Source organism: Streptomyces sp. NPDC048434, assembly GCF_043200375.1.
Classification (GTDB): Bacteria; Actinomycetota; Actinomycetes; order Streptomycetales; family Streptomycetaceae; genus Streptomyces.
Genome location: NZ_JBICXQ010000040.1, coordinates 1 through 56145, shown reverse-complemented (window position 1 = coordinate 56145; position 56145 = coordinate 1). Strand labels below are relative to the sequence as shown.

The following is a 56145-nucleotide window of genomic DNA, read 5'->3' as shown; positions in this document are numbered from 1 at the left end:
CTCGACCTGCTCGGCGGCGGACCTCACGGGGCAGCCAGGCTCGCCGACCTGGAGCAGCGGATCGCCGCGCACCTCGGCTTCGGCCAGGCCTTCACCTCCGTCGGCCAGGTCTACCCGCGCTCGCTCGACTACGACGTGGTGACCTCGCTGGTGCAGCTGGCCGCCGCCCCCTCGTCGCTGGCCAAGACCATCCGTCTGATGGCCGGGCACGAGCTGGTCACCGAGGGCTTCAAGCCCGGCCAGGTCGGCTCCTCGGCGATGCCGCACAAGATGAACACCCGCTCCTGCGAGCGGGTCAACGGCCTGATGGTGATCCTGCGCGGCTATGCCTCGATGGCCGGTGAGCTCTCCGGCGACCAGTGGAACGAGGGCGATGTGTCCTGCTCCGTGGTGCGCCGGGTCGCGCTGCCGGACTCGTTCTTCGCGCTCGACGGCCTGCTGGAGACCTTCCTGACCGTGCTCGACGAGTTCGGCGCCTTCCCCGCCGTCATCGCCCGTGAGCTGGACCGCTATCTGCCCTTCCTCGCCACGACGAAGGTGCTGATGGCGTCCGTGCGGGCCGGCGTGGGCCGCGAGGAGGCGCACGAGGCGATCAAGGAGAACGCGGTCGCCTCGGCGCTGGCCATGCGCGAGCAGGGCGCGGAGCGCAACGAGCTGCTCGACAAGCTGGCCGCGGATGCGCGGATCCCGCTGGACAAAGCGCAGTTGGACGCCCTGATGGCGGACAAGCTCTCCTTCACCGGCGCGGCGGCCGGCCAGGTGGCGTCCGTCGTCGCCCGGATCGAGGAGATCGCCAAGCAGCACCCGGAGGCCGCGGCGTACACCCCCGGCTCGATCCTCTGACGCGAGGGCCCGTGCGCTTCACCCCCGAAGAGCTGGAAGCCGCTCGCGACCGCCTCGTCCCGGACGTGGCCGCGAGCGGCCTTCGCGTGCTCTTCTGCGGTATCAATCCCGGGCTGATGACGGCGGCCACCGGCCACCACTTCGCCCGTCCTGGCAACCGCTTCTGGCCGGTCCTGCACGCCGCCGGGTTCACCCCGCGCCGGTTCCGGCCCGCCGAGCAGGAGGAGTTGCTCGCCCACGGCCTCGGCATCACCAACGTCGTGGCCCGGGCGACCGCCAAGGCCGACGAGCTGACCGCCCAGGAGTACCGCGAGGGCGGCCGGCTGCTGGCCGAGAAGGTGGCCCGGCTGCGCCCGCGCTGGCTCGCCGTCGCCGGTGTCACGGCCTATCGCGTCGCCTTCGACGACAAGCACGCCGCGATCGGCCCGCAGGGGCGCACCCTGGGCGGCACCCGTATCTGGGCGCTGCCCAACCCGAGCGGGCTGAACGCCCATTGGACGCCGGCGACCCTGGCGGAGGAGTACGGACGGCTGCGCGCGGCGGCGTTCGCGGCCGACGACGACGCGTGAGACGCTGACGGCAGGTGCCCGGCGCGGGTGAGGGACCGCGCGCCGCGCCCGTGGGCGGCCCCGGTCGCTCGGCCACCGTTCGGCTGCGCGTCATCTACTAGCCGTGTACATGCCAGCGTGGCGGTTCTACGCTATCGCCGCCCGCGCACCCCCCTCTCCCGTACGGAGGCCCCCGTGCCTGCTCCGTCGTCCCCGCCTTCCGCCTCCTCCTCCCACCGCATCCGCCGCTCGCGCCGTCGCAGGGCCGGCGCGCTCGCCGGGGCGTTCGCCCTCGCCACCACCGGACTCGGCCTCTGGGCGGGCACCGGCTTCGGCGCCGAGCCGGCCGCAGCAGCCGTGCCCACCCCCGACCATGTGGTCGTGGTCGTTTTCGAGAACCACGCCTACAGCCAGGTGATCGGCAGCTCCGGCGCCCCGTACATCAACTCCCTGGCCTCCGGGGGCGCCAGCCTGACCGCGTCCTATGCCGAGACCCACCCCAGCCAGCCCAACTACTACGCCCTCTTCTCCGGCGACACCCAGGGCGTCACCGACGACAGCTGCGTCGATCCGGGGTTCAGCAAGGCCCCCAACCTCGCCTCCGAGGTGACGTCGGCCGGCAAGTCCTGGGCGAGCTACAACGAGTCGCTGCCGTCCGAGGGCTCCACCACCTGCAAGAGCGGCAAGTACGCGCAGAAGCACAACCCGTGGTTCGGCTTCAGCAATGTCTCCACCGGCTCGGCGCACACCTTCGACGCCTTCCCCACCGACTTCTCGAAGCTGCCCACCGTCTCCTTCGTCGTCCCGAACCTGTGCAGCGATATGCACGACTGCTCGGTGTCCACCGGTGACACCTGGCTGAAGGACCATCTGAAGGCCTACGCCGACTGGGCCAAGACCCACAACAGCCTGCTGCTGCTCACCTTCGACGAGGACAACCGGCTCAGCGGCAACCGCATCCCCACCGTGCTCTACGGCCAGCCGGTCACGGCCGGCGCCACCTCCGCCACCACCTACAACCACTACGACGTACTGCGCACCCTTGAGGACATGTACGGCACCTCGCATGCGGGGAACGCCGCCGACGCCAAGGACATCAGCGGCATCTGGGCCGGCTGAGGTGTATCTCGCGGACCGCCGCTCCGCCCCCTCGGCCGCTGCACCGCCGGGTGAACGGCGCGCCGGAACGGACCGCCGTCCGGGCCGGCGCGCCGCGTCCGCCCTCCCCTCGACGGTGCTCGTCCTGGGCACCGTCAGCCTCATCACCGACATCTCCTCGGAGATGGTCACCGCCGTGCTCCCGCTGTACCTCGTCACCGAACTCGGCCTGTCCCCTTGGGGGTTCGGTGTGCTGGACGGGGTCTACAACGGGGTGAGTGCGCTGGTCCGGCTGATGGGTGGCCGGCTGTCGGACCGGGGCGGGGGCGGCGGTCACAAGGCGGTGGCCGCGGTGGGATACGGACTCTCCGCCCTCTGCAAGCCGTTGCTGCTGGTGGTGCACTCGCTGCCGTTGATCGGGGCGGTGCTGGCGGTGGACCGTACGGGCAAGGGCCTGCGGACCGCGCCACGGGACGCGATGATCTCCCTCGCCGCCGAACCGGGCGCCCGTGGACGGGCGTTCGGGGTGCACCGGGCCATGGACACGGCGGGCGCACTGTGCGGGCCGCTGGTGGCGTTCGTGCTGCTGCGGGCGGCGGCGGAAGGCTATGACGCGGTCTTCACGGTCAGCTTCTGTGTGGCCGTACTGGGCGTGGTCGTCCTGCTGCTGTTCGTCCCGCGCCGCGCAGCGGCCGCCACGAAGGATGCTGCCGAGCGGGCTCCGGCCGGTCCCCGGACGCCGGTGCGCGCCCTGCTGGGGCGGCCGGAGGTACGCCGGCTGACGGGGTGTGCGGTGTTGCTGGGGCTGACCACCGTCAGCGACTCCTTCCTCTATCTGACGCTGCAGCGGCGGCTGGATCTGCCGACGGCGTGGTTCCCGCTGTTTCCGCTGGGCACGGCCGCGGCGTTTCTGCTGCTGGCGGTGCCGTTGGGGGCCGTCGCCGACCGGATCGGCCGCAGGCGGCTGTTCCTGGCCGGCCATCTGGCGCTGCTGTGTGCCTATGGGCTGCTGCTGGCACCGCCGGTCGGCGGTGCGGCACTCGTCTGTGCCGTGCTGGTGCTGCACGGCACGTTCTATGCGGCGACCGACGGAGTGCTGGCGGCGGCGACCGCCGATGCGGTGCCCGAGGATGCCCGCGGCAGCGGGCTGGCCGTGGTGCAGACCGGCCAGACCGCCGCTCGCTTCGTCTGTTCCCTCGCCTTCGGCGCCGCCTGGACCGCCTGGGGTGACCACACCGCCGTCCTGTCCGCCGCCGTCGGCCTGGCGCTCGCCGCGGCCCTCAGCGCATCCCTTCTGCGCCGTGCGGTGCCCGCGCCGGCCCCGAACTCCCCCTCGGAGCAAGCACGGTGAACCACACCCCCTTGAGCCGCCGCGCGCGCCTGTACCTCCTGCTCGCCACCGTCCTCGTGCTCGGCGGCGTCGCTGTCGGCGCGACCCTGCACGCCGCAGGGCGCGCTGCCCGCAAGGACCACACACGGGCGGGCGGGCCCGCGGTGGCCTCCGGAGCCGTACGCCTGGACGACCCGCACCGCAGCCTGTTCCGCACCATGGCCTGGGGCCCGCACCGCGACGAGATCACCGCCGTCCCGGCCGGTCGCCTATCCGGCCCGCGCACCGCATCCGGCATCCGCTGCCTGCGCTTCCACGCGGCCGCCGGCACCGGCCTCTGTCTCCAGGCCGTCCACGGCACGCTCCGCGACACCTACCGGGCCGTGGTCCTCGACAACCATCTGCACCCGCTGCGCCACTACGACCTGGCCGGCACCCCCACCCGCGCCCGGGTCTCCCCCAGCGGCCGTACCGTCGCCTGGACCGTCTTCGTCAGCGGTGACTCCTACGCGGGATCCGCCTTCTCCACCCGCACCTCCGTCGTCGATACCCGCGGCCGGCATCCGGACCTCAACCTGGAGACCTATGCACTGACCGTGGACGGTCATCCGGTGCACGCGGCCGACATCAATATCTGGGGCGTCACCTTCGCCGACGACACCCACTTCTACGCCACCGCCGCCACGGCCGGAAAGACCTACCTCGTCCGCGGCGACCGCACCACCCGCACCCTCCGGGCGCTGCACCCGAACGTCGAATGCCCGTCACTGTCCCCCGACGGGAGCCGCCTGGCGTACAAGAAACGCGTCAAGGGCGCCGATCCGGACGCCCCATGGCGTTTGTACATGCTCGATCTGCGCACCTTGCACGAGACCGCGACCGGCGAACACCGCAACGTCGACGACCAGGCCGTCTGGCGCGACGACCACACCCTGGTCTACTCCCTGCCGGGCGACTTCGGCTCGGACCTGTGGACCGTCCCCGCCGACGGCACCGGCACCCCGCACCGGCTCGTCACCGCTGCGCTCGCTCCCGTCTTCCCCCACTGACACCGCATCCGCCTCATCTCCCCTCCCCCACCGCCACCAGCAGTTGGAAAGGCAGCTCACGGTCGCCCTGTCCCACGCCCACCCCGATCCATCGGCCCTGCACCCGCCAGCCGTGCATCCGCGGGACGTATCCGCACAGCGCGTCCAGCGGCGGCCGGACGGGTATCCCCCTCGCCGTCCGTTCCAAGTGGTCGGCGAGATCGATGGTTTCGGGCTCGCCCCACCGTAAGGACAGCGCCTGCACCAGCGCCGTCAGCTCGTCCTCGAACTCCTCCGCGGCCTCGGCCACCTCGGCGAGGTCCGCGTCCCAGAAATCCTGACTGACCCGCAGGCCGGCTATGTGGAACCCGGGCCCGCTCTCGACCATGGCGGACCGGCCCGGAACGGCGGGGAACTCCCGGATCCGCAACCGGTCTATGGCGGCCAGATATGCGTCAATGGTCATGCCGTCAGTAAACCGCCCGGGTCTGACAATTGGCCTTCCCGGACCGTGCGGACGCACCTCGGCGCGCTGCCGGGAACGCCGGCGCCGGGGTCAAGTCGCTGCCGTGAGGCCGTTGATCATGCGGTCGAGAAGTCGGTCGAAAACGGCTTGCGGGGCCGGGTCGCTGCTCGTCGCCTCCAGGGCTTGCGCAAGATGAGGAAAACCGCCTCCGGCGGCGACGGACCGGAGGTGGCGCGCCTGCTTGTCCAGGAGTTCGCCAGAGGTGCGGCCGGCGGCCTCGACCGTCCGCTCCTGGGCGAGTTCGTACAGAACGTGGCTGGCCACGAAGCCGGTGAGCACGCTGAAGGTCTCCAGCATCGCCCGGGCATCCAGGCCGACGGGGGCGAGCACGGCGAGGGTGTACTCCCAGACGGCGAGGGTGTTCGGGCCGAGCGTCTGCTGTGCGGGCAGCGCGCCGGGCAGCCAGGGGTGACGGTGCATGATCGCGCGCTGCTCGTGGGCGATCTCCCGGAGGTCGGCGCGCCAGTTGCCGGAGGGCCCGGGCGGCAGCCGGTGGTCGCCGCTCACGTGGTCGATCATGAGCTCCAGCAGCGTCTCCTTGTTGGGGACATAGCTGTAGAGGGACATCGTGCCCGCTCCGATCCGGGACGCGACCGCGCGCATCGTGACGGCGGCGAGTCCTTCGGCGTCGGCAAGGGCAACGGCCTCGGCAATGATCGCGGCGCGGTTGTGTGCCGGCGGCCTGCCCCGTCGCGGGCGTTCGGCCTGCGACCAGAGCAGCTCGGGATCCACACCGGCAGGACGGCCGGATGAGCCTGTACGGGGCACGGCAACCTCTCCTCATTCCTTGCGGCCATCCCACCACACGCTATTCTCGTACAACGTACTGGAAATATGCCGCCCAGGAATCGAGGCCCCATGACGACGGCGACACACCACGCGTCCGCGAAGAAGCCGCCCCTGCACGCCCGGATCATGCGGCGCTCCTTCCGGGGCCTGCCTCCCAAGCTCCACGACATCGCCTACGAGCCCGACCTCGTGGTGCCGGCCGCCGACGGCAGCGCACTGCTGACCGACCACTACTTCCCCCTGGCCGACGGCGACTTCCCCACGCTCCTGGTCCGCTCGCCGTACGGCCGGCACTTCCCCTGGGCGCCGATCTACGGCGTGCTCTTCGCCGAACAGGGCTTCCATGTCGTCCTGCAGAGCTGCCGCGGCACCGGGGGATCCGGCGGTGAGTCCGCGCTGTGGGACCACGAGGCCGCCGACGGGCAGGCCACCGTCGCCTGGCTGCGCGAGCAGCCCTGGTTCTCCGGCGCGCTGGGCACGATCGGCGCCAGCTACCTCGGCTACGCGCAGTGGGCGCTCGCCGCGGACCCGCCGCCGGAACTGCGCGCGATGGTGATCCAGGTCGGCCTGCACAACCTGCACGGCTACTTCTACCCAGGAGGCGCCTTCGCCCTGGAGGGCGCCCTTGCCACCTCCATGGGCCGGGTGTATCAGCACCGCGGCACAGCGAGGTTTCTGTGGGCCGCGCTGCGGCTGCAACGCCACGCCCGCACGATCGCGCGCGCCCTTCCCCTCGGCGAGACGTATGCGCCCGGTCTGGGCGGACGGGTGCCGTTCCTGGAGGAGGCGATGGCCCACCCCGACCCGGAGGACGCGCACTGGCAAGGAGCGGACTTGGGGGCCGTGGCCGCACGCATGCAGGTACCGACCTGCCTGATCACCGGCTGGCACGATGTGCTCCTCGACCAGACCCTGCAGCAGTACGGCAGACTACGGCGCGCCGGCTGCGACACCGCCCTGCTCGTCGGCCCCTGGACGCACCACTCCGCACTGCAGCAGGGCTGGCCCGAGGTGTTCGCGGAAAGCCTCGCCTGGCTGCGGGCCCACCTGTGCGCCGACCCGTCAGGCCTGCGGAAGACGAGGGCGCGCGTCCATGTGGGCGGCCGGCAGGCATGGCAGGACCTTCCCGACTGGCCCCCCGCGACGCCGGGCCACCGCTGGTACCTCGACGGCGACGGCACACTGCGCACCCGGATGCCCGAGAACGCGTCGGCGCCGCTGTCCTTCCGCTACGACCCGGCCGACCCGACCCCCTCGGTCGGCGGCCCCCTGCTGTCCCCCAAGGCCGGGCATCAGGACAACACCGCTCTGGAAGCCAGGGACGACGTGCTGACCTTCACCACCGCACCGCTGACCGAGCCGGTCCACCTCTTCGGCCCGGTCGGCGTGGAACTACGGGTCAGCACGGACACCGGGCACGCCGACATCTTCGCCCGGCTCTGCGACGTCGACGGCCGGGACCGCTCCGCCAACGTCTGCGACGGTCTGCGACGACTGCAGCCCGCAGACACCACGGAACCCACCGGAACCGCACCGGCCGCCGTCACGGTGGCGATGAGTTCCACGGCCTACTGCTTCCCCGCCGGACACCGGATCCGCCTGCAGGTCAGCGGCGGCGCCCACCCACGCTTCGCCCGCAACACCGGCACCGGCGAACCTCCGGCGACGGCCACCCGGCTCATACCGGCCGACGTCTCGCTCCACCACCCGTCCGCACTCGTTCTCCCCGTCGCGGACGGGGAGTTCGCCGGCCCGGCCTCTGACAGCTGACGGGAGCACCGGCGCCTTCGCCGTCATGGGCGGCGAAGGCGCCGTCCGCGCCGGTGGACGACACGGAGCGAGACGGTCGTTCGACGACGAGTTCACTGCGGTGCCACCTTCCGGACGGAGCATGGTCACGTACGGCCGCGGCCCGTACGGAACGCGCTGTCGCGCAGCGGCGTCCGTCGTGGGCGGGTGCGGGTGCGGGTGCGGTGGGGCAGGACCAGGCGTCGGCCCGCGTGGGTGCTGAGGACGCACACCGGGAGCCATACCCAGGACGGCGTCCGTGTGGTTCGGCGAGGCGGCCTCGGGCCATGGTGCGGCGAGCCACTGGTGCGCCGCCCGGCCGGCCGCTCCGGGGCTCGCCGCCCATCCGGTGACCGGCTACGATCCGCCACACACGCAAAGTGAGGGAGACGGACGTTGGGGCGGCTCACCGGCGGGGACCCCTCCCTGCTGCGACGGATCAACTCCGCTGTGGTGCTGCACGCGCTGCGCGCCGCGGACTCCCCCACGCTCACCCATCTCGTCCAGGTGACGGGCCTGTCCCGGCCGACGGTCGAGGGCGTGGTCGAGGGGCTCATCGAGACCGGCCTGGTGGTCGAGGCGGCCGCCGAGGAGGGCGAGACGCGCCGCCAGGGACGGCCGGCCCGCCGGTTCCGGTTCCGTACGGAGGCCGGTCATCTGCTGGGCATCGAGATCGGGCCGCACCGCATCGCGGCCCTGCTGTCCGATCTGAGCGGCCGGGTGCTGGACACCGCGCAGCGCCCCGTGGCGGAGACCGCACCGGCCGATGAGCGGCTGGAGCGGGTCCGGGCCGTGGTGGCCGATCTGCTGCGCCGCACGGACGTGCCCCGCAGTTCGCTGCGGGCCGTCGGTGTGGCCGGCCCCGGCATCGTGGAGGCGGACGGGACCGTACGGCTGAGCACGGCGCTGCCGGGCTGGACCGGACTGCCGCTGGGTGAGCGGCTGCGGCGGTCGTTCCGCTGCCCGGTGCTGGTCGAGAACGACGCGAATGCCGCCGCGGTGGCCGAACACTGGCTGGGGGCGGCCACCGGCTCCGATGACATCGTTTTCGTGCTGGCGGGGCTCAGCCCGGGAGCCGGCTCGCTGATCGGCGGACGCCTGCACCGCGGATTCGGCGGGGCCGCCGGGGAGATCGGCGCCCTGCATCTGCTCGGCCGCGAGGCGACCCCGGAAAAGCTGCTGTCGACGACCGGCGAGCCGCTGCACCCGCTGGACGAGGCGCAGGTCGCGGCGGTCTTCACGGCGGCGCGGAGGGGCGACGCACAGGCCCGGGAGGCGGTCGACCGCTTCCTCCGCCGGCTGGTGCACGATGTCGCGGCCCTGGTGCTGGCCCTCGACCCGGAGCTGGTGGTGATCGGCGGCTGGGCGGCGGGGCTGGACGGCGTACTGGAGCCGCTGCGCGGGGAGTTGGCGCGCTACTGTCTGCGCCCGCCGCAGGTCGCCCTGTCACAGCTGGGCGAGGCGGCGGTCGCCACCGGGGCGCTGCGGCTCGCGCTCGATCATGTGGAGGGCGAACTCTTCGCGGTGGAGGGGACGGTGACAGGCCGTCATCCGCGCCGCGACGCGGTGACGGGCCGCCGCTGACCCGAAGGGCCGTACGGGATGCCGCTGCCCCGCGGCGCATGACGGGCCGCCGCCCGGCTGCGGCCGCACGCGAACGGGCCCACCCCGGAGCGCTGTCCGGAGTGGGCCCGTACCTCGGCCCCGGGCGGCTCAGCCCGCGAGCAGGGCGACCGCGTCGCTCTCGCCGAAGGTCAGACGGCAGGTGTCCGCGCGGTAGGTGGAGACCGCAACGGCGGTCGTGCGGCCCCCGGAGACATAGCGGGTGGTGACCACCAGGACGGGCGCGCCGGGCAGCCGGTCCAGCTGCTTGGCGTCCTCCGCACGGGCCGAGCCGAGTTCGACGGTACGGTCCTGGCCGTCCAGCTCCAGCCTCTGCAGCTCATGCAGCACCGCGCGGGCCCGGGCCGGGGCGCCGAGCGAGGCCGCCCGCACACAGTCCGGGACCGCGGCCGCCAGGACGTACAGCAACTCGGCGGCGACTGGCTGACCGTGGGTGACCCGGCTGCGGCGGACGATGTGCACCGGCTCGCCGGGGGCCGTCGCCAGCAGGTCGGCCACCGCGGCGGGCACCGTTTCGCTCTCTACGGCGTCGACCGGCTGCCAGTCGTCGCCCGCGGCGCCCGGCCAGGTGTGGCGGACGGGGTCGACGGCCACGCCGACCCGCGGCGGTGCGACCGTGGTGCCCACACCGCGGCGGCGCTGGAGTCTGCCTTCCAGCTCCAGCTGTTCGAGCGCCTGCCGCAGCGTGGCCCGGGCGACGCCGAACCGCGCTGCCAGATCACGCTCGTTGGGCAGAATCTCGCCGACCGCGAACTCCGAGTCCAGCGCCTCGCTGAGCACGGTCTTGAGGTGCCAGTACTTCGGCTCCGGCACCGTTTCGAGCTGCGTGGTCCCCACCCTGTCCTCCGCACTGGCCGTTACCGGGGCTGCCCCCATGGGGCTCGGGCCCACACACAAGGCGCTGCCTTCGCGGCCCGCCTGCGCACCCGATCTTCGCGGGCCCGCACCGTCGCGTGCCCGCCTGCGCGTCCGCACCTCGCGGGCCCGCCTGCGCGCCCGATTATGAGCGCTTCTTTATTAAAGGTTGTTGCAGTATCCCGACGATATGGCCGCCTCCACCCTTGGTCAAGACCAATCCGGCATCCGTTTCGGCTCTCGGCGACCGCCCGCACCGGCCGCCCCGCCCAGGCGCTCCGCACCACGGTTCGCTACCGTCACCAGCATGCTCGCCCTGCTGCACACCTCGCCCGTTCACGTCCCGGTCTTCGACGCCCTGCGCGACGAGGAGGCCCCCGGCCTGGCGATGCATCACCTCGTACGCCCCGAACTCCTGGACCGGGCAAGGGCGCAGGGGCCCGACGCCGTGGTGGACGACCTGTCCGCCGAGCTGGCGGCGGCGGCCCGCCACGGTGCGCGGGCAGCGCTGTGCACATGCTCGACGATCGGTTCGGTCGCCGAGACTGCCGGTGCGGCGCTGGGCCTCCCCGTCCTCCGGGTGGACCGGCCGATGGCCGCGGCCGCCGTCGCCACCGGCCCGCGTATCGCCGTACTCGCCGCCCTGGAAAGCACCCTCGTCCCCACGAAGGCCTTGATCACACAGGAGGCCGGCCGGGCCGGCCGCGGGATCACCGTGCGTACCGTGCTGGTGCCGGGCGCCTGGGAGCGCTTCGAGGCGGGCGACAGCGACGGCTATCTGGCGGCGGTCGCCTCCGCCGCCCAGGAGATCCGGGACGCCAACGTGATCGTCCTGGCGCAGGCCTCCATGGCACCGGCGGCCGAGGGGCTCGATGTCGGTGTGCCGGTGCTGGCCGGCCCGCGGACCGGTCTGCGGGCCGCCGCTCAGCTGGTCGCGAGGGACGCCAGCTTCTCCGGGTTGCGGACGACATAGACCGTCTGGATCTTGTCGTCCTGGACACCGAGCTGGATGACGGAGTCCGGCACACCGCCGAGGTGCGCCAACAGCGCGATCCCGCCGTTGAGTTCGAGGAGGGTGAACTCCATGCCGGGCGGCACGGACCTGGCGACGCCGAAGAGGAAGCGTGCGACCTTGTCCGCGGACTCGATGATCCGCAGCGGGGCCTTGGCCTTCCCTCCGCTGTCCCCGACCAGCCGCGCGTCCGCCGCCAGCAGGTTCAGCAGCCCCGCCAGATCGTCGCCGGCCGCCGCGGCCAGAAACCGCTCGGTCAGCTCGCGCTGCCGGTCCTGATCGACCTCGAAGCGGGGTCTGCCCTCCTCGACATGCCGCCGGGCGCGGCCCGCCAGTTGGCGTACCGCGGCCTCACTGCGGTCGAGGGCGGTGGCGATCTCCGCGTACGGATAGCCGAAGGCCTCGCGCAGCACGAACACGGCGCGCTCCAGAGGGGAGAGCGACTCCAGGACGACGAGCACCGCGAGGGTGACGGACTCGTGGAACACCGCGCGGTCCGCGGTGCCCGGGGCGGTGCCGCCGAGGTCGGTCACCAGCGGCTCCGGAAGCCAGGGGCCCACATAGGACTCCCGCCGCGACTGGACCTGGCGCAGCCGGTCGATGGCCAGCCGGGTGGTGATCCGTACGAGGAAGGCGCGCGGCTCGCGCACCTCCGCCCGGTCCGCTCCCGACCAGCGCAGCCATGCGTCCTGCACCACGTCCTCGGCATCGGCCACCCGGCCGAGCATCCGGTAGGCCACCCCGAACAGCACGGGGCGGTGCTCCTCGAAGACATCGGTGAGATCGGTCGTGGAATCGCTCAGCACCCCTCCATCCCACCGGCCCGCCTCCGCCATGTCCAGCGGAAACCGCACTGTGCGGCGGAGCGGGAGCGTGGTGTGCCGCACATCCCGTACACGCCCCGGCTGCCCGATACCGCTCAGTAGCCTCAGCTGGCATCGTGTCAGCGCATGCCAGGCACCACCGCACCCCTCAAGGAGTTCTGATGGCCACCCCGGTCTCCTTCGCCCGTGTCACCCCCGCGGACCGGCCACCGTTCACGGTCGCGTACGAGCGCAAGGGCGCGGGCGACCCCGTCGTCCTGCTGCACGGCATAGGCCACCATCTCCAGGCCTGGCGTCCGGTCTGCGACATCCTGGCCGCCTCCCATGAGGTCATCGCCCTCGATCTGCCGGGCTTCGGCGCCTCCCCCGCGCTGCCCGGCGGTTCCTCCTACCAGCTGTCGTCGGTCGTCCCGCTGCTCATCGCGGCGTTCGAGGAGCTCGGGGTCGACCGTCCGCATGTGGTGGGGAACTCGCTGGGCGGGCTGCTCGCCCTGGAGCTGGGCCGCGAGCGGGCCGTCCGGTCGGTCACCGCGCTCTCGCCCGCGGGCTTTTGGACCCCGGCCGAGCGGCGGTACGCCTTCGGCGTGCTGCGCGGCATGTACGCCGGGGCGCAGGCGCTGCCCCAGCCGGTGGTGGAGACCCTGGCCCGCACCGCGCTCGGCCGCGCCTCGCTGACCGGCACCATCTACGCCCACCCCGGCCGTCGTTCGGCCGCGGCCGTCGTGGCGGAGACCCGGGCGCTGCGCGAGGGACCCGGTTTCATGCCGACGCTGGCGGCCGGCCGGGAGGTGCGGTTCACCGCCGATGTGCCGGACCTCCCGGTGACGATCGGCTGGGGCAGCCGGGACCGCCTGCTGCTCCGCCGCCAGGGCGTGCGCGCCAAGCACACGATTCCGGGCGCGCGGCTGGTACGGCTGCCGGGCTGCGGGCATGTGCCGATGCACGACGATCCGGCGCTGGTGGCGCGGGTCATCCTCGACACCGTGACCCAGGAGGCGGCCTGAACAGTTCAACCAGGCCCAGGCCCTGCTTCCGGAAACGTTCGGCCGCGGCCGGATCACGGGCCGGCGATACGGAGCGCGGCGTCAGCGTTGGACGGCTCGCGGTGTCACCTTCCCCGGAGCCTCCGCTGCGGCGGCGCGAACCGGACCGTAAACGTCCCGGCAACGTCCTGGCGATCGGCCCGTGGTCTTGCGACCATGGCCCGGGTCCGGTGGGTCGCAGGGCCCCGACCCGCCCGGCCGAAGGGCGCACCGCGGACCGCGAACGGGCCGCTGTTCACCGTCCGTTCGACTGCGGGGCACCGGACAGCGATACGAACGGGGCGGCAGTGAAGTCGGTCGAGGCATGGAGGTTGGACATGGCGCAGGGATCCGGCGGCGGCTTCGGACGGCGGTCGCTGCTGCAGGGCGCGGCGGCCGGCTCGGCGGTGCTGGCACTGCCCGCAATCTCCTGTGCCGCGCCGGCGCAGGCCCGCAGCGGGCGGCCGAGCGCCGACTGGGGCGCGCAGGTCGGGGATGTGACCACGTCCTCGGGTCTGGTGTGGGTGCGGTCCGACCGGCCGGCCCGGATGGTGGTGCAGACCGCGGCGACGGAGTCGTTCCGTAACGCCAGGTCCTGGCACGGCCCGGTGATCGGGGCGGGGACGGACTTCACCGGCGTGACCTCGCTGCACGGCCTGCCCTCCGGTGAGCAGATCCACTACCGGGTGCTGCTCGCGGACCCGGATGACCCCCGGCGCACCGGCGAGCCGGTCACCGGCACCTTCCGCACGGCGCCCACGGGCCGCAATCCCACCGGTACACCGCGGTCGGGGTCCCCCCGGACGGAGTCCCGGGGGGATTCCGCCCGGGACGGCGGCGGGCGACGGGAGGGCGTCCGCTTCCACTGGTCGGGCGATCTGGCCGGGCAGGGCTGGGGCATCAACCCGGACCGGGGCGGCTACCGCATCTACGAGGACATGCGGCGCCGGAACCCGGACTTCTTCCTGTGCAGCGGCGACAACATCTACGCCGACAGCCCGATCCCCGAGCGGGTGACGCTGCCGGACGGCCGGATCTGGCGCAATGTGACGACCGAGGAGAAGGCGAAGGTCGCCGAGACGCTCGCGGAGTTCCGTGGCGCGTTCCGCTACAACCTACTCGACGACAATCTGCGCCGCTTCAATGCGCAGGTGCCGACGATCACCCAGTGGGACGACCACGAGGTGCACAACAACTGGTACCCGGGCCAGCTGCTCGACGACGACCGGTACACGGTGAAGGAGACGGATGTGCTGTCCGCGCGGTCGCTGCGCGCGTTCAGCGAGTACTTCCCGATCCGTACGCTGCGGCCCGACCGGGGCGGCCGGGTCTATCGCGTGGTGCACCACGGCCCGCTGCTCGATGTGTTCGTGCTGGACATGCGCCGCTACCGCAATGCCAATTCGCCGGGCCGGCAGACCGACGATCCGCAGGGCATTCTCGGGGCGGAGCAGCTGCGTTGGCTCAAGCGAGAGCTTTCCCGCTCACCTGCGGTGTGGAAGGTGATCGCCTCCGACATGCCGCTGGGGCTGGTCGTCCCGGACGGCAAGACCAACTTCGAGGCGGTGGCCCAGGGCGACCCTGGCGCGCCCCTGGGGCGCGAGCTGCAGCTGGCGGAGCTGCTGCGGCACATCAAGCACGACCGGGTGACCGGCACGGTATGGCTGACGACGGACGTCCACTACACGGCGGCGCAGCACTACGCGCCGGAGCGGGCCGCGTTCAAGGACTTCGAGCCGTTCTGGGAGTTCGTGTCGGGCCCGCTCAACGCGGGCGGATTCCAGGCGTTGAAACTGGATGGAACATTCGGGCCCGAGCAGCCGTTCATCAAGGCACCGGACCGTGCCAACACCTCTCCCGCGGAGAGCCCGCAGTACTTCGGCGAGATCGACATCGACGGGGGAAGCGGGGAGATGACGGTGCGGCTGCGTCAGGAGGGCGGCGACGTTTTGTTCAGCAAGGTGCTGCAACCGGGACAGGTAGGACAGTAGAGGCCAATGCGTCGATTGCGTCTTTTACCCGTCGGACACAATGTGTTGGCGATCAGGCAACACCTGTGCGCCAGGCTTGTGTGCATGACTGATGCATCCTCTGCCAATTCCGTCCGCCGCCATCACTGGCGGCGGGACGTCGTCGAGCTGGCCGCCCTGTTCACCGCCGTGGCGGTGGCCGACGCCCTCGCCAACACCGTCGCGCACGGCCCGTCGGGCCCGGTGATGCTGTGCTCCGCCGCGGTCGCCCTGCTGGCCACGACCGGCTTCCACATTTGGTGGTCACGACGCCACGAAAACGCACCGCCGCCGACCGATATCGGCGCCACGGCGGCGCCCCCGACCGGGCAGGCCCCTGGGGCCGACGGCGAGGAGACGGTGCTGTGGCGGATGCGGACCACGGTCCGGGACGAGCCGGGCAGCCTGGCCGTGCTGTGCACGGCGCTGGGCGCGCGGCGGGTGGACATCCTCAGCCTGCAGACCCACCCGCTGTCCGAGGGCACGGTCGACGAGTTCCTGCTGCGCGCGCCCGATGCGCTGACGGCCGGAGAGCTGTCCCGTACGGTGGCCGGCGCCGGCGGCGCGCACAGCTGGCTGGAGCGGGCCGATGCGCACGATCTCGTCGATGCGCCGACCCGGATGCTGAGCCTGGCGACCCGTACGGCGCTGGACTCCTCCGAACTCCCCCTGGCACTGCGGCAGTTGCTGGGGCGCTGCACGATCCATTCGGTGCCCGCGCGCTCGCTGCACGGCCGGCCGCTCGCGGAGCAGGTCCCCACGGAGGGCGTACTGGAGGAGCACCTCATGAAGTTCCGCGACCCCTCCGGGGGCTCGCTCACCATCGAAAGGCCGCAATTGCCGTTCACCCCGACCGAGTTCGCCCGGGTACGCGCGCTGGTCGACCTGGACGCCAGACTCGGCCAGCGGGTGCCACCGCGGCGTGATGTGCTGACGCTGCCCGAGGGCAACGAGATCACCGTCCGCCGCGCCGACACCTCCGATCTGGCCGCGGCCCGCGAGATGCACGACCGCTGCTCCTCGAAGACCCTGGGGCTGCGCTACCACGGCCCGATCGGTGACGCGGACCGCTATCTCGGCCATCTGCTCAGCCCGCGGTTCGGCCGCACCCTCGCGGTGGAGACCGCCTCCGGCCGGCTGGTGGCGCTCGGCCATCTGCTGTGGGACGGCGACGAGACCGAGGTCGCGCTGCTGGTCGAGGACGCCTGGCAGCAGCGCGGCATCGGCGCCGAGCTGCTGCGCCGGCTGGTGACGATGGCGGCGGAGACCGGCTGCGAGAGTGTCTATGCGATCACCCAGGCCTCGAACACCGGCATGGTGACGGCGATGCGCGGCCTCGGGCTGCCGCTCGACTACCAGATCGAGGAAGGCACGCTGGTGATCACCGCACGCCCGTCGGGGATGCCCGCGCGACGGGAGACCCGGGAGAGCGTACGGATCCAGGACGGCACGGGGCGCCGCTGAGCATCACCCCACGGCTCCCCGCCGAGCACCGACACCGCCGGCCGGGCGTATCGACGCCCGGCCGGCGCCGTCGCGCACAGGCCATGGCGCCGCAAAGCGACAGCAACGTACGCGCTCATGACGGTGACGCGGCGGGGCCATCCGTACGAGGATGGACGCATGTCCAACACCACTACTTCCGGGGGCGGTCCGCTGCCCCGCCAGGTCGCCGATGCCTATGTCGACGCCCTCATCGACCTGGACCCGATCACCGGAACCTTCCTCGGCATCGCCGAGAGCTCCGGAAAGCTCCCCGACTTCTCACCGACGGGCCAGGAAGCGGTGGCCCAGCTCGCCCGTACGACGCTGGAGAAGCTCACCGAGGCGGAGTCCCGGCCGGGCGCGGACGCTGCCGCCGAGCAGATCTGCGCGCGGCTGCTGCGCGAGCGGCTGACCGCCGAGCTGGCGGTCCACGAGGCGGGCGAGGGCCTGCGCACGGTCAGCAACCTCAGCTCGCCGCTGCACCACCTCCGTGAGGTCTTCACGGTCACCCCGGCCGAGACCGACGAGGACTGGGCGGCGATCGCCCAGCGGCTGCGGGCCGTACCTGCCGCACTGGAGGGCTACCGCGCCGCGCTCGACGCCGGCCTGAAGCGGGACCTGCCCGCCGGACCGACCCAAGTCCGTACCGTCATCGGCCAGTTGGACGAGTGGATCGGCACGGACCGCAGCTGGTTCGCCGAGTTCACCGACCCGGGCCCGGACAGCCTGCGCGCCGAGCTGACCGAGGCCGCCGAGCTGGCGGCCGGCGCCCTGGTGGAGCTGCGCGACTGGTTCCGGGACAGCTACGCCCCGGCCATCGAGGGCGCGCCGGACGTGGTGGGCCGGGAGCGCTACGCCCGGCTCGCCCGCTACTTCAACGGCGCCGACCTCGACCCGGACGAGGCGTATGCGTACGGCTGGTCCGAGTTCCACCGGCTGCTGGCCGAGATGGAGACCGAGGCCGAGAAGGTCCTGCCCGGCGCGAAGACACCGTGGGAGGCGCTGGCCTGGTGCGATGAGCACGGCGAGGCGGTCGAGGGCGTCGAGGAGACGCGGCAGTGGCTCCAGTCGCTCATGGACGAGGCCATCGAGGGACTCGACGGCACCCACTTCGAGCTGGCGGAGCGGGTGCGGCAGGTCGAGTCGCGGATCGCGCCGCCCGGTGGCGCCGCCGCCCCGTACTACACCCAGCCGTCGCTGGACTTCTCCCGTCCCGGCCGTACCTGGCTGCCGACGATGGGTCAGACCCGCTTCCCGGCGTACGACCTGGTCTCCACCTGGTACCACGAGGGGGTGCCCGGTCATCACCTCCAGCTGGCGCAGTGGGCGCATGTCGCCGACACGCTCTCGCGCTACCAGACGACGGTGGGCATCGTCAGCGCGAACGCCGAGGGCTGGGCGCTGTACGCCGAACGGCTCATGGACGAGCTGGGCTTTCTGACCAACGCCGAACGTCGCCTGGGGTATCTGGACGCGCAGATGATGCGGGCGGTCCGGGTCATCATCGACATCGGGATGCATCTGGAGCTGGAGATTCCGGCGGACTCCCCCTTCCATCCGGGCGAGCGCTGGACGCCGCAGCTGGCACACGAGTTCTTCGCGGGGCACAGCAGCCGCCCCGCCGACTTCGTCGAGAGCGAGATCATCCGCTACCAGGGCATGGCCGGGCAGGCCATCGGCTACAAGCTCGGCGAGCGGGTGTGGCTGCAGGGCCGGGAGGCGGCCCGCGCCCGGCACGGCGCGGACTTCGATCTCAAGGCCTGGCACATGGCGGCGCTGTCGCAGGGCTCGCTGGGCCTGGACGATCTGCTCAGCGAGCTGTCGGCGCTCTGACCTCGGCTCGGGTGTACGGCGGCCGGCCACTTCGCACGGTGTTGTGGCCGGCCGCCGCCGTCCGTAGGGTCCGCTGACATGACAGTGGATCTCGCGGCGGACCGGCCGCTCCTTCTGCTCCCCGGCGACCCGCTGCGTCCCCGGCGCACCGATCCGCACTTCGCGGCCGAGGCCACCGCGGCGCAGTCGGCCGGCGCGGCGACCGCGGTGCTCGACCACGAGGCACTGACCGCCGGGGACGCCGAAGCCGCGGTGGCACGGGTGCCGCGCGATGCCGGACCGGTCTGGTACCGCGGCTGGATGCTGCCGGCCGGCCGCTATGCCGAGCTGTCCGCTGCGCTCACCACCCGCGGCTGCCGTCTGCTGACCTCCCCCGCCGCATACCGCTCCGCCCATGAGCTCCCGGGCTGGTACGACACCTTCCGCGCGCTCACCCCGCACAGCGTCTGGCTGCCCTGCGCACCCGGCCGGGCCCCGGAACGGGCGGCGCTGGCGGCGCTTGCCGAAGCGTTCGGCGCGCCGGACCGGCCCCGTCCGCTCGTCGTCAAGGACTGGGTCAAGTCCCGTAAGCACGAATGGGACGAAGCAGCCCATGTCCCGGACGCGCACGACACCGAGCGGCTGACCGCGGTCGTCGGCCGCTTCGTCGCCCTGCAGGAGGAGTTCTTGACCGGGGGCGTGGTGCTGCGCGCCTTCGAGTCCTTCGATGCGGTGGGTGAGGCGCGGGTGTGGTGGGTCGACGGCGAGCCGGTGCTGACCGGCCCGCACCCCGACACCCCGGAGCTGCGCCCCGTCCCCGACCTCACCCAGGTGGCGCCCGCGGTACGGGAGTTGGGCCTGCGCTTCGTCACCACGGATCTGGCGCTGCGCACCGACGGCGTCTGGCGGGTGGTGGAGGTCGGCGACGGCCAGGTCAGCGGTCTGCCCGCGGGTGTGGACCACCGGCCGCTGTTCGAGGCGCTGGTCACCTCGGGCGCCGGCTACCCGCTGGCGCTCACGTCCGGCCGGGTGGCGCTGCGCGCGCTGCTGCCGGCCACCGCCGCGCGGGTCGCGGACGGCGAGTCCGCGGGGTTCGACTGGATCGACGGCACACCGCCCGAGACCACCTCGGGCGGCGCCGGTATCGCCGTACGCGCCGCCGCGGCCGGCAACTACCGGCCCGGCTGGGGCGTCTTCGTCCTGACCGACGCGGCCACCGGGTCGGCGCTCGGCAGCATCGGCTTTCACGGCCCGCCGGATTCCGACGGCTTTGTGGAGCTCGGCTACGACCTCTCCCCGTCCGCCCGCGGCGCCGGATGGGCGACCGACGCGACGCGGCTGCTGGCCGGCTGGGCGGCCGCCCGCCCCGACGTACGGACGGTGTGCGCCCTGACGGAGCCGGAGAACGTGTCGTCCCAGCGTGTGCTGGAACGGTCGGGCTTCCGGTTCGTCGGGGAGCGCGAGGGGCTACGGGCCTACGAGATCGACGGGGCCGCGGCCCCGGTCGGGGTCAGCGCCGGAAGCCGCCCTCGGAGTTGATGACCTCGCCGGTGATCCAGCCCGCCTCGTCGGTCGCGAGCCAGGCGATCAGCCGGGCCGGGTCGTCGGGCGTGCCCCACTGCCCGCCGGGGAAGCGCCCGGCGACCTGTTCGCGCAGCGCACCGACCGCGTAACCGGTGTCCACCGGGCCCGGGTTGACGGTGTTCACGGTCACCCCGAGGTCGGCGAAGGTGGTGGCGAGGCTGCGGGTCGCCGAGGCCAGCGCCCCCTTGGCCAGGCCGTAGGCGATCTCGTCCGGCATGCCGTCGCCCAGGTCCTGTCCGGAGGTCATCAGCACGATCCGGCCGCCCGGCAGCCCTTGTGGGCGCCGGCGCGCATAGGCCTGTGCGAGGAGGATCGCCGAGCGGGTATTGACCGCCCAATGCGCGTCGAGCATCGCCGCGTCGAGGGCGTCCAGGGGGCCGTCGCTGCCGCTGAGGGCGTGGTTGGCGACGAGGATGTCCAGCCTGCCGCCGAGCGCCTCGGCCGCGGTGTCGAGGAGCCGGGCGGGGGCGTCCGGTTGGGCCAGATCCGCGGGGCCCTGGGCCACCACCGCTCCCGGGACGGCGAGTTCACGTACCCCGGCGGCGACCGCGTCCGGGCCGCCCGGGTCCGCTCCCCAGGGCTGCCGGGCGTCGTGCGGGACATGGTGGTGCAGATAGACGCCGGCGCCGTATGCGGCCAGCCGCCGGGCGACGGCGTAGCCGATACCGCGGCGTCGGCTCGCCCCGGTGACCAGGGCGGTACGGCCGAGGAGCGGCAGCGGGTCGCGGCGCGGACCATCGGCGTCCGTGGCGCGGCGGGAGCCTTCGGCGGGACGGTTGTCGTCGTAGGTCATGACACAGCAGGGTCATGGGCTCCCGGTAGCGGTGTCATCCGGTTTTCCGGGCGGCGCGCTTCCGCGGGCAGCGGCGGGGGTCGGAGGAGGCTCAGCAGCCGCAGTGCCCCGCCCCGGCGGGAGCCGTCAGCGGGTCGGCCGGGCGCCGCTCCCTGCCCTGCCGGGTCTCGGTCCCGTAGCCTTCCCGGATGCCGGGCCCCCAGCAGTACACGACGACCGGGACCGCCGGATCGAGCAGCTCCCCCGCCTGCTGCGGGGTACGGGCGGTCGGCAGGTGGACGGCGCCCGGGACATGGCCCTGGTCGCCAATCTACGGTCCGCTCCCCGGCCCGAGAAGTGATGATCACCGGCGTAACCCTTGATCTGCCGGTGATTCCACTGCTAGACAGCGCGGATGACCGGCTATTCCCCCGACGCCACCGACTGGCGCATCCTCGATGTCCTGCAGCACAACGGCCGCGCGGGCTACGCCGAGCTGGCCCGCGCCGTGAACATGTCCGCCAGCGCGGTCACCGAACGGGTCCGCCGGCTGGAAGAAGCCGGGGTGATCTCGGGCTACGCGGCGGTGATCGACCCGGAGCGCATCGGGCTGCCGGTGCTGGCCTTCGTTCGGCTGCGGTACCCGAACGGCAACTACAAGCCGTTCCACGAGCTGCTGGAGACGACGCCGGAGATCCTGGAGGCGCACCACGTCACGGGCGACGACTGCTTCGTCATCAAGGTCGCCGCCGGGTCGATGAAGCATCTGGAGGAGGTGTCCGGCCGGATCGGCGCACTGGGCGCGGTGACCACCAGCGTCGTCTACTCCTCGCCGCTGGCCCGCCGTCCCGTCAGCCGGTGACCGGCGGCCCGTGACGCCCCCGCGCGGCGGACTCAGCCCCGTACGCGGTGCCGGACCGTGGAGCCCGAACGGTCCTTGACGACCTCCAGCTGGGCGGGAATCCGTGCCTTGAGATCGGCGACATGGCTGACGATGCCTACGCTGCGGTCGCGTTCGCGCAGTGAGTCCAGGACGTCCAGCACCTCGTCCAGGGTCTGTTCGTCCAGGCTGCCGAACCCCTCGTCGATGAAGAGGGTGTCCAGCCGGGTGCCACCCGCCTCGTCGGTGACGACGTCGGCGAGGCCGAGCGCCAGCGCGAGCGAGGCGAAGAAGGTCTCGCCGCCGGACAGGCTGGAGGTGTCCCGTTCGCGCCCGGTCCAGGCATCGATGACATGCAGGCCGAGGCCGGAGCGCCGGGCACCGCCGGCCCGTTCGTCGGAGTGGACGAGGGTGTAGCGGCCGGCGGACATCCGGTGCAGCCGGGCCGTGGCGGCGGCCGCGACCTGTTCGAGCCGGGCGGCGAGCACATACGACTCCAGGCGCATCCGCCGCTCGTTCTCCGTGGACGTACCGGAGGCGAGTGCGGCGAGGCGGGCGACGCGGTCGTGGGCGGCGCGCAGCGGGGCCAGCGCGCGGGCGTCGGCGTCGGCGTCGGCGGAGAGCCGGTCGAGCTCGGCGCAGCGGTCCCGGGCCGCGGCGTGGGTGGCCGAGGCGGTACGCAGCCGCGCTGCCGCGGCCTGGTGCGCGGTCTGTGCGGCGGCCGGGTCCGCGGGCGGCAGCGCCGCCGCGGCGGCGGTCTCGGGATCGGCCAACTCCGCCTCCACAGCGGCGGATTCGGCCTGCCATTCGTCGAGCCGCTGCTGCAGCACCCGCCATTCGTCGTCCCGCAGCAGGGCCTCCGCCGCGGCCTGCGGGGTGTCGAATCCGGCACGGTAGGCGGCGTCGGACAGCCCGGCGTCGGCGTCCTTGAGCCGCTGGGCGCAGGCGACGGCCGTACGGGCCGCCTCCGCCGCCGCGCAGAGCAGGGCGACCTGCCGCTCCAGCCGCGCGGCCCGGTCGGCCACGCTCGGGCAGTCGCCCCGCGCCCGGGTCAGCTCCTCTTCCAGGGCGGCCCGTTCGCGGTCCAGCGCCTCACGGTGGGAGGTACGGGCAGCGGCCCGGCGCTCGGCCTGCTGTTGCTCGACGCGGCGCCGTTCGTACTCCCGCTCGGCGCGTCCGAGCGCCTCACGGGCGGCATGGAGGTCGGCGCCGAGCGCATGGGCGCGGGCGAAGTCGGCGCGCAACTCCTCGACCTGGGCGGCGAGTTCACCGGCCGGGGTGTCCCCCGCCTTGGCGGCCGCGGCGGCCAGCGCCTCCTTGACCGACTGACAGTGGGCCTCTGCCTGCTGCCGTGACTCCTCGGCCCGGCGGTGAGCCTCCAGTGCGGCCTCTTCGGCCGTCCGGTCGACATGTCCCGCTCCGGGCCTGGCCGGTTCGGGGTGCTCGGTCGCACCGCACACCGCGCACGCCTGACCGTCGCGCAGTCCGTCCGCGAGCTCGGCGGCGATCCCGCGCAGCCTGCGGTCCTTGAGGTCGAGCCAGTGCTCGCGGGCCGCCGCGGACCGCTCCCTGGCGGCGAGCAGCTCCCCTTGCGCGGACCGCACGTCGGCATCGAGCCGGTCACGGCGACGGGCCGCCTCCCACCGTTCGGCGGCCGGTTCGATCCGGGCGCCGAGCTGTTCGGCCCGGGTGGCGGCCTCCTGCGCCGTTTCTATGCGCTGCTGGTGGGCGTGCTGGGCCTCGCCCCATCCGGCGAGCCACTCGGCGGCGTCCAGCAGCGTCTGCTCGTCGGCGCGCGCCTCACGGTCGAGGCCGGACCGCTCCCGGCCGATGTCAGCGGCGCGCCGCTCGGCCCGCCGGGCCACCCCGAGGGAGCCCAGGTCCTCCCTCACCTGCCGTTCCACCGAGGTGAGTTGATCACCCTCGGCATCGGCGAGAGCGGACGGCAGCGGGCTTCTGGCCTGCCGCTCGGCACGCTGTGCGGCGTCCAGTTCATGCCAGGCGGCATCGCGCAGGGCGAGCGCGGGCGCGACCTCCGCGGCCGCACGGGCCCGCTCCAGCCTGGTACGGGTGCGTTCCCGCTCCTCGGCACGGGCATCGAGCCGGGCGGCCCGTCGCCGGGCGTCCGCGTACCGCTGCTGGAGCCGGTCGCGCTCACGGGCCTCTTCCCACCGCCGGGCCGCCTGGTGCTCCGCGGCCTCGGCGGCGTGCACCGCACCACATGCGACCGCCAGCCGCTCCCGTGCGCTCACCCGGGCGACGGCCGCCCTGACCAGCACCGCTTCCGCGAACCCCGGCTCGCCGGGGCCCGGTGCGGCCGGGTCTTCCCCGGCCGCGGTACGGGCCGATCCGCCCCGTCCGCCGCCCTCCACGGGCCCGGCCTGCCCCGGCACGGTCGCCCTCACCGTGGCCGTCGCCGACGCCCGGCCGCGCCCGCCGGCCGCCGCGGCACCGCGTCCGCGCGCCGGTGCACCCGGTGCGGCCGGTCCGGCCCGGTCCGGCGCCGGAACCGACGGATCGGTGAGGTCGGCGCTCGCACCGGCCGCCTGCGCCATCCGGTGCGCCAGCGCCAGCAGCCGTTCGTCGCCTGCCATGACGGTGTCAGCGGCGGCCTTGCGGCGGGCATTCAACTGCTCTTCGAGGGCCGCGAACCGCCGGGTGTCGAAGAGCCGCCCCAGCAGCCGGGAGCGGGCCTCCGCGTCGGCCCGCAGAAAGCGCGCGAAGTCGCCCTGCGGCAGCAGCACCACCTGGCAGAACTGCTCCTTGCTCATCCCGAGCAGCTGGCCGATCTCCTCGCCGATCTCCTGGTGCGAGCGGCTCAGCGCCTTCCAGTGACCACCCGAGCCGTCCACCGGCCCGTCGCCGTCCGCCGCTCCCCCGGCATCCGCCCCCGCCGGTACGAATTCCCGCAGCCTGCTCTGCGCCTTCTCCTTCGTCGTGCCACTGCCCCGCTTCTTGGGACGTGGCTGCTCGGGCAGCCGAGTGATCTCCAACCGCCGTTCCGCCACGGTCAGTTCGAGGACGACCTCGGTGAGGATCAGCGGGTCGGCCAGATCGCTGCGCAGGGCCTGGCCGCTCTGCCGCGCCCCGGGCACCGACCCGTACAGCGCAAAGCACACCGCATCCAGGACCGAGGTCTTGCCCGCGCCGGTCGGCCCGTGCAGCAGGAACAGACCGTCCCGCGACAGCCGGTCGAAGTCGATGGTCTGGGTGCCGCCGAAGGGTCCGAAGGCGGTGAGGGAGAGCCGGTGCAGCCTCAACGCGCCACCTCGGCCGCCATGTCGTCGACGCGCACCTCGTCGATCGCCGAACGCAGTTCGATCCGCTCCTGCTCATCGGCCACCCGGCCGGACCGTACGTGCTCCACGAAGTCCTCGGCGATCTCCTGGTCGCTGCGCCCACGCAGCCGCTGCGCGTACGACGCCAGCGAGCGGGTGGGCCCGTCGTCGGGGTCGAAGACGAGGCTGACGATGTGCGGGAAGCGCCGGGCGAGCCGAGCCATGGGCTCCTGCGGACGGACGGTGTCGGTGAGCGTCGCCTCGACCCAGGACTCCTCGTGCCGGACCTGCTCCGGGTCCTCCAGCAACTCCTCCAACGGTCCCCGGATACGGGCCAGCGGCCGCGGCACCGGGCAGTCCACCCGCTCCGCGTGCACGGCGCCGTCCGCGTCGAGATCGACGGCCCAGGACGACTTGCGGTGACCGGCCTCGGAGAAGGAGTAGGCGAGCGGCGATCCGGAGTAGCGGACCCGCTCGGTGAGGGTCTGACAGCCGTGCAGATGCCCGAGGGCGACGTAGTCCACCCCGTCGAACACGGCCGCGGGAACGGAGGCGACCCCGCCGACGGTGATATCGCGCTCGCTGTCACTGACCGCACCGCCGGTGACGAAGGCATGCGCAAGCACCACGGAGCGGGTCCCCGCGGGCCGGCCGGCGAGGTCGGCCCGCACCCGGTCCATCGCCGCGCCCAGCACCTCCGCGTGGTCGGCCCGCCGGGCACCGAGGGCGTCGCGCACCATGGCGGGTTCGAGATACGGCAGTCCGTAGAGCGCCACCGGGCCGTGGGCGTCGGAGAGCAGCACGGGGGTGCCACAGCCGGCCGGATCGGTCCGCAGATGGATTCCGGCCTGCTCCATCAGCCCGGAGCCGACCCCCAGCCGGCGGGCGGAGTCATGGTTGCCGGAGATCATCACGGTCGGGACCCCGAGGGCGGCGAGCCGGTGCAGGGCATCGTCGAAGAGCTCGACAGCGGCCAGCGGCGGCACGGCACGGTCGTAGACATCGCCGGCCACCAGCACCACATCGATGTCCCGGTCGCGCACCGTCTCCACGAGATGATCCAGGAACGCGCGCTGGGCGGAGAGCAGGCTCACCCGGTGAAAGGACCGTCCCAAATGCCAGTCGGAGGTGTGCAGAATTCTCACGAAACAGCTCCGACCTGCATGTTCGTCCCCTCCATAGGCTTCGGGTCAGCACGGTCGGCCTTGGCTGCGGCAAGCCCCCCGTCCCTCACGGACCTCATTCTCGCACCCGCATCTGGCGTCAAATGACCGTAGATGTGCGCCGCGCTCGGCGTGCCGGCGCGGTCCGGGCAACGGGAGTCACGGACGTGCGACAGCCCGGGCCCGCGGGCCGGTACCGAGCAGAGGCGGGCATCGAAAGAACGCTCGAGGCCTGCGGCGGCTGCCGCGTCGGGGCGGTGAGGGTCGCCTCGTGCGCCGACGCGCAATTCACCGGACTGCCACACATCTTGCGAGCGTTCTCGGAAGGTCTGCGTATCGTCGGCACTTCGGCCGGTGGCCAGGAATCGCGGACCGAGGTGCCCACCCGCCGACGGGGGCAGAAGATCAGACAAGTCAGTAGCCGCACCGCGGCAAACGCCCAGCATCAAAGCACATTTATGCCCTGAAAGTGTGAAACCTTGGCAAATCCCCTCACGGTGCGGCCGCACGAACCGAAGGAGAAGTACAGGAAGCGGCAGTGAGCCGCTTGGATCGATCGGGAGATTGTTATGTCACGGATCACGCGGGTGGCTGCTCTGGCCGCTCTTGCGGCAAGTACTGCCCTGGGTGGCGCTTCGGCAGCGTTCGCAGACAGTGGCGCGGCCGGCGGCGCGGCCAACTCACCCGGAGTGGTGTCGGGCAATGCGATTCAGGTTCCGGTCCACATTCCGGTCAACGTGTGTGGCAACACCATTAATATCGTGGGGCTGCTGAACCCGGCCTTCGGCAACACCTGCATCAACGGCCTTGAGCGCCGGGTGATTGTCCGCCACCACACGGTCGTCAAGCACGTCGTCAAGCACGTCGTCAAGCACGCCAAGAAGAAGCACCACAAGAAGAAGCACCACCACCACCGTCCGGCCGGTGGCGTGCACACCGGCGGCGGCGGCATGGCCGGCAGCCGCTAGGACAGGAGCCGTCCCGGGCAGCGCCGATGATCTGGCGCTGCCCGGGACGACCACTGCCGAACCGCACCACCAAGCCCGGGGCCGGGCCGTTTGCACCGACAGCCCTTCCACCTTCATCGGAGGAGACGGCTCGGCCCCGGGCTCCCCACTGCCTCCTGACCCCCAGGAGGCCCGGCGGCCCCGGACCACCCGGCGTGACCTCGACGCCCGGCCCTGGCCGCCTTTCTCACCGCCAGGGCCTTGAGAGAACTTCGCGGCCGGCCCGCCGGCGTTGCTGACTTTCGATCCGGGGGGCGAAGCCCTCACCCGTGCACCCGCTTCCGGCCCGTATCTGCGGGGAAGCTGCTTCATGCCCGCGTCACGGACCAGCAGTGCCATCTGCACCCGGTTGGCCCCCAGCTTGGCGAGCGCACGGCTGACGTGAGCATTTGCCGTCCCTTCCCCGGGGCCAGTTGGCGTCCGATCTCAGCGTTCGACAGTCCTCTGGCCACGGCGCGGACCACCTCCCCCTCCCGGTGTCAGCTCCGACAGCCGAGGAGGAAGCCGGCCGCACCGTTGCGCAGGGCTGCAGGCGCGCTCACCATGACATGGGCGTCAGCTGCCCCCGGCGGCCCCCACCGTGCCCTCGACGCCCTTCTCCCCCTCGTCTCCGCTGGGCCGCTCGGTGTCCGGATCCGCCCCGTGCAGATACTCCTCGCTGATCCGCTTCGGTCCGAACGGCCACTCCTTTTCGTAACGGGCCCAGACGACGAAGGCCACGACGCCCGCCCCGACCCACGCCAGCGACCATTCGATGGGGTGTCTGCCGGGCGAGTTGCGGTCCGCGTAGCCGTAGATCACCAGCCAGCCGACCAGCCCCACGACGCTCGGCAGTGGATAGAGCCACATCCGGTACGGGCGGCGCAGGCCCGGCTGACGGCGGCGCAGCACGGTCACCGCCGCGATCTGAGCCAGCGACTGCACGATCACCATGACCGTGGTCAGCAACTGGATGATGGTGGCCAGGTCGGTGTGCCGTCCGATGAGGAAGCCCACGGCCATCACGGCTCCCATGGTCAGCAGGCCCAGTACGGGGAAGCGGTGACGAGGGTGGAGCTTGCCGTACGGGCGGAAGAAGACCCGGTCGCGGGCGGCGTCGTAGGGGACCCGGGAGCCGCCGAGGAGTCCGGTGAAGACGGAGGCGACGGCGGTGATGAGGATGAGCACCGTGACGGTGTCGGCGGCACCCCTGCCCCAGGCCTTCTCCAGTACGGCGGAGGCCACGGAGGAGGACGCCGTGGAGTTCGGGTCGAGCATGTCCTTCCAGTTCACGATGCCCAGGGTGCCGATCTGCAGCAGCAGATAGATCGTCATGATGCCGAGGATCGAGGTGATGACGGCGCGGGGGATGGCGCGGCCGGGCTGTCTGATCTCGGCACCCATGTACGCGATGGTGTTGTAGCCGAGGTAGTCGTAGATGCCGATCGTCAGGCCGGCCGCGAAGCCGATCCAGAAGTGACTGGACGTCAGCTCGAAGGCATGGGCGGGGTAGGTGAACGCGCGCTCGGGACTGAAGTGGGTGAAGGCGGCGACGATGACCAGGACGACGGAGGCAATCATCACCGTCCACAGCACGACGGTGAGCTTGGCGATGTTCTCCACCCGCCGCCACAGCAGCCCGATGATGCCCACCGTGACGACAAGGCCGACGAGGTCGCCCTGCCCGGGGCTCATGTCCGGCCACAGATAACCGAGGTACTGCACAAAGCCGATCACGCCGGTGGACATCCCCAGCGGGATGAACAGCATGGCCGTCCAGACGAACAGAAACGGCATCAGCTTGCCGGTCCGGTACTGGAACGCCTGCCGCAGATAGACGTAGCTGCCTCCCGCACCGGGCAGCGACGCACCCAGCTCGGCCCAGACCAGCCCGTCCGCGAGCGCAAGGACCGCACCCGCCAGGAACCCGGTCACGGCCTGCGGCCCGCCGAACGCGGCGACCATCAGCGGGATGGTCACAAAGGGACCGATGCCGCACATCTGGCTCATGTTGATGGCGGTGGCCTGGAACAGGCCGATCCGGCGGACGAATCCCACGCGCTCATCGAGGAGTTCAGGCATAGGGGCCCTTTCTCGTGCCGGCACGAGCAGCTGCTTCGCGGCCTGTTCTCGCCGCGCCACAGGCTGACACGACCGGCGCCCCGCCCGCACCGGTGCGGACCGAACTTTCCGGCGTGCTCGGCACACCCTTCCCGGCCGTCACCGTGGCAGTCGCCGGTCAGCGTGCCCCGTCGCCGAGCACCTCCACGTCACCGGGCCGGTGCCACACGACGGCCCCCGCCGCCGAGCATCAGCACGTCACCGGCCCTCCCCCGTCACCAAGCGCCCGTTACCGAGCCCGGCGCCCGGCCCGCCCCCGCCGCCGAGCCCCAGCGTCTCCCCGGAAGGCCGCCCGCCCCGCCGGTCAGAGATCCCCGTACGCCTCGCCGCCGAGCTCCAGCCTCGCCGTGCCGGCGGTGGAGTCCGCGAGCCAGGCGCGGAAGGCATCCAGGTCGGCCTCCGGCAGCCCGATCTCGATGCATACCTCTGCCCCGTACGTCACCTCACGCACCGCCCGTCCCGTCGTGCGCAGATCGTTCTCCAACCGGCCCGCGCGCTGGTGGTCGACGGTGACCGTCACCAGGCGGAAGCGCTGCCGGATGACCGTGCCCAGCGCATCCAGTGCCTCGCCGACGACGCCTCCGTACGCCCGGATGAGGCCGCCGGCCCCCAGCTTGACGCCGCCGAAGTAGCGGGTGACGACGGCGACGACATAGCGGACCTCGCGGCGCACCAGCATCTGCAGCATCGGTACGCCAGCGGTGCCGCCCGGCTCGCCGTCGTCGCTCGCCTTCTGGATGCCGCCGTCGGCGCCCAGGACGTAGGCGAAGCAGTGATGACGGGCGGTGGGGTGCTCCTTGCGGATGCGCGCGATGAAGTCCTGGGCCTCGGCCTCGGTCGCTACGGGCGCGAGCGCGCAGAGGAAGCGGGACTTGTTGATCTCGATCTCATGGACGCCCTCGCGCGCGAGCGTGCGGTACTGCTCCTGCATCGGACCAGCCTATGCGGCCCCTGTGACATGCGGATACCGGCCGGTCCGGCCGGTCCGCGCCGCGCTGGGGTGTCCGCCGTAAGGGCGCGGGTGTCCGCCGTACGGGCGCAGTCAGCACGGCCAGGCGGCGTACTCACCCCGTCCGCACGGTGCGTCGGTGCGACGACCGCCCCGGCCGTGGGCACTGTGAGGTCAGTGCGAGAGCCTCGTGTTTCCGGGGCCCCGCTCGTACGTGTAGGAACGGCGGGTTTGCGGAGGGCTGCATGGAAGAGAGCACACAGTCGGCGATGACGGCGGGCGTTCCCGTGACGGGTGAGGAGATGCCCGAGCCCCCGCCGGAGGTCATCGAGGCGGCACGCAAGGCACCCGACCACTGGCTGGCCATGGTGGATCTGACCTGGCAGGGAGAGGGGCCACCGCCTCTCTGGGCGCTGATCGGGCAGTGGCGCTCGGACCCGACGGGCGAGATCGTGGAGTGGCGCGACAATCCGGAGTACCGGCCGTCGCCCCAGATGCTGGACTGGCCGGAGCCGACCGATGCGGTCGACAGCGCGCTGCAACTCGCCGCGACCGGCTACGGACCGGGAGACGCCGTCTCCGAGGCGCTGGCGCACGCGGAGGTATCCGTCCTGGTGACCGCGACCGGTACGCCACTGGCCGCCGCCTCGCCCGAGGGCACCCCGGTGATCCCCGTTTACACCTCGCAGAGCTACCTCGAATCGGTGGGCCGTCTGCTGTACGACCGGCGGCCGATGGCCGAACTCGTCGAGCAGCTGCCGCCGGGCCATGCGCTGTACCTCAACCCGACCGGCCCCGTGAGCATGCTGGTGGACACCGAGGAGCTGCGCGCCACGCTGGCCGAGGCGTCCGGAACGGCGGACGGGACGCGGGACACGGCCGCGCCCGTAGGGCCGCGCCCGGGTACCGGGGCCGGCGGCGCCGAGCCGGTGGGCAGCGGCCGGGGCATCGGCAAGCCGGCCCGTGCCGCCACGGGCAGCACCGTCGTCGGGGCAGGCATGGCCGGCAGCGGCATGGCCCGCGGCGCCAACTGAGCCGCCGGCACCAAAGACCCGCCCCGCCCGTCTTCCCCTTCGGGCGGGGCGTCTGCCGTGCGGCGCGCGCCGGTCGTTACACGCCGCACGGCCTTGTCGTCTCCCGCGGGAATCTCCGGGGCGCGCCGTCCGTTGAGCGGCACAGGACCCTTCCATCCGCAGGAGGCAGTGCGTGTACGGCGACCCCAGCACGATCCGCAGGATCCTCACCGAGCTCGGCGACACCTGGGCCGTCGTGGGCCTGTCGAACAATGAGCGGCGCGCGGCGCACGGTGTCGCCGAGGTGCTGCAGCGCTACGGCAAGCGGATCGTGCCGGTGCATCCCAAGGCCGAGACGGTGCATGGTGAGCAGGGGTATCCCTCGCTGGCCGCGATCCCCTTCCCGGTCGATGTGGTCGATGTGTTCGTCAACAGCGAGCAGGCGGGCGGCGTTGCCGACGAGGCCGTGGCGGCCGGGGCGAAGGCTGTCTGGTTCCAGCTCGGGGTGGTCGATGAGGCGGCCTGGGACCGGGTGCGCGACTCCGGTCTCGACATGGTGATGGACCGTTGTCCGGCGATTGAGATACCCCGTTTGGGCTGAGCGGCGGGTGCGTTAGCGTCCGGGCATGATCGTGACCCGCGCCGCTGTTCCCGAGGACGCCGCCGAGCTGGTCCGGTTGCGGCGTCTGATGTTCCTCGCCATGAACGGGCGTGATTCTCCCGGGAGTTGGGAGCGGGACGCGGAGGCGACGGCGCGTCGGCAGCTGACCGGGCCACGGGCGCGGCTGGCCGGATTCGTGGTGGCTGGTGCGGAAGCCGGTGCTCCGCATCTCGCAGCCTGCGCGCTCGGCACGATCGAGGAGCGGCTGCCGGCACCGAGCCATCCGACGGGGCGCTTCGGCTTCGTCTTCAACGTCTGCACGGACCCCCGCTACCGGGGCCGCGGCTATGCGCGTGCCACGACAGAGGCGCTGCTCGGCTGGTTCGCCGAGCGGGGCGTCACCCGGGTCGATCTGCATGCCACCGACGATGCCGAGCCGTTGTACCGGAGTCTGGGTTTCTCCGAGCACTCCACGGCGCTGTCGCTGGATCTGCGGTCCGGGGCGTTCGTCCCGTAGGGGGCGGCCGAACGTGCCGCGGGACCCCGGGCGCGCCCTGTCCACCCTCGCGCCTAGGCGATACCCAGCCCGTCCAGGACTGTGGCGCCGGGCAGTTCGGCCAGCGCCTTGCCGGGCACGATGAGCTTGCCGCGGCGGCTGCCGCTGCCGATCAGGGCGTAGGGGGTGTCGGCGGCGGCGGAGTCCACCAACAGCGGCCAGTCGGCGGGCAGACCGATCGGGGTGATCCCGCCGTACTCCATCCCGCTCTCCCCGACCGCCTTGTCCATCGGTGCGAACGACGCCTTGCGGGCGCCCAGCTGACGCCGTACCACGCCGTTGACATCGACGCGGGTGTGCGAGAGGACGACACAGGCGGCCAGGGTGGCCTCGCCGCCGCGCTTGCCGGCCACCACCACGCAGTTCGCCGACTGCTCCAGGAGCCAGGGGCCGTAGCGCTCGACGAGCAGCGCGGTGTCCGCGATGGCCGGGTCCGTGTCGACGAAGCGCAGCTCCTCGACCGGGACGGATCCGCTCCAGTCGCGGATCGCGGCGGCCACCGGCCCGGTCAGCAGGTCCAGGCACTCCACTGCGGGCCGGACATCGTCAAAGGCATCCATCGGCACGGGCATGGCGCCAAGTTAACAGTCGTAACGGACCGGTGGCGGGCCGTCTCAGCGGGCGAGCGGAATGATCACCGACATGGTCATCTCGACCGGTTCCGTCCCGTCATTGCGGTAGCCGTGCGTGACCTTGGCCTCGAAGGTCGCCGAGGCGCCGGCGGGCACCGTGTGCTCCTCGCCGTCGACGACCAGCGTCAGCGTGCCGGCCCGGACGTGCAGCAGTTCGACGGTGCCGGCTGGATGGGGATCGGAGGCGCTGCTGTCGCCGGGCATCAGCCGCCAGTCCCACAGCTCGTACGGTCCGGGTGCCTCGGCGCCCACGAGGAGCGTGGTGAAGCTGCCGGCCTCGGTGGACCACAGCCGGACCGCCTCGCTCGGCGCCACGATGCGCACCTGCGGGCCCTGCTCGTAGTCGAGGAGCGTGGTGATGCTGACGCCGAGCGCGTCCGCGATCTTGACGGTGGTTCCCACGCTCGGATTCGTCCGGGCCTGCTCGATCTGGATGATCATGCCGCGGCTGACCCCGGCGCGGGCCGCCAGCGCATCGAGGGTGAAGCCGCGCTCGGCGCGCCAGTGTTTGAGGTTGCGGGCGAGCGACTGCGTGAGCTGATCGAGGTCCGTCACGGTCCGTCCCAGTCGAAGGGCAATATATTAGATGCCGCGATGCAACGTGCTGCACTACGGTGTGGTGTACTTCAGCGTCCGGTTCACTGTACTGCGAGGTTTCACCATGACAGCGGTCTTCGCCCTGGCCACCAGCCTTCTGTGGGGGCTCGCCGACTTCGGCGGCGGACTGCTCACCCGACGGCTGCAGGCGCTGACCGTGGTGGTCGTCTCGCAGGCCCTGGCCGCCGTGGTGCTGGGCGCCATCGTGCTGGCCACCGGCGGCTGGCGGGAGGCCGGACCGCAGCTGTGGTTCGCGGTCGGGGCGGGTGTCGTGGGGCCCGCCGCCATGCTCTGCTTCTACCGCGCCCTGGCGCTCGGCCCGATGGGCGTGGTCTCCCCGGTCGCCTCGGTCGGCACCATCCTCGTACCGCTCGGCGTCGGGATCGTGGCGGGCGAACGGCCTGGGCTGCTGCAGGTCACCGGCATGGTCGTGGCCGTCATCGGTGTCCTGCTGGCCGGCGGCCCGCGGATCAGCGGCGCGTCCGTGGCCAGCCAGACCCTTGTGCTGACGCTGGTCTCGGCGCTCGGGTTCGGCGCGGTGATGGCCCTGATCTCGGAGGCGTCCACGACCGTGACCGGCCTCTTCCTCGCCCTGTTCGTCCAGCGGGTGTGCAATGTCGCCGTCGGCGGAGCCGCCCTGTACGCGTCGGTGCGGCGTGGCACCCCGGCGCTCCCCGAGGGCGGGCTCCCGGCCCTCCGGGGCGCGCTGCCCGCGCTCGGTTTCGTCGGGATCGCCGATGTCGCCGCCAATGGCACCTACGCCCTCGCCGCCCAGAACGGGCCGGTCACCATGGCGGCGGTGCTCGCCTCCCTCTACCCGGTCGTCACCACGCTCGCCGCACTCGGCGTCCTCAAGGAGCGGATGCGGGCGATCCAGACGGCCGGTGCCTCTCTCGCACTGGTCGGCTCGGTCCTGCTCGCCTCGGGGAACTGACGGAGACGGGTCCGACAACGGGCGGCCCAAGTCTCTCTGACGGCGGCTCAGGTCGCTTCGTACGCTTCCTTGGCTTCGTCCGCCTGCCATGCCCGCAGGGCGAGTAGCTGGTCCGGGGTGACGTCGTCGGGGATCGGCACCGGCGTCGGGGTGCGCAGCGGCGGCTGCCAGCCCTGCTGGGCGTCCCAGCTGCGGACGACCCGGGCGGGGGCGCCGGCCACCACGGCATGATCGGGAACCTCACCGCGGACCACGGCGCCGGCCGCGACCACCACATTCCGGCCCAGCCGCGCACCGGGAAGGATCACCGCCCCGGTACCGATCCAGCTGCCGGAGCCGATGGCCACCGGGTCGGTGCGCGGCCACTGCTTGCCGACCGGCACCTCGGGATCGTCGTAGCTGTGGTTGGTGGTGGTGACGTAGACACCGGGGCCGAAGAAGCAGTCGTTGCCGATCGTCAGCCGGACATCCGCGATCACATGGCTGCCGCGGCCCAGCACGACACCGTTCCCCAGCGTGAGGATCGGGTCCGGGCCGAGGTCGAGATCCGGCATCATGCCCGCCGTCAGCGTCACGTCCTGGGCGATGATGCAGTGGTCGCCGAGCTCGATCCACGGGTCACCGAAGACCGTGCCCTGCGGAAAGGCGAGCCGGGTGCCGGTGCCGATCCGCCGGAAGCGGTACGGGCCGGGGCGCTCGGCCGTGACGGCCGCGACCTCCCTCACCCAGCGCGCGCCGCGGTGGACGGCGCGCGACACGGCCCGGCGCCGCCAGGCCGCGACAGATGAGAACACGTTCTGGTTTGTCGGCACCCGCACACCGTACTCAGCCTGCCGGGCGGCGGGCCGCGCGCCGGGCTGTGATCTTCGCCCCACCGGCGGCTGTCCCTGCCCGGCACAGCGGCCGTCGTCTACGGTGCTGTTGGCGCGGCGCAGAACGGCAAGGAGATCCGGAAATGGCAGGACGGGCATTGATTTCACCGGTGGGCGGCAAGGAGCCGAAGGTCGATCAGGAGGCATTCACCGCCCCCACGTCCGTCGTGCTCGGCGAGGTCACCATGGCGGCGGGCTCCAGCGTCTGGTACCACGCGGTACTGCGGGCCGACTGCGGCCCGATCGTGCTCGGCGCCGACAGCAATATCCAGGACAACTGCACGGTGCATGTGGACCCCGGCTTTCCGGTGACCGTCGGCGCGCGGGTCTCGGTGGGGCACAACGCGGTCCTGCACGGCTGCACCGTCGAGGACGATGTCCTGATCGGCATGGGTGCCACGGTGCTGAACGGGGCGCACATCGGCGCCGGCTCGCTGATCGCGGCGCAGGCACTGGTCCCTCAGGGCATGCGGGTGCCGCCCGGCTCGCTGGTGGCCGGAGTGCCGGCGAAGGTCAAGCGGGAGCTGACCGATGAGGAGCGCGAACTCCTCACGGTCAACGCCACGATGTATGTGGAACTGGCGGCACAGCACCGAGAGGCCTTCACGGCCACCGAGGAGTGAGCCGGCCACGCGGCCGAGCGGAGCCCGGCCGGCCGCCGCGGTGCGGACCCTGGAAGGGACCGCACCGCGATCCGCGGCTCAGCGCCGGGCGGAGGCGGCGGTCAGCGCGGAGGACAGCAGCTCGGCATCGAACAGGGTGGCGTCCGCGAGGCGGTTGGCGTTGGCGTACGCGTTCAGCATCAGCTTCGCGGTCCGCAGGGCCGAGGGGGAACGGCGGACCAGCGGCTTGATCCACCGCGTGACGGCGCTGTCGAGCTGATCCTCGGGGACGACGTTGTGGAGGATGGACAGCTCCTGCGCGGTGGCGGCGTCGAAGTTGTCGGCGGTCAGTATCAGCTCACGGATCCTCGCCGCGCCCGCCTCGTGCAGCAGCCGCGGCATGATCCCGCCCCAGGCGGGCGGCACCCCCAGCCCCAGCTCCGGCAGCCGGAAGCGGCAGGTGTCCGCGCCGACCCGCAGATCGCAGAAGACCGCGAGTCCCACTCCGGCCCCGACCACCCCGCCGTGCAACCGCGCGATGGTCACCGCGTCGGTGCTCGCAAGGGCATCACACACCCGTCGCGCCTTGTTGCCGAGGGCCCGCAGCCCCACTCCGCTGGGGTCCTCGGCGAGCAGGGCGGGGAACTCCGCCCGGTCACCGCCCAGACAGAAGTCCTCGCCCGCGCCGGAGAGGACCAGGACCCTGATACCGGCCTCGTCGTCCAGGGCTCCCAGTACGACGAGCAGCTCGTCGAGGATCTCCCCGGAGATGGCGTTGCCTGTCTCGGGGCAGTTCAACTGCACTGTGAGGACGGGACCCTCGTGTGTCACGAAGAGAGACTTGAAGTCGTGCATCATGGCCGTTCCTTGATTCGTTGTTCCGCTGTGCGGGAGACCGGTGCGCCGGGCATGTCAGACACGGACGACCGGAAGCGTGATCAGGCGGCGGAAGGCCACGCGTGGCTCCCAGAGGGGAGGAGCGCTGATCCTCAGTCCGGGCAGACGCTCCAGCAGCGCGGTGAGCAGGCAGTCCGCCTCCAGACGCGCCAGCGCGTTGCCCAGACAATAGTGAATTCCCCCGCCGAAGCCGAGATGGGAGACCCGGCGGCTGATGTCGAAGGCTCCGGGGGAGACGAAGTGGTTCGGGTCGTGATGGGCGGCGCCGACCATGAGCTGCACCATCTCGTTCTTGTGGACGGTCACCCCGGCGAGTTCGGTGTCCTCGGGAGCCACCCGGCTGATCATGTGGATCGGGGCGTCGTGACGGAGCACCTCGTCGATCGCGTCCGGTATCTGCTCGGGATGGATTCGCAGCCAGTTCAGCTGACGGGGGTGCTCCAGGAGCAGCCGGACCACGCTGGAGAGGACATGCGCCGTCGTCTCCAGCGCCGCCAGGACCATGAACAGCGTCAGGAAGTAGACGTCCTCGTCGGCGGCTTCCCGGTCGGGCTCCTGCATGTCCCAGACGCGGAGCCATGACGAGACCGGGTCATTCCCCGGATTTCTCCTTCGCTCGCTCACCAAAGAGGTGAAATAGTCCCGCAATTGGCGGCTCGACTCGTCGGAGAGCAAGAGTTGGCTCGGAGTCGGAAACAGTTCCTGGGTATATACCTGGTCGTGGGTGAGGGAGCGCAAAAGCGCATAGTCGGCCGGCGGAATCTGCAGCCATTCGCCGATGGTAATCACCGGAAGTTCTTCGCTGACCAGTGCACAGAAATCGGCCGGGCCGTGCGTGAGTTCCTCTTCGAACCGGTCGAGCAGTCGACTGGTCGTCTGCTCGACCGACGCCTTCATCTCGGCCAGGGAGTTGCGGTCGAAAACGTTGCCCACCAACCGCCGCACACGGGTGTGGTGCGGCGGGTTGAGCATGGGCAGGGTGCCGCCCATCTGGCGTGACGCACTCGCGCTCCAGCGGGCCGCATCGTCCTGGCGGGCCCGCCAATCATTGTCCGGGACCCGCCAGGATCTACTTCGCAGAAGCTGGTGGCAAAGACCGTATGAGGTCACCAAGTGGCCGCCCCACGGCGCCGGAACGATATCCCCCATCGCCCTGAGTTTCGCGTACAACGGCAACGGATTCGACTGACCATCGGCCGTGCGCAGACGGGAAAAAAGCGACACCACACTGCGCCGGTCGACGGGGGCAGCGGCCAGAGCGGGCTGCAAGGCGACACCTTCTTTCAGAAGATCACTGGATAGTCGCCAGCCCTGCATACCCTTATGGCTGAACATTCATGCGATCAGCGAACATTCACTCTGTAGCGAAGCTCACACTCGCCACCAGCTGAGGAACCCACTCCACCAACTGCCTTTCTGAGGCTTGCTCTGCTGCTCCCGGGCCCGGGTGTCTCCCCCGTCGGGACCGGCCGCCGCGGAGGGCAGCGAACCGCGCCTCGCACTGCGTACCGGAGTGAAACGGGCGGGCAGCGCGTTGAGCGCCCGGTGGAAGGGGCCGGGCCGCCAGGTCAGCGTGTCCGCAGGTACGCCCAGCTCGATGTCGGGCAGCGCGTTCAGCAGCTTCTCGATCGCCCGTATGGAGATCAGCAGCGCGGGATCCTTCGCCGGGCAGGCATGCGGGCCGGCTCCCCAGGCCAGATGGGCCCGCTTGCTGAACGTCTGCCGGCTCGCGGACAGGCTCGGGTCCGCGTTGGCCGCCGCGAAGCTGATGAGCACCGGCGTCCCCGCTGCCAGCTTGTTCCCGGAGAATTCCACATCGTGCACCGGGTAGTGGGTGGCGTAGTTGGCGATCGGCGGGCTGTGCCACAGCACCTCGTTGATGGCGTCCTCGACCAGGACGTCGCCGCCCCCCTGCGGGCCGCCGGCGAACTGCTCGTCGGACAGCAGCAGCCGCAGCGCGTTGGCGATGATGTTCTGCACAGGCTCGGTACCCGCCCCGATGAGCAGCGCGAGCTGGTGGACCATCTCCTCGTCGGTCAGCCGCGACTGGTGCTGCATCAGCCAGGAGGTGATGTCGTCGCCCGGCGTGCTGCGCTTGAGGGTGACCAGCTCGAACAGGGCACCCGCCATGACCTCGTTGGCCCGCTCCACATCGACACCGTCGAAGAGGTTGGAGATGGCACTGATCAGCCGGTCGCCTATCTCCGCCGGGCAGCCGAAGAGGTCGTTGAAGACCAGCAGCGGCAGCAGCTGCGCATAGTCACTGATCAGGTCGGCTTTGCCCCGGACGCTGAACTGGTCGATGAGGTACGCCGCGACGCGGTCGACATGCCTGCTCACACGGTGCATGTCCAGACGCGAGAAGCTCTCCGTCACCGCCTGGCGCAGCCTCAGGTGCTCGGCGCCGTCGGAGAACATGCAATTCGGCCGGTACATCATCATCGGCAGCACGGGGCTGTCCAGCGGAACACGCCCCTCGTTCAGCGCGCGCCAGCGACGGGAATCCCGCGCGAAGGTGTCCGGATTCTGCAGGACATGGAGCGCTGTGGCGTAGTCCGTGACAAGTTCGGCCTCCACACCGGGAGCCAGCTCGACGGGCGCGCTGGGCCCCTGCTGCCGCAGCATGCCGTAGAACACGTCCGGCGCGGCGGCGAATTCCGGCCCGTGCAGGGGCGTCCTTTCGCCACCGGCGTGTGCGGGGCAGCCGGGTGGCGGAGTCTGGAAATCCGAGTGAGATTGCATGCCTGAGCTCCTAGTTGACGCGGGACTGTAGATATCGGACGAGGGCGATCAGGGAATCCGCCGAGGAACGCTGGTCCCGTGCGTCACAGTTGACGACGGGTGTATCAGGAAGCAGGTCCAGCGCCTCCCGTATCTCATCGAGCGAATGAGAGGGAGTCCCGTCGAACCGATTCACGGCGATGGCGTACGGGATTCCGTAGTGTTCCACCAGGTCCATGACAGGGAAGGACTCGTCGAGACGCTGTGGGTCGACCAGGACCAGCGCACCGAGCGCCCCCCGCGTCATGTCCTCCCACACCTGAACGAACCGCTGCTGTCCGGGCGTTCCGAACAGATACAGGACCAGCTTCTCGCTGAGCGTGAGCCGCCCGAAGTCCATGGCGACCGTGGTCGTGGTCTTGTCGGGCGCGCCTTTCGGATCGTCAATTCCGGCGCCCGCCTGGGTCATTACTTCTTCGGTCCGCAGCGGAGGAATCTCGGACATGGTCCCGATGAATGTGGTCTTCCCCACGGCGAAATGTCCGACCACGAGGATTTTCGCCGCGGTCTGCACTGAATTGCGCAAGTACACGCCGTCATCCAAAGCGAGCCTGGAGTCCATTCAGCACCTCCTCAAGGATTTGCCGGTCGACAAGCTGAGCGCTCGGTATGGGCGCGCGCGAGAACAGATAACCCTCCCGCGCGAGATCGGACACCAGAATCTTGACGACACCCACCGGCAGCCGGGTGTGCCCGGCTATCTCGGCGATCGACAGGAAGCCTCCCGAACACAGTTCCAGCAGACGGAGCTTCTCCGGATCGAGGGGCTTCGTCCTGGGCGGTTCCGCATGCACGGTGACCAGAGTGATCAGCGAGAAATCGCTGCCGTCAAGAAGATCTCGGCCGTTGGTGATGACGTACGGCCGCACTAATTCCGCTGCTTCGTGTTCCAGCTCCGGCTCGTCATCGGTTGTCATGGCTGGATGTCAGCCCTCTCACGCGGCGGACTGGTCAGTGCCTTACCGAGCTGGCCGACAAGCTGCTGCATACGGAAGGTGATCTCCGCCATGTCGACATCGGGCGACGCCGAGACCGCGAGATACGCGCCCTCGCCGGCCGAGATGAGAAAGACCCAGCCATGGTCGAACTCGACCAGCGTCTGCCGCCATTGCGGGCGGCTCGCGGGCGCACCGCCATGGCAGAAATCGGCGACCGTACGGCTCAGCGACTGCATTCCGCTCATCGCGGCGGCGACGGTGTCGGCGTGGTCCCGGCCGACTTCCTTCGAGCGGGCCATGAGCAGACCGTCGGCGGAGACGAGAATGGCATGCTGCGCTTCAGGCAATTCCAGAGCACTGTCAAGCATCCACGACAGATCGTAGTTCACTGAACCTCATGCCCTTCATCGCTTGCATTGGTGGAACGACGGCCGGATTGCGTGCCGCGCTGGAATGCGCCCATGACGGACGCGGCCTTTGCGCTGTCTCGGGCCGGTGTTTGTGTGTTCTCGGAATCGGTCGGCACGATGGAAATCGCACCGCGGCGGCGGCGCTTCGGCAGACCGCCGGACGTCGTCTCGGGAGCCGCGTGAGCGGAAGCCGGCTGCCCCGCGGGCGGAGCGCCGGGAGGCGGCGGGCCGGCGGCCTGGTACCTGGGAGCGGAGGCCGGAGGCGGGCTGCCGGGGGCCGCGTGACCAGGAGGGTTCTCCGGCGGCAACGGGGCGGACGCGGCCACGGCAGCACTCTCCTCGGGCTCGTGCAAAGACGTCAGTAGATCGTCGGGGAGCAGGACGACCGCGCGTACGCCGCCGTAAGGAGAGGTGGAATCCACCGAAACGCTGAAACCGTAGCGGGCGGCGAGCACACCGATGACGGTGAATCCGAACTGCGGCGGGTTACCGAGACTGGAGACACTGGCCGCATTCTCGCTCGACAGCAGCAGGGCGGCGCGCGCCTTCTCCTCCTCGTTCATCCCGACACCGGCGTCGTCGACGACGATGCACACGCCCTTGGGCACCGGACGAATATTGATCTCGATCATCGTTTCCGGCGCCGAATAGCTGGTGGCGTTGTCCAGCAGCTCGGCGAGCACCAGCGCAACCGGTTCAACTGCGCGGCTCACGATGGCGAAATTACTCTGCGACCGGATCTCGACGCGCGTGAAATGGCGAATGCGGCCCTTCGCGCTGCGCACCACATCGTAGAGCGAGGCGTTGTGCCGTCGCCGGCCGAGCCAGCCGTCACAGAGCACGGCGATGGACTGAGCACGCCGCGCAAACTGCGAGTTCATGTGGTCGATGTCGAGAAGATCCTGCAGGATCTTGTGCTCGCCATACGTCTCCTGCAGCTTGGAAATCGCCAGCTGCTGCTCGCTCGCAAGACCCTGCAGAGTCCGCATCGCGGCCTTCAGTGTGGTCTTGGTGGCCTCCTCCGCACGGTCCTTGGCCTCTTCCACGGCCTCCGTGTAGTGGTCTTCAAGAGTGGCGTAGTGCTGCTTGAGCTCAGCCTTGTCTTGTCGAAGTTCCGTAATTTTCTTCCTGCCGCGAATAATCGCGGTTGCGGCGACAGGGGTACCAGCGATCAAACCCCAGAACGCTGGATCCTGGAAGTATTGCGTCATAGGACTCTCTTCGGACGACGGAGCCACCAGGTGTCATATGTCCGGCCACGACGTGCAGAATCCATCGCGCCCCCAGACATACGTGAACGGCCACGCACAGTCGCCTGCCAGAAAGCCATCAAAGGGCCGGCTAATGGCATAGTTCTCCCCGGGGTGGCGGTTTTCATAGGCCAATGCGCGGAATTTCTTTCCTGCCTTATCAGGTGACTACCCCGTTGGCAAGTGCGATGATCTTAGCACCACAGCAACACCCGTCGTCCAACGGCGATCTGAACACTTCACAGATCTGATGGAGATTCAACAAAGGCCTGCTTTGAGGCCATTGGGCGCGTTGCCGGGTCTCGGAGCAAGCGCGTCGGACCCATCCTGACGAGCTGTTGGCACGAGCTGATGTGACGTGGCCCACGCCGTGAGCGGGGGATCGTCAGCGATGCGGGGCGTCGTGGACGTAAGTGATCTCGCCGCCGCGGACCCGGACGACACGTACGGTCATGCCGCGGTCGGTCCCCCGCAGGTAATGCGCGGTGCAGTGGGTCCGCGCCCCCTCGACCGCGCGCAGGTCCCCGGCGCAGTCGACCGAGCGCGGGCCCCGCGGGATCACAGGAAGCGACAGATGACCCGAGATCGAGCGGGCGACCTCGTCGCGCGGGACCGTATCGGTGGTCCCGTTCACCTCACTGGTCGCGTCCCGCTCCCCCAGCCACTGGCTGCCCGCCGTGAGGCTCCCCACCAACAGAGCCGTACCGGCCAGCGCCAGGCCGGCCACTCGCAGATTCCGCACGGCTCTCCTTCCAGCGGGCAGACGTCATACGCCGGCCACGCCCACCGGCCGGGTCACGGACAATTCTTACGGTCGGCCCGTCGTCGGCAACAGGGGGACCCCGCCCGTGCGACCACCTGGGCGACGGTGCGTCAAACGGACGGCACGGGGCCCTGCATCCGCTCGCTGATCCAGTGCAGCGAGTCGGCCATCCGTCGGATATAGGTGTGACCGCTGTGCACACCGTCCGGTATTTCGAAGAGCGTGGAGTGGACCGGCCCGCCGGTGTAGTCCTTGATGAAGCGCTTCACGTCGGGCACCGCCACCTCCTTGCTGCCGAGCTCGAAGGCCAGATAGACCGGCAGGCTCTTCCGCGCGGCCAGCTGCCGCGCCAGGTGGCGTGGGTCGTTGGCGCGCATCTCGGCCGAGTGCCCCTGCCACAACGGCGAATCCGGTGCGGTGTCGGGCCCGTTGACGATGGCCGCCTTGAACTTCTGCGGCTCCTTGAGCACGGCCTTCAGCGCGGCGAACCCACCGGACGAGGACCCCATGAAGGCCCAGCCTTCGCGGCTGTCGTACGTACGGAAGTTGGCCCGCGCGAAGTCCGGTACGTCCTCGGTCAGCCAGGTTCCCATCTTCGGCTGCCCCGGGATGTCGCTGCCGTCGTAGTACTTCCTGCCGGGATTGAGCACCGGCATCACGACGATGAAGGGCAGCGTCTTGCCCTGCCGTGACCACTCCGCGATCCGCTCCTCCAGCGCAAAGGCGTCCCCGGCCCAGTAGTTGAACGGATAGCCGTAGGCGCCGGGCAGCGCGATCAGCACCGGAAAGCCGCTCGTGGCGTACTCCGACTGGTGGTACTCCGGCGGCACCCAGGCCCAAATGTCCCCGGTGAAACCGGACTTGCGCCCGTGCCACTTCGTCGTCACGACCTCGGTGCCGCTCCCGGCCGTGCGGAACGGGGTGAAGAGGGAGCGCGGGCCTCGGGGCTCCGCCACCCGGGGCTGTCCGTTCCGGGCATCCGCGACATGGGCCCGCAGCCGCGGCACACTCGATGCGTCGACGATGTCCCTGCCGCCGCCGCAACCGGCCAGCAGCCCCAGAGCCACCACACTTACCGCAGCATGGACGCGCAGGCACTTCATCGGGACGTTCTCCTCGGATCCTTGGGCCGGCCGGGGGCAGCCACGCTGCCACTGCGACGCCGGTCGAAAGACACCACTTTAAGATCGGCCGAAGTGTCCTGAACGCCGCCCCCGACCGCGGTGACCTGGCCGTCCCCCCTCCCAGGCCCCCCAGAAGACATCGCGTCACGTCAAATTCAGGGGCGGGGTTTCCCTCGTTCGATGAGCCCACTCGTTGTTTACCGGACGGTCGGTTCTGGCATGGTGGGTTCCCAGTTCGGAAGGGCGCGGCACTGTGCCGTGGTTGGGGATGACCGATGACCGCGTGGGCCGATCACCGGCCACCGCCCGGCGTAGTGGGGCGGGCCGTTGAGCATGAGCAGGTGTCCGGGCTGCTGAGCGGTGCTCAGTTGGTGACGCTCACCGGGGCCGCCGGGGTGGGCAAGAGCGTGCTGGCCCGCGCCGTCCTGACGGAGCACACCGCTCGGCACGGCGGCACGGTCATCCGGGTCGGCTGCTGGGACGGTCTGGCCGAGGGCGGTCTGACCGAGGCACTGCTCCGGACGGCGGGGCAGTCGGACACCGCGTGCCGGGACACCGCCCGGCCCCTCGCCCGGCATACGGCCGACCCCTGCGTCAGCGCACCGCTGCACGGCCGGGCGGGCCGGACGGATGCCACCACGGCGTGCACTCCCGCCGGCGGTACGGCCCTCGCGGCGCTGGCCGCGCACTGCCGGCGGCATCGCGTGACCGTACTGCTGGACGACTGCGACCCGGTGGTCGCCGAGTGCGCACAGCTCGTGCGACGACTGCTGCGCGCCGACCCGTCGCTGCGCATCGTGGCGACCGCACGTGGTCCGCTGGGGCTGGCCGAGGAGCGGGTAGTCGAGCTCGCGCCGCTTCCGGTGACGCTGGGCGAGGGGATCGCCGGACCGGCCGTCGAGCTGCTGGCCGCGCGGACCGGAGCCGCGGCGCCCGAGCTCCTGGTCGCGGTGTGCCAGGCGCTGGAGGGCTCACCGCTGGCGATCGCACTGGCCGCGCACCAGCTGGACCGGATGTCCTTGCCGCAGCTCGCCGCGCAGGTGGGCACGGACGGGCCGCTGTTCTACTCGGGGCCGGCGGCGACCGTGCGGCACACCTCGCTGCACGCCGCGCAGGCCGCGGGCTACGCCCTCTGCTCACCCACGGACCGCCGGGTATGGGCGAGGCTCTCGGTGCTTCCCGGCGATTTCGATCCCTGGCTCGCGGGATGCGTCTGTACCAGCAGTGACGTCTCTGCAGCGGCGGTCGACGGGGCACTGGAACGGCTCCGTACGGCCTCGGTCGTCGAACGCGTACGGGACGCGGGCGGCGCACACGAGGACACCGGGGCCGCGCTGCCGCCGCGCTACCGACTCCCGCGCGCCGCCCGCGACTTCGGGCGGACGCAGCTGCGCGAGGCGGGCGAGGAGTCCGCGGCGCTACGGCGGTTCCGGCAGGCCTGTGCGGCGCTGGCGGCCGAGGCGCAGATCGCCTGGCAGGGCCCCAACCAGCAGGTCGCCGTGCGACTGGTGGAGGACGAGCAGGCCAATCTCGACGCGGCGCTGACCCGGCCACCGCAGGACGCGGAGGATGCGCTCGGCGCGCTGGAGATCGCGGTGTCACTGTGGTTCCACTGGGCCGCCTGCGGCTTCCGCCGCGAGGGGCGGGCCCATCTGGACCGGTTGCTGCTGCTCTCCCGGGACGACACCGCGCTGCGGGCCCGGGCATTGTGGCTGGCCGGCTATCTCGCCGCGCAGGAACACTCGCTCGCCACCGCGGAGGCGCTGCTCGACGAGGCATGGACGGCGGCGGTGATGCATGCGGACTCCGACGGACTGGCCCGTATCGCCCATGCGCACGCCGTGCTGGAGCTGTACCGCGGGAACACCGCGGCGGCCGTGACGTGCCTGGAGGAAGCGGCCCGGCACCACCCCAGGGATCCGTGGTTCGGGCCGGGGCCCGCCCACAGCTGGGCGCTGCTCGCCATCGCGCTGTCGCCGCTGGATGCGGAAGGGGCGCGGGCGGCGGCCCGCCGCGCCTGGGAGGTCCGGCACTCCGACGGCGATTACTGGCTGTACTCGACGGTCCTCTACGCCCAGGCCCTCACCGAAAGCGCCCACGGGAAACCGGCGGCGGCGCTGCACGCCTGCCACAAGGCACTGGTGGCCAAAGAGCTCATCGGCGATCCGCTGTTCATCGCGGGGGTCCGCAGCATGCTGACGGCGCTGCGGCGGGCGGTGCGCGGCGGGGCGGCGCTGCCGGACGCCGACGAGGAGACCCCGTGGTGGCAGCGCGGCGGGTCCGGCGTACGGGCGCGGCCGTTCTTCTCGCGGCAGCGGGCGGGGTCCGCAGGGCCGGGCCGGTCTCCGCAAGACGCCGGATGACACGTTGTGTGACGTACTGGCCACGTTCGGGATGCGGGAGCGCCGGGCTGGTCGCATGCTGGGAAGCATGAAGCGTGCCCCCGTGATCGTGCACCCGCCGTTCTCAGGCGGTCGCCGTGTGACACTCAACGGACAGGATCTGGGACGGGCGCTGCGCCCCGGCGATGTGGCCGCGATACTGCGCCGGGCCGGTTTCTGCACCATGAAGTTCGTCTGGGACGACACCGGCGTCTTCGAATGGCGCGACGGCGGCCCCGACGTCTGGCTGATGCCCTGACGTGACACCGCTCGTCAACCGGCCCGCACCCTCAGGTGAGTTGCGTCAGGTGAACGCCTGACTGCCGTTGAAGATCCGTACGAGCCGCGCGGAGGTGGCGCGGCGGTCCCGGGGAAGGTCAGTCGACCGGCGTGGCGACCGGGGTCTCCGCCACCTCGCGCGCGGCGGCCGCCTTCTTCGCGCGGTGCTTCATGAGGAAGAAGGAGCCGACACCGAACAGCAGGGCGGCGACCAGTCCGAGCCAGGAGAAGCGCTTGAGCCACGACTCGGCGACGATGCCCACGCTGTAGATCAGCGCGGTCGTACCGCCGGCCCAGATGATGCCGCCGAGGACGTTGGCGATCAGGAACTTCCAGTACGGCATCTTCAGTACGCCGGCGAGCGGGCCGGCGAAGATGCGCAGCAGCGCGACGAAACGGCCGAAGAAGACCGCCCACATACCCCACTTGTCGAACTTCGCCTCGGCCATGGCGACATGGTCGGGGCCGAAGTGCTTGGGGAACTTCCGGCCCGCCCACTGCAACAGGGGCTGGCCTCCCTTGCGTCCGATCAGATACCCGATGGAGTCACCGATGATCGCGCCGGCGGACGCACAGGCTCCCAGCACGAACGGATTGATGTGGTCCTGGGTCGCCGCCAGAATCGCCGCACTGACGAGGACGATCTCGCCGGGCAGCGGAATGCCGACGCTCTCCAGTCCGATGACCACCCCCACCAGGAGGTAGACACTCACGGCCGGTACCGTCTCCAGCCACTCCTGGATGTGCAACGCCGCTTCCTCCGCTGGTGTAGGGCCCCCGTGGGCCGTGACCCGACACCCTCATGACTCCGGTACCGGTCGATCCCCTGGCGCGCCACAGCACGCCCGGGAAGCGTACTCGATCGCGCCGTCAGGGAGCCGAATCCATGTGCGGTGCGCAACACCTGCCTCCGCAGCCCGATCCGGAGCCGCGCGTCCGCGGAAAGACGACGACGGCCCGCCGTGCGGGGCACGACGGGCCGGGGAGAACCCCGCTGTGAAGCAGCTCACTTGTTGGGGCGCAGGGTCCACACGATGCTCATCTCGCCGGTGACCGCGCCGTCCTCGCGGGTGATGGCGATGTTCACGGGGAACTCCGGGCGCTCGCCGGCGTCGAGCTCGGCGACCACCTCGGCCACCGTCCGGCCCAGCTCCGCGGTGGCGGTGACCGGTCCCATGGCGAGCTTCTTGTAGCCGATCTCGGCACGCACGGCCAGCGGCACCGCCCGGCCGAGCTGGTCACCGAAGGCCGCCATCACGATGGCGCCGCTCGCCGACTCGGCGAGGGTGAACATCGCGCCGGCGTGCGGTCCGCCGACGTGGTTGTGGAAGTCGGGCTGGTCGGGCATGCGGACCACGGCGCGCTCGGCGGTGGTCTCGGCGAACTCGAGGTTCAGGGTGCGGGCCATCGGCACGGATGCCGCCATCATTTCGCCGACAGACGGCAGGGTCTCGGAGGACATGAGCGTCATGTTACCTAGCGGTAGCTTAGGTGGGAAGGGGCGGATGCCTTCCGGCCGCCGGGCCGTGACGGTCACCGGGACTTGACGGGCGCCGGGACTTGACGGGCGCCGGGCCTGTGGTGTCCGGAAGGGGATGGCCCTGTGCGGCCGGCCCACCGCCCTGCCTATCGTTGACGCCCATGTGGCCAGGACAACAGCACAGCGATGACGGACGGGTGAGGGCTCCGGCACACCGCGGGTGCCGAGCGGCAGGCACCCCGAGCCGGAAGTGGTCCCACACGGTCCCCTCCGCGCAGGTGCTCTCTTGGTGATGGCCCGCCCCGCGTGGGCGGGGCGCAACTATCTGCTGCTCACCGGCGCCACGGTGATCGCGAACCTCGGGAGCTCCGGCGCACTGATCGCCACCGCCTTCGCGGTGCTCGCCTCCGGCGGCTCCGCCACCGACGTCGGTCTGGTGGCCGCCGCACGGACGGTCCCGCTCGTCCTCTTCCTGCTGATCGGCGGTGCGGTCGCCGACCGGTTGCCCCGGCATCGTGTGATGGTCGCCGCGAACGCCCTCAGCTGCGTCTCCCAGGGCCTGTTCGCGCTGCTCGTGCTGGCCGGCGAGCCGCGGTTGTGGCAGATGGCCGTGCTGGCGGCCCTCGGCGGCACCGGGCAGGCGTTCTTCGCGCCGGCCTCCGAGGGCATGGTGCTCGCCAGCGTCTCCGGCGACCAGGCGGGGCGCGCCTTCGCCGTGTTCCGTATGGGCATGAACGGCGCCAACATCGGCGGCGCCGCGCTCGGCGGCGCACTGGTCGCCGTGGTCGGTCCCGGCTGGGTGCTGGCCATCGACTCCGTCTCCTTCGCCCTCGCGGCCGTGCTGCGCGCATTCCTCGACGTCAGCGGGGTCGCCGCACGGGCGCCCGGCGGCGGGCTGCTGCACGATCTGCGGGACGGCTGGCGCGAGGTCGTCTCCCGGCCGTGGCTGTGGGCGGTGGTGGTGCAGTTCTCCATCGTCAATGCGGTGGTGTCGGCCGCCGAGGCGGTCTACGGACCGCTGGTCGCGGAGCAGCATCTGGGCGGCCCCGGCCCCTGGGGGCTGGCGCTGGCGGCCTTCGGCGCGGGCACGGCGGGCGGCGCCCTCATGATGACCAGGGTCAGACCGCACCGCCTCCTGCTCACCGGTGCGCTGTGCGTCTTCCCGCTCGCCCTCCCGTCCGCCGCGCTCGCCGTCCCCCTCCCCGCGGCCGGACTCACCGCGGTGATGTTCGGCACCGGGATCGCGGTCGAGGTCTTCGCGGTGACGTGGATGATGGCGCTGCACCAGGAGATCCCCGAGGAGAAGTTCTCCCGGGTCTCGTCCTACGACTGGCTGGGGTCCCTGGCCATGGTCCCGCTCGCCACCGCGCTGGCCGGCCCCGTACAGGACCTCATCGGCCGGACGGCGGCGCTGTTCGGCTGCTCCGCACTGATCGCGCTGCTGACGGCGGCGGTGCTGTGCGTGCCCGAGGTGCGGCGATTGACCCGGCGCACGAGGCCGGAGCCGGCCGCCGGCCGGGCGGTCCCCCGTGCGGCCGAGGCGACGGAACCGCATGCGGCGGAGGCGGAGTGAGCGGTCACAGCGGCCCCGGTGCGCGGCCGCAGCGGGCCGCGCTCAGCCGACGCTGAACGCGCCGTCGGGTGGCACCGGGGACGCCACCGCCTCGGCATCCTGTACGGGGACCGCGTCCGCGATCAGCCGCCGCAGCGCCGCACCGTGCTCGACCCGGGCCGGAAACGCGTCACCGGCCGTCCGCCGGGCCAGCGCGGCGATCGGGAGCGGTGCGCGCGAGGCGAGCAGCACGGCGTTGCCGAACCGGCGGCCGCGCAGCACCGAGGGCTCGGCGATCAGTGCGAGATGCTCGAAGACCGTGGCGAAATTGGCGAGTTGACCGCGCAGAAAGCCGAACGGCGCACCGTCCGCGAGGTTCGCGGCGTAGCAGCCGTCCGGTCGCAGCACCCGGGCGGCGGCCCGCGCGTACTCGACCGAGGTGAGGTGCGCCGGCACCCGCGAGCCGCCGAAGACGTCCGCCACGATGACATCGGCGCTGCCCTGCGGCGCCGCCTCCAGTGCCGTACGGGCGTCCTGGGCATGCACCGTGATCCCGCAGTCGCCGGGCAGCGGCAGATGTTTCGTCACCAGGGCGAGCAGCCCGCGGTCGGCCTCGATGACGTCCTGCCGGGAGTGCGGACGGACGGCGGCGAGATAGCGCGGCAGGGTCAGCGCCCCGCCGCCCAGATGCAGCACATCGAGCGGGCGTCCCGGGTCGGCCACCTCGTCCAGGACGTGTGCCAGCCGGCGCACATACTCGAATTCCAGATGTGCGGGCGCGTCGAGGTCCACGTACGACTGCGGTGCGTCGTCCACCGTGAGCAGCCAGGCGCGCGGCCGGTCCACGTCCGGCAGCAGCTTGGCGGTGCCGCAGTCCACGGCCCGGGTGACGGGTATCGGCTCGGGTGCTTCGTCCACCGTCCCATTGTGCCGGTGCGGCCACGGTGTCCCGGCCCCGGCCGCCTGTCCCGCCGGGCCGGTCAGTCCGACCAGACCTGACGGATCCGAGCCGCCTCGGCCGCCGCCTGCCGGCGCCCCGCGCGGGCCGCGTCCGCGCGCTTGGCGGGATCCAGGACATTGCGGCCGAACGCCGACCTGGCCGCGCGGTCGGGGGTGAGCACCCACACCCGGGCACCCCCGCGTGCCAGTTGCTCCCCCTGCGCCCGCGGTCCGGCGATCGGCCCACCACTGGCCGCCATCGGCGCGACGATCACCACCCGGCCGTATCCGGCGGCCAGATCGGCATTGGCGCTGGAGTGCACCCCGCCGTCGATCCACCGGGTGCCGTCGATGGTGACCGGCGGATAGATTCCGGGGACCGCGCAGCTCGCGCCCACCGCGTCGAGCAGCCGGACCCCGCTCGTGTCGTCGAAGGCGGTCCGCTCCCCCGTCGCGGCATCCACCGCCGTGATCACCAGCCGGCGGGCCGGCCAGTCGGTCAGCTTCAGGGTCCGGGCGATCGCCGTGCGCTGTTCGGCCTCGGTGACGGTACGGGCCGCAACCGCCAGCTTTCCCATCCTTACGCCGAAGGACTCCGTGTCCCGGGAGCGCAGCGCGATGGCCGCGAACCGGGCCAGCGCGGCCGGGCCCATACGTGCGGCCGAGCGGGTCTCGGGCACGGCGAGCTGGCGCTCGTACATCTCCTCCAGGGTGAGGTGCCGGGAGGTGAGGTGGGCGCCAACGATCGATCCGGCCGAGGTGCCGATGACGACATCGGCGTCGGCGAGGTCGAGGCCCGCCTCGGCGAGACCGGCGAGCACACCGATCTCCCAGCCGATGCCGGTGAGCCCTCCGCCGCCCAGGACCAGTGCCGTGCCCGTCATCAGGTCTCCCGCCCTTGTCCGGCCGACCGCCCGCACCGCGTGGCGCGATCGCCCTCGTGCCCGTTCATCCGGGCGAGCAGTCTCGCACCCGCGCGTCCCCCACGACAGCAGGCGGCTGCGCCCGGCACCGGGAGAGGTGCCGGGCGCAGCCTGATGACCTGCGGTGTCCTACGCCTCGACGGTGCGCACCGTGCCCGCGCCGACGGTGCGGCCGCCCTCGCGGATGGCGAAGCCCAGTCCCCGCTCCAGCGGCACGTCCCGGCCCAGTTCGACCGACACCGTCACCGTCTCTCCGGGCCGGGCCACGCCCCGCTCACCGAGGTCGAGGTCGCCGACCACGTCCGCGGTGCGGATGTAGAACTGCGGTCGGTAACCGGTGGACATCGGCGTACGGCGGCCGCCTTCCTCGGTGGAGAGCACATACACCTCGGCGGTGAAGCGGCGCCGCGGTGTGACACTGCCCGGCGCGGCGACCACATGCCCGCGGCGCACCTGGTCGCGGTGCAGACCGCGCAGCAGCAGCGCGACGTTGTCCCCGGCCTCGGCGGACTCCATGGGCTTGCCGAACGTCTCCAGCCCGGTGACCGTCGTCTCGGTCTCCGCGCCGAGCACCGAGACCCGGTCGCCGACCCGCACCGTGCCCCGCTCGACGGCCCCGGTGACGACCGTGCCGCGGCCGGTGATGGTCAACACGTTCTCCACCGGGAGCAGAAAGGGCGCGTCGACATACCGCTCGGGCATCGGGACATAGGTGTCGACGGCGTCCAGCAACGCGTCGATCGCCCCCGTCCAGCGCGGGTCACCCTCCAGGGCGCGCAGCCCCGAGACCCTTACGACGGGTACGTGCTCCCCGTCGTAGCCGTGCGTGCTCAGCAGTTCGCGCACCTCCAGCTCCACCAGGTCGGTGAGCTCCGGGTCGCCGGCGTCGGCCTTGTTGAGGGCCACGACGATATGCCGGACGCCCACTTGCCTGGCGAGCAGCACATGCTCGGCGGTCTGCGGCATGATCCCGTCGAGCGCCGAGACGACGAGGATCGCGCCGTCGAGCTGCGCCGCGCCGGTCACCATGTTCTTGATGAAGTCGGCGTGGCCGGGCATGTCGACATGCGCGTAGTGCCGGGTGCCCGTCTCGTACTCGACATGCGAGATGTTGATGGTGATGCCGCGGGCGGCCTCCTCCGGGGCCCGGTCGATCCGATCGAAGGGCACGAAGGTCCCGCTCCCCCGGTCGCTGAGGACCTTGGTGATGGCCGCGGTCAGCGTGGTCTTGCCGTGGTCGACATGGCCCATGGTGCCGATGTTCAGGTGCGGCTTGGTGCGCACATATGCCGTCTTGGGCATGGTGTTCTTCCTCGCAACAATGCGGTGAGGACGGCGACTTGGCGCCGTGGGGACCCCTGAGCCCGGCCGACCCTCCCCCTGCGGGGTCCGCCGGACAATCCGGAGAGGGTCAGCTTCGTGCGCCGTCGGCCGCTGCGGCGGCCGGGACGGCGACCGCTGCGACGGCGGTGACTGCGGGAACGCAGTGGGCCGCGGCGACGGCCGCGAGGAGATCGACGGCAGCCTTCGGCTCGTCCGCGACTGCGGACGGGAGCGGGAGGAAGGCGTACCGGAACATGCGTCATATGGTGCCGGGCGCCCGCCGCGGCGTCGACCGATTTATGGCCGCGTCCTGGTACGCCGCGCGGACGCCTGCCGACGCGTCAGGTCCTCACAGATGCTTCATGGCCTCACGCACCGACAGCGGGGAGAGCCGCTCCCGGTGTGCCGCCGCGAAATCGCGCACCGCCTCCGGGTCCGTCTTCGCGTATTCGCGCAGCGCCCAGCCGATCGCCTTGCGGATGAAGAAGTCCCGGTGCCCGGCCTGCCGCAGACAGTAGGTGAAGAGCCGGCCGGCGTCCGTCCGCTCCTTGAAGCGCAGTTGATGCAGCAGGGCGGTACGCGCCACCCAGAGGTCGTCGTCCTCGATCCAGCGGTCCATCTCCCCGGCCAGTCGCGGATCGGCGGCCACCAGCGCCCCGACCACATGGGCGGCGAGCGCATCGACCGTGTCCCACCAGGACGTGGTGGTCACCAGCTGCCTGGCGACCGGCAGAAAGCCGGACGAGCAGCGCTTCACATGCCGGCGGAGGTAGTCCACCGCGAAATGGTGGTACTCCCGCTCGCGAAGGGCCCAGCAGCGCAGCGCGACGGCCGTGCAGTCCGTCTCGTCGGGCCGGGGCAGGTCCTTGAGGACCGTGCGGTCGAGGGCCCGCCGCTCAGTGGTGGGGATACCGAGAAAGGGGCACACGCCCTTGAGGTACGCGGCGGACCCCGCGGCCCGTACGGGGTCCCCGGCCGGCGGGTACGCGGCGGTCAGCCGGGACAGGACGGTGTCGGCCAGTTCGCTCGACGGCGGGTCCGGTTTCTGGGCCATGCGGGCAACGTTACGGCTCCCCGGCACCCCTGTCGGTTACGCTCCCGGGATGTTCCCGCCCGCCGCAACGCCCGACGGCCTCGCCGCGCGCTGCACGCGTGTGCTGTTCTCCCCCTGGCTCCGGCTGGGCCTGCTGCTCACCCTGCTGGCCTGCGGCGCGGCCATGACGCTCTGGTGGCAGCCACAGCACCTCCTGGCTGACGCCCGGCCCGCCGAGTTGTCCGGCCCGACCGCCCTCGTGATCTTCGCGCTGGCGTACGGCGTGAGCACCACCGCCTTCGTCCCACGCCCGGTCCTCAATCTCGCGGCGGGAGCCCTCTTCGGCAGCCAGGCCGGGCTGGCCACGGCGCTCGCCGGTACGGTCCTGGGCGCCGGGCTGGCGTTCGGGCTCGGCCGGCTGCTCGGGCAGGACGCCCTGCGCCCGTTGCTGCGCGCCCGCTGGCTGACGGCCGCCGACCGGCAGTTGAGCGAGCACGGCTTCCGCTCGATGCTGGCGATCCGGCTCTTCCCCGGTCTGCCGTTCTGCGCCACGAACTACTGCGCCGCCGTCTCCCGTATGGGCTGGGTCCCCTACCTCGTCGCGACGGCGCTCGGCAGCATTCCGAACACCGCGGCCTACGCCGTGGCCGGCGCGCGGGCCTCGACGCCCACCTCGCCGGCGTTCCTCCTCGCCATGGGCTTCATCGCCGTCAGCGCGCTGGCCGCACTGGTGGTGGCGTGGTGCAAACGCAAGGCGCTGCGCGGACGCTGACAGCGGTTCGGCCGGGCGCCGGTTTCTCCCGCGACGGCCACGGGGCGGGCACCGTACGTCCGGGCCCCTTTGGTCCCCCGGACATCTTCGGACGTTACGCTGCCCCCTGTCGACAATGATCCACATCGACCGTCGCGGTCCGTTTTCTCCCATCTTGCGCAGGTCAGCGCTTGACCACCCTTGGATACCGTATTTTCCATGTCTTGGTTTGAATCTTTCGTCCTCGGACTTGTCCAAGGGCTGACCGAGTTTCTTCCGATCTCCTCCAGTGCGCATCTCCGTCTGACCGCGGCGTTCGCCGGCTGGCAGGACCCCGGTGCGGCGTTCACCGCCATCACCCAGATCGGCACCGAAGCGGCCGTCATCATCTACTTCCGCAAGGACATCGGCCGGATCATCTCGGCCTGGGCCCGCTCCCTCTTCAACCGTGAGCTGCGGCACGACCACGACGCCCAGATGGGCTGGCTGGTGATCGTGGGCTCGATCCCGATCGGCGTCCTGGGCATCACGCTCAAGGACGCCATCGAGGGCCCGTTCCGCGATCTGCGGCTGATCGCCACCACCCTCATCGTGATGGGCGCGGTCCTCGGCATCGCCGACCGGCTGGCCGCCCGCGACGAGACCGGCGGCCGACACCGGGCCGCAAAGCAGCGCAAGACCCTCACGGACCTCAGCGTCAAGGACGGCCTGCTGTACGGCGTCTGCCAGGCCATGGCGCTCATCCCCGGCGTCTCCCGCTCCGGCGCCACGATCAGCGGCGGCCTCCTGATGGGCTACACCCGCGAATCCGCCGCCCGTTACTCCTTCCTGCTCGCCATCCCGGCGGTACTGGCCTCCGGCGTCTTCGAACTCAAGGACGCGGGCGAGGGCCATGTCGCCTGGGGCCCCACCCTCGTCGCCACGCTCATCGCCTTCGTCGTCGGCTACGCCGTGATCGCATGGTTCATGAAGTTCATCTCCCACAAGTCCTTCATGCCGTTCGTGATCTACCGCATCCTCCTGGGCATAGCCCTGTTCGCCCTGGTCGCGGCGGGGACGCTGTCGCCGGATGCGGGGGAAACGGCGGGCTAGGGGCAATACCGGTGACTTTGGGGTGTTCGGGTCGTTGGGAGTGGTGTGCCAAGGCCCGGACAGGTGAAGTCGTCGGTGGATGACCGGCTTTCGGACC

Annotated in this window: 52 protein-coding genes and 2 pseudogenes (1 of these 54 only partly in view); 25 read left to right on the top strand and 29 right to left on the bottom strand. The window is 71.5% G+C overall.

Annotation, left to right across the window (positions count from 1 at the left end; genetic code table 11):
- From purB to ACGFWI_RS35125, 5 genes are all read left to right on the top strand, one after another.
- Positions 1–843, top strand: the 3' portion of a protein-coding gene (purB, locus tag ACGFWI_RS35145) for an adenylosuccinate lyase (RefSeq protein WP_393910131.1). It extends 600 nt beyond the left edge of the window; the window shows 843 of its 1443 coding nt (coding positions 601–1443); its start codon lies off the left edge, out of view; the stop codon is at positions 841–843.
- Between the two features lie 11 nt (positions 844–854).
- Entirely contained in the window at positions 855–1412 is a 558-nt protein-coding gene (gene mug, locus ACGFWI_RS35140; protein WP_393910116.1) for a G/U mismatch-specific DNA glycosylase, read from the top strand.
- A 219-nt stretch (positions 1413–1631) separates the two neighbouring features.
- The gene (locus ACGFWI_RS35135; RefSeq protein WP_393910130.1) at positions 1632–2510 is read left to right on the top strand and encodes an alkaline phosphatase family protein; all 879 of its coding nucleotides are present in this window, start codon (positions 1632–1634) and stop codon (positions 2508–2510) included.
- Position 2511: 1 nt separating this feature from the next.
- On the top strand, positions 2512–3840 hold the full coding sequence (locus ACGFWI_RS35130) for an MFS transporter (RefSeq protein ID WP_393910115.1): 1329 nt from the start codon (positions 2512–2514) through the stop codon (positions 3838–3840).
- Between the two features lie 11 nt (positions 3841–3851).
- Complete coding sequence (locus ACGFWI_RS35125) at positions 3852–4868, top strand: TolB family protein (RefSeq protein ID WP_393910129.1); 1017 nt, start codon at positions 3852–3854, stop codon at positions 4866–4868.
- 13 nt (positions 4869–4881) lie between these two features.
- Here ACGFWI_RS35125 and ACGFWI_RS35120 read toward each other — a convergent pair whose 3' ends face one another.
- Entirely contained in the window at positions 4882–5313 is a 432-nt protein-coding gene (locus ACGFWI_RS35120) for a hypothetical protein (RefSeq protein WP_393910114.1), read from the bottom strand.
- Positions 5314–5403: 90 nt separating this feature from the next.
- A complete protein-coding gene (locus tag ACGFWI_RS35115; protein ID WP_393910113.1) occupies positions 5404–6141 on the bottom strand; it encodes a TetR/AcrR family transcriptional regulator in 738 nt (245 codons plus the stop codon).
- Between the two features lie 90 nt (positions 6142–6231).
- On the opposite strand from ACGFWI_RS35115, the gene ACGFWI_RS35110 reads away from it, so the two are divergent.
- Positions 6232–7932 carry a CocE/NonD family hydrolase gene (locus ACGFWI_RS35110; RefSeq protein WP_393910112.1) on the top strand — a complete coding sequence of 567 codons (1701 nt, stop codon included), beginning with the start codon at positions 6232–6234 and terminating at the stop codon, positions 7930–7932.
- A gap of 414 nt (positions 7933–8346) precedes the next feature.
- Positions 8347–9534: an ROK family transcriptional regulator gene (locus ACGFWI_RS35105; protein WP_393910111.1), complete on the top strand. Its 1188-nt coding sequence runs from the start codon at positions 8347–8349 to the stop codon at positions 9532–9534.
- Positions 9535–9663: 129 nt separating this feature from the next.
- On the opposite strand, the gene ACGFWI_RS35100 is transcribed toward ACGFWI_RS35105, so the two are convergent.
- Positions 9664–10410 carry a GntR family transcriptional regulator gene (locus tag ACGFWI_RS35100; protein ID WP_393910110.1) on the bottom strand — a complete coding sequence of 249 codons (747 nt, stop codon included), beginning with the start codon at positions 10408–10410 and terminating at the stop codon, positions 9664–9666.
- A gap of 325 nt (positions 10411–10735) precedes the next feature.
- Here ACGFWI_RS35100 and ACGFWI_RS35095 point away from each other — a divergent pair, with 325 nt between their 5' ends.
- Positions 10736–11401 (top strand): aspartate/glutamate racemase family protein, encoded by a 666-nt coding sequence (locus tag ACGFWI_RS35095; RefSeq protein ID WP_393910109.1) that lies wholly within the window; start codon positions 10736–10738, stop codon positions 11399–11401.
- Here the strand turns inward: ACGFWI_RS35095 and ACGFWI_RS35090 are convergent.
- Complete coding sequence (locus tag ACGFWI_RS35090) at positions 11353–12276, bottom strand: RNA polymerase sigma-70 factor (RefSeq protein ID WP_393910128.1); 924 nt, start codon at positions 12274–12276, stop codon at positions 11353–11355. The two genes, ACGFWI_RS35095 and ACGFWI_RS35090, sit on opposite strands and share 49 nt — an antisense overlap.
- Positions 12277–12425: 149 nt before the next feature.
- Between ACGFWI_RS35090 and ACGFWI_RS35085 the strand changes: the two genes are divergently transcribed.
- From ACGFWI_RS35085 to ACGFWI_RS35065, 5 genes are all read left to right on the top strand, one after another.
- Positions 12426–13268, top strand: coding sequence for an alpha/beta fold hydrolase (locus tag ACGFWI_RS35085; RefSeq protein ID WP_393910108.1), 843 nt, complete (start codon positions 12426–12428; stop codon positions 13266–13268).
- 356 nt (positions 13269–13624) lie between these two features.
- Positions 13625–15277, top strand: coding sequence for an alkaline phosphatase D family protein (locus tag ACGFWI_RS35080; RefSeq protein ID WP_393910107.1), 1653 nt, complete (start codon positions 13625–13627; stop codon positions 15275–15277).
- Positions 15278–15361: 84 nt separating this feature from the next.
- Complete coding sequence (locus ACGFWI_RS35075; protein WP_393910106.1) at positions 15362–16759, top strand: GNAT family N-acetyltransferase; 1398 nt, start codon at positions 15362–15364, stop codon at positions 16757–16759.
- A gap of 159 nt (positions 16760–16918) precedes the next feature.
- Entirely contained in the window at positions 16919–18613 is a 1695-nt protein-coding gene (locus ACGFWI_RS35070) for a DUF885 domain-containing protein (protein ID WP_393910105.1), read from the top strand.
- Positions 18614–18691: 78 nt separating this feature from the next.
- On the top strand, positions 18692–20131 hold the full coding sequence (locus tag ACGFWI_RS35065) for a GNAT family N-acetyltransferase (RefSeq protein WP_393910104.1): 1440 nt from the start codon (positions 18692–18694) through the stop codon (positions 20129–20131).
- Here ACGFWI_RS35065 and ACGFWI_RS35060 read toward each other — a convergent pair.
- Both ACGFWI_RS35060 and ACGFWI_RS35055 read right to left on the bottom strand, forming a co-directional pair.
- Positions 20103–20969 carry an SDR family oxidoreductase gene (locus ACGFWI_RS35060; RefSeq protein ID WP_393910103.1) on the bottom strand — a complete coding sequence of 289 codons (867 nt, stop codon included), beginning with the start codon at positions 20967–20969 and terminating at the stop codon, positions 20103–20105. The genes ACGFWI_RS35065 and ACGFWI_RS35060 overlap by 29 nt on opposite strands.
- A 91-nt stretch (positions 20970–21060) precedes the next feature.
- Positions 21061–21273 (bottom strand): annotated as a pseudogene (locus ACGFWI_RS35055) (rhodanese-like domain-containing protein); the annotation flags it as partial.
- Positions 21274–21363: 90 nt separating this feature from the next.
- On the opposite strand from ACGFWI_RS35055, the gene ACGFWI_RS35050 reads away from it, so the two are divergent.
- Positions 21364–21810, top strand: a complete 447-nt coding sequence (locus ACGFWI_RS35050; RefSeq protein ID WP_393910102.1) for an Lrp/AsnC family transcriptional regulator — start codon at positions 21364–21366, stop codon at positions 21808–21810.
- 32 nt (positions 21811–21842) lie between these two features.
- Here ACGFWI_RS35050 and ACGFWI_RS35045 read toward each other — a convergent pair whose 3' ends face one another.
- Both ACGFWI_RS35045 and ACGFWI_RS35040 read right to left on the bottom strand, forming a co-directional pair.
- Positions 21843–25088: an AAA family ATPase gene (locus ACGFWI_RS35045; protein ID WP_393910101.1), complete on the bottom strand. Its 3246-nt coding sequence runs from the start codon at positions 25086–25088 to the stop codon at positions 21843–21845.
- Complete coding sequence (locus ACGFWI_RS35040) at positions 25085–26251, bottom strand: exonuclease SbcCD subunit D (protein ID WP_393910100.1); 1167 nt, start codon at positions 26249–26251, stop codon at positions 25085–25087. Before ACGFWI_RS35040 ends, ACGFWI_RS35045 begins: the two co-directional genes overlap by 4 nt.
- A gap of 587 nt (positions 26252–26838) precedes the next feature.
- Between ACGFWI_RS35040 and ACGFWI_RS35035 the strand changes: the two are divergent.
- Positions 26839–27072: pseudogene (locus ACGFWI_RS35035) on the top strand (chaplin); the annotation flags it as partial.
- 759 nt (positions 27073–27831) lie between these two features.
- Here ACGFWI_RS35035 and ACGFWI_RS35030 read toward each other — a convergent pair.
- Positions 27832–29337 carry an APC family permease gene (locus tag ACGFWI_RS35030; protein WP_393910099.1) on the bottom strand — a complete coding sequence of 502 codons (1506 nt, stop codon included), beginning with the start codon at positions 29335–29337 and terminating at the stop codon, positions 27832–27834.
- A 343-nt stretch (positions 29338–29680) separates the two neighbouring features.
- Complete coding sequence (locus ACGFWI_RS35025; RefSeq protein ID WP_393910098.1) at positions 29681–30307, bottom strand: YigZ family protein; 627 nt, start codon at positions 30305–30307, stop codon at positions 29681–29683.
- Positions 30308–30570: 263 nt separating this feature from the next.
- Between ACGFWI_RS35025 and ACGFWI_RS35020 the strand changes: the two genes are divergently transcribed.
- The 3 genes from ACGFWI_RS35020 (at position 30571) to ACGFWI_RS35010 (ending at position 32456) form a co-directional block, all read left to right on the top strand.
- Complete coding sequence (locus ACGFWI_RS35020; RefSeq protein ID WP_393910097.1) at positions 30571–31359, top strand: type VII secretion system-associated protein; 789 nt, start codon at positions 30571–30573, stop codon at positions 31357–31359.
- Positions 31360–31531: 172 nt separating this feature from the next.
- The gene (locus ACGFWI_RS35015) at positions 31532–31939 is read left to right on the top strand and encodes a CoA-binding protein (protein WP_393910096.1); all 408 of its coding nucleotides are present in this window, start codon (positions 31532–31534) and stop codon (positions 31937–31939) included.
- Positions 31940–31964: 25 nt separating this feature from the next.
- Positions 31965–32456 (top strand): GNAT family N-acetyltransferase, encoded by a 492-nt coding sequence (locus ACGFWI_RS35010; RefSeq protein ID WP_393910095.1) that lies wholly within the window; start codon positions 31965–31967, stop codon positions 32454–32456.
- 53 nt (positions 32457–32509) lie between these two features.
- On the opposite strand, the gene ACGFWI_RS35005 is transcribed toward ACGFWI_RS35010, so the two are convergent.
- Positions 32510–33067 (bottom strand): YbaK/EbsC family protein, encoded by a 558-nt coding sequence (locus ACGFWI_RS35005; protein ID WP_393910094.1) that lies wholly within the window; start codon positions 33065–33067, stop codon positions 32510–32512.
- 42 nt (positions 33068–33109) lie between these two features.
- A complete protein-coding gene (locus ACGFWI_RS35000; protein WP_393910093.1) occupies positions 33110–33682 on the bottom strand; it encodes an XRE family transcriptional regulator in 573 nt (190 codons plus the stop codon).
- 106 nt (positions 33683–33788) lie between these two features.
- Here ACGFWI_RS35000 and ACGFWI_RS34995 point away from each other — a divergent pair, with 106 nt between their 5' ends.
- Positions 33789–34658, top strand: a complete 870-nt coding sequence (locus ACGFWI_RS34995) for an EamA family transporter (protein WP_393910092.1) — start codon at positions 33789–33791, stop codon at positions 34656–34658.
- Positions 34659–34705: 47 nt separating this feature from the next.
- On the opposite strand, the gene ACGFWI_RS34990 is transcribed toward ACGFWI_RS34995, so the two are convergent.
- A complete protein-coding gene (locus tag ACGFWI_RS34990) occupies positions 34706–35470 on the bottom strand; it encodes an acyltransferase (protein WP_393910091.1) in 765 nt (254 codons plus the stop codon).
- A gap of 143 nt (positions 35471–35613) precedes the next feature.
- On the opposite strand from ACGFWI_RS34990, the gene ACGFWI_RS34985 reads away from it, so the two are divergent.
- On the top strand, positions 35614–36153 hold the full coding sequence (locus tag ACGFWI_RS34985) for a gamma carbonic anhydrase family protein (protein ID WP_393910090.1): 540 nt from the start codon (positions 35614–35616) through the stop codon (positions 36151–36153).
- A gap of 78 nt (positions 36154–36231) precedes the next feature.
- Here the strand turns inward: ACGFWI_RS34985 and ACGFWI_RS34980 are convergent, their stop codons facing one another.
- The 9 genes from ACGFWI_RS34980 to ACGFWI_RS34940 all read right to left on the bottom strand — a co-directional run bounded on the left by ACGFWI_RS34980 (position 36232) and on the right by ACGFWI_RS34940 (position 44274).
- On the bottom strand, positions 36232–36990 hold the full coding sequence (locus ACGFWI_RS34980; protein WP_393910089.1) for an enoyl-CoA hydratase/isomerase family protein: 759 nt from the start codon (positions 36988–36990) through the stop codon (positions 36232–36234).
- A 54-nt stretch (positions 36991–37044) separates the two neighbouring features.
- Positions 37045–38364: a cytochrome P450 gene (locus ACGFWI_RS34975; protein WP_393910088.1), complete on the bottom strand. Its 1320-nt coding sequence runs from the start codon at positions 38362–38364 to the stop codon at positions 37045–37047.
- Positions 38365–38400: 36 nt separating this feature from the next.
- Positions 38401–39771, bottom strand: a complete 1371-nt coding sequence (locus ACGFWI_RS34970; RefSeq protein WP_393910087.1) for a cytochrome P450 — start codon at positions 39769–39771, stop codon at positions 38401–38403.
- 10 nt (positions 39772–39781) lie between these two features.
- On the bottom strand, positions 39782–40372 hold the full coding sequence (locus ACGFWI_RS34965; RefSeq protein WP_393910086.1) for an ATP/GTP-binding protein: 591 nt from the start codon (positions 40370–40372) through the stop codon (positions 39782–39784).
- The gene (locus ACGFWI_RS34960; RefSeq protein WP_393910085.1) at positions 40347–40727 is read right to left on the bottom strand and encodes a DUF742 domain-containing protein; all 381 of its coding nucleotides are present in this window, start codon (positions 40725–40727) and stop codon (positions 40347–40349) included. The genes ACGFWI_RS34965 and ACGFWI_RS34960 overlap by 26 nt, the downstream gene beginning before the upstream one ends.
- Positions 40724–41137, bottom strand: coding sequence for a roadblock/LC7 domain-containing protein (locus ACGFWI_RS34955; RefSeq protein ID WP_053209822.1), 414 nt, complete (start codon positions 41135–41137; stop codon positions 40724–40726). Before ACGFWI_RS34955 ends, ACGFWI_RS34960 begins: the two co-directional genes overlap by 4 nt.
- Complete coding sequence (locus ACGFWI_RS34950; protein WP_393910084.1) at positions 41134–42369, bottom strand: ATP-binding protein; 1236 nt, start codon at positions 42367–42369, stop codon at positions 41134–41136. The genes ACGFWI_RS34955 and ACGFWI_RS34950 overlap by 4 nt, the downstream gene beginning before the upstream one ends.
- A 424-nt stretch (positions 42370–42793) precedes the next feature.
- Positions 42794–43150 carry a DUF4333 domain-containing protein gene (locus ACGFWI_RS34945; RefSeq protein WP_393910083.1) on the bottom strand — a complete coding sequence of 119 codons (357 nt, stop codon included), beginning with the start codon at positions 43148–43150 and terminating at the stop codon, positions 42794–42796.
- 131 nt (positions 43151–43281) lie between these two features.
- Positions 43282–44274, bottom strand: a complete 993-nt coding sequence (locus tag ACGFWI_RS34940; RefSeq protein WP_393910082.1) for an alpha/beta hydrolase — start codon at positions 44272–44274, stop codon at positions 43282–43284.
- Positions 44275–44570: 296 nt separating this feature from the next.
- On the opposite strand from ACGFWI_RS34940, the gene ACGFWI_RS34935 reads away from it, so the two are divergent.
- Complete coding sequence (locus ACGFWI_RS34935; RefSeq protein WP_393910081.1) at positions 44571–46658, top strand: ATP-binding protein; 2088 nt, start codon at positions 44571–44573, stop codon at positions 46656–46658.
- Between the two features lie 67 nt (positions 46659–46725).
- Positions 46726–46935, top strand: coding sequence for a hypothetical protein (locus tag ACGFWI_RS34930; RefSeq protein WP_393910080.1), 210 nt, complete (start codon positions 46726–46728; stop codon positions 46933–46935).
- A 118-nt stretch (positions 46936–47053) separates the two neighbouring features.
- Here the strand turns inward: ACGFWI_RS34930 and ACGFWI_RS34925 are convergent, their stop codons facing one another.
- Together ACGFWI_RS34925 and ACGFWI_RS34920 are read right to left on the bottom strand one after the other, a co-directional pair.
- Positions 47054–47704 (bottom strand): DedA family protein, encoded by a 651-nt coding sequence (locus ACGFWI_RS34925; protein ID WP_393910079.1) that lies wholly within the window; start codon positions 47702–47704, stop codon positions 47054–47056.
- 257 nt (positions 47705–47961) lie between these two features.
- A complete protein-coding gene (locus ACGFWI_RS34920) occupies positions 47962–48417 on the bottom strand; it encodes a DUF4442 domain-containing protein (RefSeq protein WP_393910078.1) in 456 nt (151 codons plus the stop codon).
- A 310-nt stretch (positions 48418–48727) separates the two neighbouring features.
- Here ACGFWI_RS34920 and ACGFWI_RS34915 point away from each other — a divergent pair, with 310 nt between their 5' ends.
- Positions 48728–50008: an MFS transporter gene (locus ACGFWI_RS34915; protein ID WP_393910077.1), complete on the top strand. Its 1281-nt coding sequence runs from the start codon at positions 48728–48730 to the stop codon at positions 50006–50008.
- Positions 50009–50050: 42 nt separating this feature from the next.
- Here the strand turns inward: ACGFWI_RS34915 and ACGFWI_RS34910 are convergent, their stop codons facing one another.
- The 5 genes from ACGFWI_RS34910 to ACGFWI_RS34890 all read right to left on the bottom strand — a co-directional run bounded on the left by ACGFWI_RS34910 (position 50051) and on the right by ACGFWI_RS34890 (position 54226).
- Positions 50051–50905 (bottom strand): spermidine synthase, encoded by an 855-nt coding sequence (locus ACGFWI_RS34910; RefSeq protein WP_393910076.1) that lies wholly within the window; start codon positions 50903–50905, stop codon positions 50051–50053.
- Positions 50906–50967: 62 nt separating this feature from the next.
- Positions 50968–51810, bottom strand: coding sequence for a patatin-like phospholipase family protein (locus ACGFWI_RS34905; protein ID WP_393910075.1), 843 nt, complete (start codon positions 51808–51810; stop codon positions 50968–50970).
- Between the two features lie 168 nt (positions 51811–51978).
- Positions 51979–53151: an elongation factor Tu gene (tuf, locus tag ACGFWI_RS34900; RefSeq protein WP_393910074.1), complete on the bottom strand. Its 1173-nt coding sequence runs from the start codon at positions 53149–53151 to the stop codon at positions 51979–51981.
- Between the two features lie 109 nt (positions 53152–53260).
- Entirely contained in the window at positions 53261–53428 is a 168-nt protein-coding gene (locus ACGFWI_RS34895; protein ID WP_393910073.1) for a hypothetical protein, read from the bottom strand.
- 93 nt (positions 53429–53521) lie between these two features.
- Positions 53522–54226: a DNA alkylation repair protein gene (locus ACGFWI_RS34890; protein WP_393910072.1), complete on the bottom strand. Its 705-nt coding sequence runs from the start codon at positions 54224–54226 to the stop codon at positions 53522–53524.
- A gap of 49 nt (positions 54227–54275) precedes the next feature.
- Between ACGFWI_RS34890 and ACGFWI_RS34885 the strand changes: the two genes are divergently transcribed.
- Positions 54276–54977, top strand: coding sequence for a TVP38/TMEM64 family protein (locus ACGFWI_RS34885; RefSeq protein ID WP_393910071.1), 702 nt, complete (start codon positions 54276–54278; stop codon positions 54975–54977).
- A gap of 198 nt (positions 54978–55175) precedes the next feature.
- Positions 55176–56048 carry an undecaprenyl-diphosphate phosphatase gene (locus tag ACGFWI_RS34880; protein WP_393910070.1) on the top strand — a complete coding sequence of 291 codons (873 nt, stop codon included), beginning with the start codon at positions 55176–55178 and terminating at the stop codon, positions 56046–56048.
- Positions 56049–56145 lie beyond the last annotated feature (97 nt).

What these genes read in the sequence shown, in the direction of transcription:
- ACGFWI_RS35030 (WP_393910099.1), bottom strand. Translation starts at nt 29,337, where the DNA reads ATGCCTGAACTCCTCGATGAGCGCGTGGGATTCGTCCGCCGGATCGGC.
- ACGFWI_RS35110 (WP_393910112.1), top strand. Translation starts at nt 6,232, where the DNA reads ATGACGACGGCGACACACCACGCGTCCGCGAAGAAGCCGCCCCTGCAC.
- ACGFWI_RS35095 (WP_393910109.1), top strand. Translation starts at nt 10,736, where the DNA reads ATGCTCGCCCTGCTGCACACCTCGCCCGTTCACGTCCCGGTCTTCGAC.
- ACGFWI_RS34930 (WP_393910080.1), top strand. Translation starts at nt 46,726, where the DNA reads ATGAAGCGTGCCCCCGTGATCGTGCACCCGCCGTTCTCAGGCGGTCGC.
- ACGFWI_RS34905 (WP_393910075.1), bottom strand. Translation starts at nt 51,810, where the DNA reads ATGACGGGCACGGCACTGGTCCTGGGCGGCGGAGGGCTCACCGGCATC.
- ACGFWI_RS35010 (WP_393910095.1), top strand. Translation starts at nt 31,965, where the DNA reads ATGATCGTGACCCGCGCCGCTGTTCCCGAGGACGCCGCCGAGCTGGTC.
- ACGFWI_RS34950 (WP_393910084.1), bottom strand. Translation starts at nt 42,369, where the DNA reads ATGACGCAATACTTCCAGGATCCAGCGTTCTGGGGTTTGATCGCTGGT.
- ACGFWI_RS34975 (WP_393910088.1), bottom strand. Translation starts at nt 38,364, where the DNA reads ATGTTCAGCCATAAGGGTATGCAGGGCTGGCGACTATCCAGTGATCTT.
- ACGFWI_RS35075 (WP_393910106.1), top strand. Translation starts at nt 15,362, where the DNA reads ATGACTGATGCATCCTCTGCCAATTCCGTCCGCCGCCATCACTGGCGG.
- ACGFWI_RS34935 (WP_393910081.1), top strand. Translation starts at nt 44,571, where the DNA reads ATGACCGCGTGGGCCGATCACCGGCCACCGCCCGGCGTAGTGGGGCGG.
- ACGFWI_RS34940 (WP_393910082.1), bottom strand. Translation starts at nt 44,274, where the DNA reads ATGAAGTGCCTGCGCGTCCATGCTGCGGTAAGTGTGGTGGCTCTGGGG.
- ACGFWI_RS34985 (WP_393910090.1), top strand. Translation starts at nt 35,614, where the DNA reads ATGGCAGGACGGGCATTGATTTCACCGGTGGGCGGCAAGGAGCCGAAG.
- ACGFWI_RS35050 (WP_393910102.1), top strand. Translation starts at nt 21,364, where the DNA reads ATGACCGGCTATTCCCCCGACGCCACCGACTGGCGCATCCTCGATGTC.
- ACGFWI_RS34995 (WP_393910092.1), top strand. Translation starts at nt 33,789, where the DNA reads ATGACAGCGGTCTTCGCCCTGGCCACCAGCCTTCTGTGGGGGCTCGCC.
- ACGFWI_RS35090 (WP_393910128.1), bottom strand. Translation starts at nt 12,276, where the DNA reads ATGGCGGAGGCGGGCCGGTGGGATGGAGGGGTGCTGAGCGATTCCACG.
- ACGFWI_RS35025 (WP_393910098.1), bottom strand. Translation starts at nt 30,307, where the DNA reads ATGCAGGAGCAGTACCGCACGCTCGCGCGCGAGGGCGTCCATGAGATC.
- ACGFWI_RS34915 (WP_393910077.1), top strand. Translation starts at nt 48,728, where the DNA reads ATGGCCCGCCCCGCGTGGGCGGGGCGCAACTATCTGCTGCTCACCGGC.
- ACGFWI_RS35005 (WP_393910094.1), bottom strand. Translation starts at nt 33,067, where the DNA reads ATGCCCGTGCCGATGGATGCCTTTGACGATGTCCGGCCCGCAGTGGAG.
- ACGFWI_RS35070 (WP_393910105.1), top strand. Translation starts at nt 16,919, where the DNA reads ATGTCCAACACCACTACTTCCGGGGGCGGTCCGCTGCCCCGCCAGGTC.
- ACGFWI_RS35080 (WP_393910107.1), top strand. Translation starts at nt 13,625, where the DNA reads ATGGCGCAGGGATCCGGCGGCGGCTTCGGACGGCGGTCGCTGCTGCAG.
- ACGFWI_RS34880 (WP_393910070.1), top strand. Translation starts at nt 55,176, where the DNA reads ATGTCTTGGTTTGAATCTTTCGTCCTCGGACTTGTCCAAGGGCTGACC.
- ACGFWI_RS34960 (WP_393910085.1), bottom strand. Translation starts at nt 40,727, where the DNA reads ATGACAACCGATGACGAGCCGGAGCTGGAACACGAAGCAGCGGAATTA.
- ACGFWI_RS34980 (WP_393910089.1), bottom strand. Translation starts at nt 36,990, where the DNA reads ATGATGCACGACTTCAAGTCTCTCTTCGTGACACACGAGGGTCCCGTC.
- ACGFWI_RS34965 (WP_393910086.1), bottom strand. Translation starts at nt 40,372, where the DNA reads ATGGACTCCAGGCTCGCTTTGGATGACGGCGTGTACTTGCGCAATTCA.
- ACGFWI_RS34895 (WP_393910073.1), bottom strand. Translation starts at nt 53,428, where the DNA reads ATGTTCCGGTACGCCTTCCTCCCGCTCCCGTCCGCAGTCGCGGACGAG.
- tuf (WP_393910074.1), bottom strand. Translation starts at nt 53,151, where the DNA reads ATGCCCAAGACGGCATATGTGCGCACCAAGCCGCACCTGAACATCGGC.
- ACGFWI_RS34920 (WP_393910078.1), bottom strand. Translation starts at nt 48,417, where the DNA reads ATGTCCTCCGAGACCCTGCCGTCTGTCGGCGAAATGATGGCGGCATCC.
- ACGFWI_RS35020 (WP_393910097.1), top strand. Translation starts at nt 30,571, where the DNA reads ATGGAAGAGAGCACACAGTCGGCGATGACGGCGGGCGTTCCCGTGACG.
- ACGFWI_RS34890 (WP_393910072.1), bottom strand. Translation starts at nt 54,226, where the DNA reads ATGGCCCAGAAACCGGACCCGCCGTCGAGCGAACTGGCCGACACCGTC.
- ACGFWI_RS35085 (WP_393910108.1), top strand. Translation starts at nt 12,426, where the DNA reads ATGGCCACCCCGGTCTCCTTCGCCCGTGTCACCCCCGCGGACCGGCCA.
- ACGFWI_RS35065 (WP_393910104.1), top strand. Translation starts at nt 18,692, where the DNA reads ATGACAGTGGATCTCGCGGCGGACCGGCCGCTCCTTCTGCTCCCCGGC.
- ACGFWI_RS35060 (WP_393910103.1), bottom strand. Translation starts at nt 20,969, where the DNA reads ATGACCTACGACGACAACCGTCCCGCCGAAGGCTCCCGCCGCGCCACG.
- ACGFWI_RS34885 (WP_393910071.1), top strand. Translation starts at nt 54,276, where the DNA reads ATGTTCCCGCCCGCCGCAACGCCCGACGGCCTCGCCGCGCGCTGCACG.
- ACGFWI_RS34970 (WP_393910087.1), bottom strand. Translation starts at nt 39,771, where the DNA reads ATGCAATCTCACTCGGATTTCCAGACTCCGCCACCCGGCTGCCCCGCA.
- ACGFWI_RS35120 (WP_393910114.1), bottom strand. Translation starts at nt 5,313, where the DNA reads ATGACCATTGACGCATATCTGGCCGCCATAGACCGGTTGCGGATCCGG.